This is a genomic window from Sphingobacterium sp. HJSM2_6, assembly GCF_049316305.1.
Lineage (GTDB): Bacteria > Bacteroidota > Bacteroidia > Sphingobacteriales > Sphingobacteriaceae > Sphingobacterium.
The window spans coordinates 1-57,671 of sequence record NZ_JBMOXB010000013.1 but is presented as its reverse complement, the minus strand read 5'-3'; the positions used below and the strand labels follow the sequence as shown (position 1 = coordinate 57,671).

Annotated in this window: 36 protein-coding genes (1 of these 36 running past the window's edge); 18 read left to right on the top strand and 18 right to left on the bottom strand. The window is 36.5% G+C overall.

Annotation, left to right across the window (positions count from 1 at the left end; all coding sequences use genetic code 11):
- From ACFRAE_RS12250 to ACFRAE_RS12240, 3 genes are all read right to left on the bottom strand, one after another.
- Positions 1–301: the 5' portion of a PepSY domain-containing protein gene (locus ACFRAE_RS12250; protein ID WP_422797450.1), read on the bottom strand. 1,202 nt of this gene lie to the left of the window's left edge; 301 of the gene's 1,503 nt are visible here — the first part of the coding sequence; it begins with the start codon at positions 299–301; its stop codon lies beyond the left edge, outside the window.
- A gap of 112 nt (positions 302–413) precedes the next feature.
- Positions 414–1,775 (bottom strand): hypothetical protein, encoded by a 1,362-nt coding sequence (locus ACFRAE_RS12245; RefSeq protein ID WP_422797449.1) that lies wholly within the window; start codon positions 1,773–1,775, stop codon positions 414–416.
- A gap of 1 nt (position 1,776) precedes the next feature.
- On the bottom strand, positions 1,777–4,200 hold the full coding sequence (locus tag ACFRAE_RS12240; RefSeq protein WP_422797448.1) for a TonB-dependent receptor: 2,424 nt from the start codon (positions 4,198–4,200) through the stop codon (positions 1,777–1,779).
- Between the two features lie 91 nt (positions 4,201–4,291).
- Here ACFRAE_RS12240 and ACFRAE_RS12235 point away from each other — a divergent pair, with 91 nt between their 5' ends.
- On the top strand, positions 4,292–5,233 hold the full coding sequence (locus tag ACFRAE_RS12235) for a helix-turn-helix transcriptional regulator (RefSeq protein WP_422797447.1): 942 nt from the start codon (positions 4,292–4,294) through the stop codon (positions 5,231–5,233).
- Positions 5,234–5,637: 404 nt separating this feature from the next.
- Here the strand turns inward: ACFRAE_RS12235 and ACFRAE_RS12230 are convergent, their stop codons facing one another.
- The 4 genes from ACFRAE_RS12230 to ACFRAE_RS12215 all read right to left on the bottom strand — a co-directional run bounded on the left by ACFRAE_RS12230 (position 5,638) and on the right by ACFRAE_RS12215 (position 11,635).
- Complete coding sequence (locus ACFRAE_RS12230; RefSeq protein ID WP_422797446.1) at positions 5,638–7,137, bottom strand: alpha-L-fucosidase; 1,500 nt, start codon at positions 7,135–7,137, stop codon at positions 5,638–5,640.
- A gap of 11 nt (positions 7,138–7,148) precedes the next feature.
- Entirely contained in the window at positions 7,149–9,245 is a 2,097-nt protein-coding gene (locus ACFRAE_RS12225; protein ID WP_422797445.1) for a glycoside hydrolase family 2 protein, read from the bottom strand.
- Between the two features lie 375 nt (positions 9,246–9,620).
- Positions 9,621–10,637 carry a LacI family DNA-binding transcriptional regulator gene (locus tag ACFRAE_RS12220; RefSeq protein WP_422797444.1) on the bottom strand — a complete coding sequence of 339 codons (1,017 nt, stop codon included), beginning with the start codon at positions 10,635–10,637 and terminating at the stop codon, positions 9,621–9,623.
- A 143-nt stretch (positions 10,638–10,780) separates the two neighbouring features.
- Positions 10,781–11,635, bottom strand: a complete 855-nt coding sequence (locus tag ACFRAE_RS12215) for a hypothetical protein (protein ID WP_422797443.1) — start codon at positions 11,633–11,635, stop codon at positions 10,781–10,783.
- 254 nt (positions 11,636–11,889) lie between these two features.
- Here ACFRAE_RS12215 and ACFRAE_RS12210 point away from each other — a divergent pair, with 254 nt between their 5' ends.
- The 5 genes from ACFRAE_RS12210 to ACFRAE_RS12190 are packed head-to-tail and all read left to right on the top strand — an operon-like array spanning position 11,890 to position 21,260.
- On the top strand, positions 11,890–15,096 hold the full coding sequence (locus ACFRAE_RS12210; protein WP_422797442.1) for a SusC/RagA family TonB-linked outer membrane protein: 3,207 nt from the start codon (positions 11,890–11,892) through the stop codon (positions 15,094–15,096).
- Between the two features lie 7 nt (positions 15,097–15,103).
- A complete protein-coding gene (locus ACFRAE_RS12205) occupies positions 15,104–16,810 on the top strand; it encodes a RagB/SusD family nutrient uptake outer membrane protein (protein ID WP_422797441.1) in 1,707 nt (568 codons plus the stop codon).
- Positions 16,811–16,847: 37 nt separating this feature from the next.
- Positions 16,848–18,728, top strand: a complete 1,881-nt coding sequence (locus ACFRAE_RS12200; RefSeq protein ID WP_422797440.1) for a heparinase II/III domain-containing protein — start codon at positions 16,848–16,850, stop codon at positions 18,726–18,728.
- 4 nt (positions 18,729–18,732) lie between these two features.
- Positions 18,733–20,007, top strand: coding sequence for a DUF2264 domain-containing protein (locus ACFRAE_RS12195; RefSeq protein WP_422797439.1), 1,275 nt, complete (start codon positions 18,733–18,735; stop codon positions 20,005–20,007).
- Positions 20,008–20,018: 11 nt separating this feature from the next.
- Entirely contained in the window at positions 20,019–21,260 is a 1,242-nt protein-coding gene (locus tag ACFRAE_RS12190) for a glycoside hydrolase family 88 protein (RefSeq protein ID WP_422797438.1), read from the top strand.
- A gap of 52 nt (positions 21,261–21,312) precedes the next feature.
- Here the strand turns inward: ACFRAE_RS12190 and ACFRAE_RS12185 are convergent, their stop codons facing one another.
- Genes ACFRAE_RS12185 through kduI form a run of 3 tightly spaced genes read right to left on the bottom strand, consistent with a single transcriptional unit; the run spans position 21,313 to position 24,053 of the window.
- Entirely contained in the window at positions 21,313–22,083 is a 771-nt protein-coding gene (locus tag ACFRAE_RS12185) for an SDR family NAD(P)-dependent oxidoreductase (protein WP_422797437.1), read from the bottom strand.
- Between the two features lie 4 nt (positions 22,084–22,087).
- Positions 22,088–23,206 carry a DUF4861 family protein gene (locus tag ACFRAE_RS12180; protein ID WP_422797436.1) on the bottom strand — a complete coding sequence of 373 codons (1,119 nt, stop codon included), beginning with the start codon at positions 23,204–23,206 and terminating at the stop codon, positions 22,088–22,090.
- A 1-nt stretch (position 23,207) separates the two neighbouring features.
- Positions 23,208–24,053, bottom strand: coding sequence for a 5-dehydro-4-deoxy-D-glucuronate isomerase (kduI, locus tag ACFRAE_RS12175; RefSeq protein WP_422797435.1), 846 nt, complete (start codon positions 24,051–24,053; stop codon positions 23,208–23,210).
- A gap of 285 nt (positions 24,054–24,338) precedes the next feature.
- On the opposite strand from kduI, the gene ACFRAE_RS12170 reads away from it, so the two are divergent.
- The gene (locus ACFRAE_RS12170; RefSeq protein WP_422797434.1) at positions 24,339–25,907 is read left to right on the top strand and encodes an MFS transporter; all 1,569 of its coding nucleotides are present in this window, start codon (positions 24,339–24,341) and stop codon (positions 25,905–25,907) included.
- Here ACFRAE_RS12170 and ACFRAE_RS12165 read toward each other — a convergent pair.
- Positions 25,897–26,922: a LacI family DNA-binding transcriptional regulator gene (locus ACFRAE_RS12165; protein ID WP_422797433.1), complete on the bottom strand. Its 1,026-nt coding sequence runs from the start codon at positions 26,920–26,922 to the stop codon at positions 25,897–25,899. The two genes, ACFRAE_RS12170 and ACFRAE_RS12165, sit on opposite strands and share 11 nt — an antisense overlap.
- A 152-nt stretch (positions 26,923–27,074) precedes the next feature.
- Positions 27,075–27,674 carry a hypothetical protein gene (locus tag ACFRAE_RS12160; protein ID WP_422797432.1) on the bottom strand — a complete coding sequence of 200 codons (600 nt, stop codon included), beginning with the start codon at positions 27,672–27,674 and terminating at the stop codon, positions 27,075–27,077.
- Positions 27,675–28,126: 452 nt separating this feature from the next.
- Here ACFRAE_RS12160 and ACFRAE_RS12155 point away from each other — a divergent pair, with 452 nt between their 5' ends.
- The 10 genes from ACFRAE_RS12155 (at position 28,127) to ACFRAE_RS12110 (ending at position 45,895) form a co-directional block, all read left to right on the top strand.
- Complete coding sequence (locus tag ACFRAE_RS12155; RefSeq protein WP_422797431.1) at positions 28,127–30,004, top strand: sulfatase family protein; 1,878 nt, start codon at positions 28,127–28,129, stop codon at positions 30,002–30,004.
- 22 nt (positions 30,005–30,026) lie between these two features.
- Positions 30,027–31,415: a sulfatase gene (locus ACFRAE_RS12150; protein WP_422797430.1), complete on the top strand. Its 1,389-nt coding sequence runs from the start codon at positions 30,027–30,029 to the stop codon at positions 31,413–31,415.
- A gap of 77 nt (positions 31,416–31,492) precedes the next feature.
- A complete protein-coding gene (locus ACFRAE_RS12145; protein WP_422797429.1) occupies positions 31,493–33,019 on the top strand; it encodes a sulfatase family protein in 1,527 nt (508 codons plus the stop codon).
- A gap of 50 nt (positions 33,020–33,069) precedes the next feature.
- Positions 33,070–34,959 carry a sulfatase family protein gene (locus ACFRAE_RS12140; protein WP_422797428.1) on the top strand — a complete coding sequence of 630 codons (1,890 nt, stop codon included), beginning with the start codon at positions 33,070–33,072 and terminating at the stop codon, positions 34,957–34,959.
- Between the two features lie 273 nt (positions 34,960–35,232).
- The gene (locus ACFRAE_RS12135) at positions 35,233–35,832 is read left to right on the top strand and encodes an RNA polymerase sigma factor (protein WP_422797427.1); all 600 of its coding nucleotides are present in this window, start codon (positions 35,233–35,235) and stop codon (positions 35,830–35,832) included.
- Positions 35,833–35,912: 80 nt separating this feature from the next.
- Positions 35,913–37,136, top strand: a complete 1,224-nt coding sequence (locus ACFRAE_RS12130; protein WP_422797426.1) for a FecR family protein — start codon at positions 35,913–35,915, stop codon at positions 37,134–37,136.
- Between the two features lie 74 nt (positions 37,137–37,210).
- Positions 37,211–40,621: a SusC/RagA family TonB-linked outer membrane protein gene (locus ACFRAE_RS12125; RefSeq protein WP_422797425.1), complete on the top strand. Its 3,411-nt coding sequence runs from the start codon at positions 37,211–37,213 to the stop codon at positions 40,619–40,621.
- A gap of 9 nt (positions 40,622–40,630) precedes the next feature.
- Positions 40,631–42,391 (top strand): RagB/SusD family nutrient uptake outer membrane protein, encoded by a 1,761-nt coding sequence (locus ACFRAE_RS12120; protein ID WP_422797424.1) that lies wholly within the window; start codon positions 40,631–40,633, stop codon positions 42,389–42,391.
- A gap of 33 nt (positions 42,392–42,424) precedes the next feature.
- Positions 42,425–44,482, top strand: coding sequence for a sulfatase-like hydrolase/transferase (locus ACFRAE_RS12115; protein ID WP_422797423.1), 2,058 nt, complete (start codon positions 42,425–42,427; stop codon positions 44,480–44,482).
- Between the two features lie 396 nt (positions 44,483–44,878).
- Positions 44,879–45,895, top strand: coding sequence for an acyltransferase (locus ACFRAE_RS12110; RefSeq protein WP_422797422.1), 1,017 nt, complete (start codon positions 44,879–44,881; stop codon positions 45,893–45,895).
- Positions 45,896–46,010: 115 nt separating this feature from the next.
- On the opposite strand, the gene ACFRAE_RS12105 is transcribed toward ACFRAE_RS12110, so the two are convergent.
- The 6 genes from ACFRAE_RS12105 to ACFRAE_RS12080 all read right to left on the bottom strand — a co-directional run bounded on the left by ACFRAE_RS12105 (position 46,011) and on the right by ACFRAE_RS12080 (position 55,470).
- Positions 46,011–46,772, bottom strand: coding sequence for a hypothetical protein (locus tag ACFRAE_RS12105; protein WP_422797421.1), 762 nt, complete (start codon positions 46,770–46,772; stop codon positions 46,011–46,013).
- 83 nt (positions 46,773–46,855) lie between these two features.
- Positions 46,856–48,424 carry a hypothetical protein gene (locus ACFRAE_RS12100; protein WP_422797420.1) on the bottom strand — a complete coding sequence of 523 codons (1,569 nt, stop codon included), beginning with the start codon at positions 48,422–48,424 and terminating at the stop codon, positions 46,856–46,858.
- Between the two features lie 157 nt (positions 48,425–48,581).
- The gene (locus tag ACFRAE_RS12095; RefSeq protein ID WP_422797419.1) at positions 48,582–51,857 is read right to left on the bottom strand and encodes a TonB-dependent receptor domain-containing protein; all 3,276 of its coding nucleotides are present in this window, start codon (positions 51,855–51,857) and stop codon (positions 48,582–48,584) included.
- A 219-nt stretch (positions 51,858–52,076) separates the two neighbouring features.
- Complete coding sequence (locus ACFRAE_RS12090) at positions 52,077–53,075, bottom strand: FecR family protein (protein WP_422797418.1); 999 nt, start codon at positions 53,073–53,075, stop codon at positions 52,077–52,079.
- A gap of 389 nt (positions 53,076–53,464) precedes the next feature.
- A complete protein-coding gene (locus tag ACFRAE_RS12085; RefSeq protein ID WP_422797417.1) occupies positions 53,465–54,022 on the bottom strand; it encodes an RNA polymerase sigma factor in 558 nt (185 codons plus the stop codon).
- An 89-nt stretch (positions 54,023–54,111) separates the two neighbouring features.
- Positions 54,112–55,470 (bottom strand): S41 family peptidase, encoded by a 1,359-nt coding sequence (locus ACFRAE_RS12080; protein ID WP_422797416.1) that lies wholly within the window; start codon positions 55,468–55,470, stop codon positions 54,112–54,114.
- A gap of 1,065 nt (positions 55,471–56,535) precedes the next feature.
- Here ACFRAE_RS12080 and ACFRAE_RS12075 point away from each other — a divergent pair.
- A complete protein-coding gene (locus tag ACFRAE_RS12075; protein WP_422797415.1) occupies positions 56,536–56,982 on the top strand; it encodes a hypothetical protein in 447 nt (148 codons plus the stop codon).
- Positions 56,983–57,671 lie beyond the last annotated feature (689 nt).

Sequence of the window (57,671 nt, the reverse complement as noted above, 5' to 3'; positions counted from 1 at the left end):
ATATACTTGTCGATTGGTCATCCGCATGAGGGATTTTGATACCAACTACCTTACCCTTAATTTCCGGTCTTACTTTCGCTAGTAATTCATCCGGATTTACTTTTTCACCTTCGGGTTTAACTTGATAATATTCCGACAATGCCCAAGCACGTATTTCTGTATTATAAACATAAATTGTCCCTGTAAGGCAGACTATAAATACCACTATGCCTGATATTAATCCCCCCCATAAGTGAATATCATTCAGAAATTTCCTGACTTTTATCCAAGTAGATGTTTGTGTTTTTTTAGGTTTGTTCATTCGTTTGTTAATATTACCCCTGATAGATGAAACTCAGGCAGATGCTAAAGCAATTGCCTGAGTGTAAAAATAGTTTAATTAGACTATTTATTAATAAGATTCAATTTTTTTGTTAATAAGTACCTATGTATTGATTTCCTGTTTTGTTAATCAATTTTGCACCAACTGTCATAGATTCTGTGTTCTTGTTGAAAACATAGATATTACCATCTTTACCTACTTCCGCAATAGAAATAAATACTTCATCACCAATCTGAGCAATATTTTGGATTTGACGGAAATTCAACTTATCCGAATTAGGAACATTGTATTTTACCACTGTTTTGGTATTCAAATTAATTTTGGCAATATAGCCCCCTTTACCTGTTCCACCTACAGCATATACGACATATGCAATTCCATCACCAACATATTTCCATGTTTCCAAATAAGAATCAGTCACACCTAACACTTGATCCAAACTTAAAACATAGTTATTGTCATAATCATTGGTCGTAGAATTAATTCTTAAAATTTTAGATCCACCCTTACCCTTAGCTTCTCCCGAAGTAGATTGATAAACATGACCATCAGAACCTACGTATTGTTGCGTACTTCTATAGCCATTGGTATTTGCTCTTGTTTTATCGGATGTGATAATTTTAGGGTTCTTCAAACTCGGGTAATCTAAAACTATAGTTTTAGCCCAACTTTTATCACTAACATTATCTGCAGCAAATACAGGTAAACCTGTAGTACCAATAGTAAAGGAACTGGTATTATGTTTGGAAACTGCGGCACCAATATAGACTTTATCACCGGCCTTATTAACCACAGGAACATCGATACGACTAACGTAATAACCTTGTGCAATTTCTTGATCTGTTAAACGTAATTCAAATGAACTATTGGCAGAAATTTTCGGATCATTCAAATCCAAGCTAATCACATTCACATCTGCTGTACGTTCTTGAAATACAAAATTAGGAGCAGTACCTGTAAACTTAACATCTTTAGCTGCAGCACGCACAGCAACACCAACACCTTCAGCAGCTTTTAACCATCTAGGAGAAGTCGTTACATAAGTCGCAGTAGCTACTTGGTTCCCTTGAGCAACAATGGCCTTTCCACCAGTTACAAGATATTTTTGGAATACACCCCCATCATCACCAGTGTACTGAATATTGTATAAATATTTTCCATCAGCAGATGCTTGCAATCTTGCTGTACGATCAGACTTCACATGAGCACCTTGATCAAAAACATTAACTGAATAATTTGGATCTTTAGCTTGCTCTGGAGTCAAACTGAATACCATCGTTCCTCCATCACCATCACCAGGTTCAGTTTCCATTAAGGCACCCGACACTGTAATCCATCTCGTATTATCATCGGGATCCACTATTGGACCTTTATCATCTTTCGAACAACTTCCAAAAATAAGACACAGTGCTACGGCAGCCAACAAATTTGATTTGTGTATATAATTTTTCATGTTAAAACTTATTTATTGTATAATTAATTTTCAAATAAAATCCACGTCCAGGTTTTTGAACACCGAAATTGTCATACAACTCCGCATTCAAAATATTTTTTACATCAAAGCTTAAAATAATATCACGTTTAGGAAATACATAACTCGCTCCCACATTTTGCGCATATTGCTTTGGTGTAATAAACCAATCCGATTCTGGCCAAATCGTTCTAAATGGAGCCACATAACCTAAAGAGTAAAACAAATTCAAATCCGCATTCTTTTGAATAAAATTCCCCCAACGGTAATGGATATTACTATTTATAGTAAAGAATGGTTCGTTCGGAATTTGTTTATTGTAATAAGTCATCTTTTGACCACTCTTAGGGTCAAACTCTTGCTTGAATAGGGAGTTAAACTTAGAAAAGTTAAAATTAAATGTCAGCTTATCCTTATAAGCATATAATAACTCCCCTTCGAAACCCACCGATTGCGATAAACCTAAATTGATATATTGCGTAAGCTCAATCTCTTGACTACTTAATAACTCATTGGCTCTAGGCATGATTCTATCTTTGGTATTTCTCCAAAAGGTATTACCAGAAACAGAAATCTTATGTGAATTCAAATCGAATGTGCCTAATCTAACACCAAGATTATAGTTATTACTTACTTCCGGTGAAATTCCATTATTGGGAAGAATATTATCTTCCATACTTCCAAAAGTTTCATTGTCATCAGGCATACGAATAGCCTTTTCCGCTGAACTTAATACAACAACTTGCGGAATGACTTTGTAGGATGCCGCAAGACCATATCCTGCATTAGTCCTATTATCTTTAGTCTCATTTTTGATTACGGTAGCAGAACCACTTGAGTTATTTGTAGTATAAGATGTATTGCCTATATTTTGCTGATAGAGTTTATAAAATAAATTAGTCGTCAATTTATTCTTTAAGGCCTGCGCTTCATAATTAAATGAGATTACATTCTTTCCCAAAGCATTCTTGCTATTCATACCCACATTGGCCACTGGGTTTAACAAATTGGCATCCTTTCTATCCACGGAATAGAATACATGATTAACAGATAGTCTATGCCCTGAAAAGATATCATAACTTAAATTTGATCGCACATTAGCCACTTGCCTATCTACATTGGTCATGGTAGGTTTTCCTTGCTGAGCGCCATCTAAATTTTTTAATGGATTTCCATTGAGATCCACCCGAATTTTCCCATCCCAATTGTAAGCCCAAGGAATAGTATCTTGGATATACGTATTCCGGAAACTGTAAACAGCATTCACCGTCAAGTTCAGTCCAGAGACCAATAAATCCTTTTTATTATACGTTAAACTAAGTACATCCGCTTTAGCTTCTGAAGTCCTACCCATATAAGGTGTTCCCATGGTCTGACCATGTTGAATCTCTTTATAAGAATCTGATTTATTATAGCCTAAAAAGAAAGAATCTGCCCATTTCACACCAGTAAACCCAAATTCAAATCTTCCTGATAAAGACCTATATCCATCAAAAAAACGCTTTGTTCTAAAGTTTCTTTGTATTACACCATTTGGTTCAATATATTTCGAGAACTTTCCCCATATTTCATAATCATTATCCGAATTTAAAAACGTTCCAGAAATACGGGTCGTAAACCCTGTTTTTGCATGCCTATAAAGCGCAGAAATATCAGATTGCAAGGTATTAAAAGAACCATAACTCACTGAAGCAGAAATATTGTTACTCGAGTTTCCTTTTTTCATGACGATATTGATCGCGCCACCCAAGAAATCACCTGTTAAATGTGCTGGCAATACGCCTTTATAGACCTCGATTCGTTCAATCATGGCAGGAGGTATATTGTTCAAATTGAAAGAAGAACCATAAGTTGAAATTTCAATCCCGTCGATAAAAATACCTACCGAACGTCCTGTCATACCATTTAAGTTATATTGTACCTCTGATCCTAATCCTCCACTTTGACGAACTCGAACCCCTACGGTTCGATCCAATAGCTCATTGGTTTGTATATTTCGTGTAGCCGCCTCTTTAGTTTCGATCACATTCACCGCAAATCCACTTGTTTCTATTTTACGTTTCACATTATCCCCTACCACCCGGATCTCATCTAAGCTGACTTCCCCACTAGGATCAATATGGATATGCAAATCGTATTCAGGCTTATTAACCTTAAGATGTAGTTTTTTGGATTTAATTTCCAGCGAAGTCACTAAAATAGTTTGGTTTCCATATGGCACATCCTTTAACTCGTATAAACCCTGCTCATTAGACATCGAAACGATGGAAGTTCCTTCCAAGCGTATGGTAGCGTTGGGAACAACAGTACCATCTTCCAAATGAACTTTTCCTTTGATAACGGCCATTTGCGCAAGCAAAGCCTGGGATAAGAGGAGTAAAATTATTGATATATAGAATTGTTTCATTTTTTCAGTTAAATACATTAGATTTGGTCACTCTTTAGAACGAGTCTAAATCTAATGTTGTTGCAAAAATAGAATTATTCTAAATAAGAAAATGACGCAATCAGAAAAAAATAATATAGATTCAGAAAATAACGGCATTACACCTATCCAAAACGGCCATAACCTTTTGGAAATAGGCTCTGTAATCTATTATATGATCGCGCAGGGGGAGCAACAATTAACGTTTGTTTCACCAATTTCTGGCTATTTAAATGTGATTGTATATGAATCAACAAGTAATTGTACCTATAGCATACAAGACCAAATATTTATCATTGGATCAGGAGAAAATTTGATTAGGTACCTAGAAGAGTCTGAAATTTTTGATCTTAAGAGTCCCAATCCTCATCATATCATCTTATTTATATTATATCCAACGAATTATCTACTTAGTTTTCATCAAAAATATGTAGATCAGGAAGATCGATTCCGAAATGGATTATTTACTAAATCAGATAATCGATTAGCTTTAAACGTGAAACAAGTTATAGAGTTACACCAACAAGACTCTTTTCTTAATTCGTTAAAAATTCAGTCTTTATTCATCGAACTTTTTATTCATCAAGTTGAAGGCATTTTTGCGGAAAATCAGAATCAAGAATTAATCATCAACAAAAGTCACTTCGAGAAAATTCAACAAGCAAAGAAAATTATTGATGAAGATTATGCAAAAAACTATACCATCGCTGAGCTAGCAAAACTAGTGGGTACCAATGAACAATACCTTAAGAAATATTTTAAGCAGCAATATGGCAAAACCATTATGAACTACATGACTGAAATGAAAATGGAACATGCCAAAAAGCTAATATTACTCGGTAAATTTAGGGTATCCGAAGTCGCCAGAATGACGGGCTACAAGCATTCCACTCATTTTACTACCGCTTTTAAAAAGTATTTCGGAATCATCCCAAACTCCTTAAAATACACGTTTCTAGTCGTTCATAACAGTTTAGAAGTTCTTCCCGAAATTATTAAGAATATTCATTTTTAATCTCCGCTCGTATATTGCGCTATAATAAGGCTTCAAATTAGCCTAAGTCCTCTAAAAATCACTAACAACATCTTAGTTTATTTTACAAGAAATCGATCCTTAACACCGGTATTGATGTTACTTATTTTCTTTTCCTTTGCATCTCCTTCGAATCTCCTTCGGAAATGATAAGGATATCAACCGAAAAAATCCGAAGAAAATCCAAATGAGATCCATTTCAAATCCATCAATACAGCACAGCCTTATTGAAGCGTGGAAGATTAAGATCAAAGCTTTAGCACATTTTAATAAAAAATCGGATAGATTATTCCTAACTCTATCCGATTATAAATTAGATGTTTTGAAACAAGAGCTAAATAGAGCTTAGCAGTAAATTTGATAATTAGCGAATAATAATTTGTTCCCTACATTTTCGCTTCCATGAGTTGTTGACTCGACTTTGTAGGACTCCCAAGTTCCATTTTAATAACAAAAGCCCTATCCGAAAGATATGTTGAAGGTAGGTATATATCATAATAGGTATTCTTGTCCAAGTCAAAACCAACATCGGCATGTTTTATTTCTAAAGCTTGGTCTAAGCCCAAGATATTAGCTTGAATAGGAACAGCCTTTGCATTTTTAGGCACTGCAACTCGAGCGATATTATTAACTGGGCGATTAAAAATGGTTAAGTATAGGATACTATCCTTTTGAGTGTAATAACCCAATTTAGATAAAGGAAATTCCGCATGCCTCACTGCATAAATGGCTTCCGAATTAACCTTCATCCATTCCTCCAATTCTGAAGCGATTTTATCTTCTCCTGGATGCATATTTCCATGGCCATCGGGGCCAAAGTTTAATACAAAATTTCCATTCATGGAAACCGATTGAAGCAGCAAATCCAGAATATCATCGGTGGTTTTGGTGTATAAACCAGACCAATCTTTCATATATCCCCATCCATTTGGCGGTATGGTCATCACCGCATCCCAATCATTCCCAGCTAACCACTCGTAAGCTTGTGGCATTTTACGTTCCCAACCTTGTTCATAATCTCCTAAAAGTTGGCCATTACTATCAAAATGTCTTTTCCCAAATTCATCATTTCTGAAGCGGGAACCAATAATTAACCCAGGATGCAACTCTCTTAATTCCTTTTCCAGTTTATAGGTAAAATCATAGGCTTGAACCCAAGACTGATCCCAGGTACCATCGAACCAAAAACCTTTAATGGTTGGATAGTTTTTAAGTAATTCTAAGAGTTGATTTCGGGTATAATTTAAGAAATTTTGATATTTAGCTTTTTCTTCAAGCGATTGAGGTGCTTTTGAAAGGTAGTCTGGATTGTTCCATTCCAAAATAGAAAAATACAGATAAACGTCAATGCCTTCAGCTTGATAGGCCTCAACCACTTCTTTCACAATGTCCTTCTTGTAGGGTGATTTAGTAATGTTATAAGGGGAATACTTCGTAGGCCATAAAGCAAAGCCGTCATGATGCTTGGTAGTAAAAATCATGTATTTGGCACCCATTGCCTTAGCCTGTTTAGCCCACTTCTTTGCATCAAAATCTTTAGGATTAAACTGTTTATATAGATTATCATAGGTGTTTTTCCAATCTTTCGGGGCAGTAGGTCCAGACCAGGTTCTTATCCATTCTGAGGCCGCTGCACCCTTTCTAGCGCTGATACCTTCCCATTCGTTTCCAGGAATAGCGTATAATCCCCAATGAATAAATTGACCTAATCCATAATTGCGAAAGGCTTCCATAGCAGCATCAGTGCGATGTGCTGGAGTGATAGGTCCATACGTTAATTCCTTTTGTACTTGGGGTTTTGATTTAGGTCCCGTCCATTGAGCAGATACCTGATTAGTTTGTAATAACAAACACAAACCTAATAGTCTAATCCAGTTGTTTTTCATTCCTTAGTAGATTAATTTAAAACCCATATCATTTCATCGGAAAATTGCTTGCCATTGCGTTTGCCTGTTGCCATAATTTTATTATTTCCCTTTTGTAAAATAGCATGTTCTACTAGCCAGTGCTTATCATTTTCACCTTTTATAGTTTGGTAAGCTTTACCATTGACACGAATGGTTATATCGTCTAAGTTAGAAAAAACTTGAATCTTTGTATCACTCTTTGTACGTTGTTCATCGCGTCGATTTGCCAGGTAAATCATAGGTTCAGGATTCCAGTTAGCTTTGTACCAATAAAAAGCATCTTTCTTTCTTTTTCTATCGAAAGTTATTAATCCTTTAAGATTACGTGCATTCACTCCTCCTCTATTCCATGCAGGTACCGCAAATTCAAACATATTCCATACATAAGAAGCGACGATGATTGGGTTATTCTGAATGGCAGCCCATTGTTTAATATGCGTTTCGGTTTGGTAGTTTTCTTGAAAAGACTTACCAGTTACAACATCTTTCGGTTTTTCGATTGATTCTTGTCCTATATCGATATTGCCATCCGCGCCATATTCAGAAAGCATGATTTTATATTCAGGAAATTCTTGTTGAATCTTCTTTGCCCAAGGATCTAAATCTTCTATCTTACCACCATACCAGCCAAAGTAATGGTTGATGCCTTGCACATCGGTATTTAGATTTTCTTGACGATCTATCACATTATACCCCGTAACAGAAACTGAATACCGATCAGGATCTAAGGTTTTTATGATGTCATTCATTTCGCGAGACAATACAGGAACTTGTTCGTCTGCTGTTTTTGAATATACTTCATTATGTACTCCCCAGATGTAAATAGACGGGTGATTGAAATTCTGCTTTACTAATTCGGTGATTTGCTGTTTAGCGTTATCATTTTCATAATAACTGACGGTATTGACAAAGGGTACTTCGGCCCAAGTCAAAAATCCAAGGGTATCGGCTAACGCATAAACTTCTGGTGATTGCTGATAGTGGGCTAGACGAATGGTAGTTACACCCATTTCTTTCATGAATAGAAAATCTTCTTTATGCTGAGCAAAACTAAGCGCAGAACCGAATCCTTCGCGGTCTTGATGTCTACAAACCCCATACATAGGGTAAGGCTTACCATTTAATAGGACACCTTTTCCTGCGAGTATTTCGACTTTTCTAATACCCAATGGTTGTGTGACTCCATCGACTTCTTTTCCATTGACAAGTAATTTTGCACGAAGCGCATATAAATATGGATCTCTAATCCCGTCCCATAATCTGGGTGATTTTAACAAGAATTCATGGTTCACATAAGTCACTCCTTGAGGGCTAATACTAACCGGTTTTTTTTCCGTTCTGATCACTTTGCCTTCATGATCCTGTACTTCTAGGATGAGGTCTGCTTGTTGTGTCTGCTTTTCTTTGGTTTCTAATTTAGCAGCAATCTTAATTTTTGCTGATTTTTCTGAAACATCCTGTTGGCGAATATAAATTCCGGATGAAGCTTGATCCGTAACAACGAATCCTGTTTTAGCGGTTTGTATGAGGTGTACAGGTCTATACAAACCCCCATAAACAGGAAATAAAAATTGATTGGTAGGAATAACGTCTTTACGGGATTTATTATCGGTCACAACGACTAATTTATTTTCTTTTTCATAATCCACAGCGTTACTAATCTCAAAGGTAAACATGCTGTAGGCTCCCTTATGTTCACCAATGTAATTTCCATTGATATACAATTGCGCTACAGCTCCTACTCCTTCAAATTGGAGAAAAGTTCTTCTGTTTCTGTCTTCTGGTTTTAGTTTAAACATTTTTTGATAGACCGCTTTACCCTCAAAGAAATTACGATCCAATTGCATATCTAATTTATTGTAAGTATGCGGTAATTGAATGTCTTCCCACACCTCTAATCTGGTCCATTGTCCTTGCCCTTCTATGTATTTGGCACCATTAGCAAAATCAGTAAAAAATGTACTGTTGTTTGCCTTATAAAATTGCCATCCTTCATTAAAAGATTGAACGGTTCTTGATTGTGAAAAAACCTGTAGGCAGATTAAGAAAATTTGGAATACAACAGCAGTTAAGAATTTAAAATACATGTTCTATAATTTTTTGGGGGTTATCGATGAGCAATTATCTAGTTATCGAGCATAGTTTCTGCCGTATTATTTCAAGTAGCCAATATCGGCTTTTAGAAAAACCTGCTTTTCAACATAAATAACAACTGGTACATGTACAGGAGCATCATAAAAATTGTACAATAATGGCATGAAGATCAATTTAGATAGTTATAATTTTCTCTCTGGAAGAAAGAAATCAATGTTATTAATTATTTTTCACAGAAAACTCTCCACACCCATATCAAACGTTTGTGTAATCCACGGAATCGTTTACGAAATAATTCTATTTCGACTCAATTAATGAAAATCAGTTTGCTGAAAAATATTGGTTTTCCTCCCTTAACATTATTGCTTCTAGGACTCTCTAAAAATTACAGTAGGATTTAAAATAGTCGTTTTTGGATTTATGGGAGGAAAGTCTTTGCCGGAAATAGCATCTATTACATGTTGGACCGCAAAAAGTCCCATATCGATAGCAGGTTGCACAATACTTGACAAGGTCGGATTAAAGGATTCGGCATAAGAAAGATTAGAAAACCCAACAAGTCGAACTTGCTCAGGTATTCGAAATCCTGCTTTTAATAATATTTCTAGGGTATATACGGTTAAATTATCGGTGAGGGATAAGATCGCACAGGGGAAAGTAGTTTGATTCAATTTTTTCAACAAAATAGATTTCAAATGTGATTGAATATCTTTTGGATTAAGTTCATAATCTACTTGTAATACATTTTCAGGTTGATAATCTAAACCCGCCTCCATAAAGGCTTTCTTATACCCCGCTAGTCTTTTAGAGCTTACACCTATATTCTTACCGGTTAAAACGAGGATATTTTTTCTTCCAAAATGTAGCAAATTTTTAGTTGCTTCAAATGCTCCTCGTTCACTATCTACCCCTACTCGATGGCAAGGAAGATCGTAATCAATACGATCAATAAGTACTAATGGAATTTGTTCATTGGTTTTAGACAAAAACTTGATGCTGCTATTTGCACAAGGAGAAATAATTATTCCATCCACATTTTGCTGCATTAAAGTATTGATGCACTTTTGTTCTTCTTTCGGGTTCTCTCGACTCTGCATGAAGATTAAACTCTTATTATTAAGAATGGCTCCCTGTTGTACTCCTTCTAATAATTGCATTTGAAACGAACTTATTAAGTTTGGAACAATCAAACCAATGATATTAGTTCTTCCCAATTTTAAACTTTGAGCGACCAAATTGGGACTATAGTTCATTTCATGCGCAAATCTTCTTACCAGTGCCTTAGTTTTCTCACTGATCTCATGGCTATCATTTAATGCTCTAGAGACTGTAGAAACAGAAAGTTTTAATTGATCAGCTAAATCTTTTAAAGTGACTGAAGCCATGCGTTTATACTTGGATATTTTTAATATAAATTAAAACTACATAAAAAAAGATTAAGTAAACTTAATACAATTATCGGAACGATCAATAATTCGTTGGATATCTAAGAAATTATTTTAATCGGTGAGATATCTTAGCTGATCAATTATTTCTTAGGATGCAGGTAAGAAATTGCTTCAAAATATTTACTGGGACGTATATAAGCTATTTTTCTATCTACATCAAAAATCCAATTGAATCGCTTCATTAGGTCAGCGCCAAACAAACTAAGCTGTTGCGTTTTTAATTCCCCAGCAAAAAAACCAACGGCTACATCAGCTAACTTCCAAGGTCCAATACTTAAAGAAGTTATAAACGCATCATTCGTTATCACCTCTTTCCCTGAAGCATTTTTTAAGGTCGTACTTTTAATAATGTTTAACTTATTTTTTAAATCATGAAGGTCAGAAAACACATTATCATACAGTAAGCCACCTGCATAACCCGTTTGAAGGTAAAATTGATGGGCTAATTCTTTACCGTTAATCGTACTATTCACCGTTAAAAAATAGACTCCATCTATTGTCCGAATAGGTATTGCCTCATAGCCCTCTACATTTGGTAACTGATCAAAAATTTCAAACCTATCTTGATCGTAATTTATTTTAAATGATTTGTCCTTAAACAGTTTAGTCCCCACTTTACCATCAGAACCTTTAGCACTTAACTGATTATCATAAAAAATTAAATCAGTACAAGTCCATTCCCCCACCTGAATTTTATTGCCTACACTCACATCCGATTCCTTAAAATTTAGATGATTTGCAGCGTTAATTCGATCTGGTGAAATTGCAGCATCTTCCATAGCAATTTGAAACATCAATACTAAACTATCCTGATCATTAACTAAGGTCTTTAGAAGTATATTATTTGATTCATTCAATCGAAAAGGGATGATTTGTTGACCATAGGTTTGAAATACAATCAAGAGCAACATGGGGAGTATAATGATTCTTAACATAAGAATTCGATCTAGTTTCTAAGGCAAATTAGTTAAAAATTCATTGCCACACTTAAATTATATTCTAAAAAGGATATGCCACTGGCCCATAATACTAAATACAATCAGCATGCGCATTATTCAATTCATAGAAAGCAAAAAAAGATAAACCTCATGAAATCGTTTTCGTTAATATTTCATTGTATCATTTATGAAGCATATTATCTTGTATGCCATATCCATTTATAACAATTTCCATATTTAATCTCATTCATATGAAATTTAATAATACGCTTTCACCAAAGAAGGAATGGCCTCTGAAGCTAAACATGGGCCGATACCTTTTGCTAATTCTTGGCATAGGTTGCTTTCAACCATTGCTTGCCAAGGACAATAAACAGCGAAACCTAGTATTACAATCTAGCAATCTCCAAGAAACGATAAAGGGAAGAGTAGTCAATGAAGAAGGTAAACCGGTTGAACTAGCGACTATTCAGATAAAAGGGACAACTATAGCGACGAAAACGGCCTCCGATGGAAGCTTTAGCTTGCCGGCAAATGCTGCAAATGCAGTATTACAAATAAGCTCTGTCGGTTATGCAACGAAAGAAATGCAATCACAAGGAAATTCCTATTTGGAAATCATTTTGCAAGTTTCTTCCACTCAAGTAGATGAAGTTGTAGTAGTAGGCTTTGGAACGCAGAAAAAAGAAAATCTGACGGGTGCAGTTTCCTCCATTCAAATGACTGAGGTGTTGGAAAGTCGACCGATTACCTCCTTATCAGCAGGTTTATCCGGACAAGCACCCGGATTATCGGTCACACAAGGTTCTGGACGTCCTGGAGCAGATGGTGGAACCTTAAGAGTTCGAGGACAAGGTACTTTGAACAATGCCAATCCCTTAGTTGTAATAGATGGGGTGGTGGGAGATATGAATTTAATTAATCCCCAAGATGTGGAAAGTATTTCTGTTCTTAAAGATGCCGCATCTGCTTCAATATATGGATCTAGAGCCGCCAATGGGGTTATTCTAATTACGACTAAGAAAGGAAGGAATAACGAATTTAAAGTCATCTATAACAATTTCTTTTCTTCTCAAAAACCATCGCATGTGATTGGTATGGTCTCCAATTATGCCGATTACATGGAGTTAATAAATGAAGGATATCGAAATGGAGATGCGAATGCAAAACCCATATTTTCGCAAGAGAAAATTGACTTATGGCGATCGAATGAGTCCGGAGATCAATTAATGTATCCGAACGTAGACTGGGTAGAATCCCTTTTCCAAAATAAGGTGTCTCAAAACCACAATTTATCCTTTACTGGTGGAAGTGATAAAATAAAGTTTTTCGGATCGTACGGTTTGCTCGACAATCCAGGTATTATAGAACAAGCAACGTATAAGCGACACACTGGCCGAATCAACCTAGAAGCTGATGTAAAACCATGGTTGAATATTGGTGCCAATATAAATGGGGTCGTATCGAAAACGATGATAGGCACCAACCTGATCAATGATGTATTTTTATACGCTGCCGCGAGTACACCTGGTATGGTCCTTCGAGCTCCCGATGGAAGATTTGGATCTCCTAATAATCCTGAAGACGACCCTCAATCTAACAACATATTACACCGTTTATACGCTCAGAAAGGAGACATAAATAAAAATAGATTTGTAAGTAGGTTTTTTGCCAAATTAAAACCTGTAAAAGGACTAAGTATTGAAGGATCTTATACATACACCTACAATGATGATTTCATTTATAGCCAACCTGTATTTAATGATCGTTGGAATTTTTTAACTAATTCAGTAGCAACAGCCGGCACGGGTAGGAGTTCGGTCAGCAATCAATCGGTTAAAACTTATCGATATTACATGGACGGAATTGCAAAATATGAAAATGCAGCGATTGATAATCGTTTAAAGTATGAAGTGATGGTCGGTGCCAGTCAAGAATACTTAAAAGACGGTTGGTTTGCAGCTTCAAAGCTTGATTTAATTGACCCTTCATTAAGTGTTTTAAACGCTGCAACCATGGATGCTTCCGCATCAGGAAATATAACTGACTGGACTATGCGATCCTTTTTTGGGCGTTTGAACCTGTCTTTGGATGATAAATATTTGTTTGAAGCGAATTTTAGAACAGATGGTTCTTCAAGATTTATGACTGGAAAAAGCAGATGGGGAGCCTTTCCCTCGGCATCATTTGGATGGAAAATATCTTCAGAAGAATTTTATGATATCAACTGGATGCCTACTTTAAAATTCAGAGCATCCTATGGATCTTTAGGAAATAATGGCACAACAGATGACATCTTTTTCTATAACTCAGGCATAAACAATTATGAATATCAATCCTTATATAATTCTGCAAACTATATTTTAAATAATCAATTGTATATCGGTTTTGCTCAAACTGGATTAAGTAATAGCTTAATGACTTGGGAAAGTACAAACGTATTAAACTTTGGACTAGATTTCGACTTATTAGATTATAAGTTGAGTGGTTCCGTGGATGTTTTTGATAAAACTACCAATAATATATTAATAAATTTACCGGCACCTATGGTAGTAGGCGATGCATCAATCCCGAGAACCAATGCCGCAAAAGTGAGGAATAGAGGGATTGAAACAAATTTATCTTACAGAGATCAAATTGGAGATAATTTCAAATTTAATGTGAACGGAAACATCACATTTATTGATAATAAAGTCATAAAATTCAAAGGCAAGGATCGATCCATATCAGGTGCCAATTTAATCCAAGAAGGATATGCCATCAATACCCAATACATCCTCTTAGCCGACCGAATTATTCAAACCGATGCAGATTTAGAATTGGTTGAAAAAATGATTGCAAATGCGCCCATAAATCCTGAAACCAATAAGCAAATAAATCCATTTGCGGCTTATGGTAAACCTCAGAAAGGAGATTTATTGTATAAAGACACTAATGGGGATGGGTTAATCAATGACGAAGATAGGGTTGCCGTAGGGCATGGTACAGCCCCTAGAATAACCTATGGGTTTAATTTAGGATTCGATTATCGTGGATTTGATTTCAATGTATTCCTGCAAGGAAGTGCGGGAAATAAACTAATTTATTCAGATTTACATTATACACCAACGGTACGTTGGGGCTATCAGTTAAACCAAGAAATAGTAGATGGTCGCTGGTTGGAAGGAAAAACAGATGCTAGTTATCCACGGCTATTACCATATACCAATACCCGAAACACGATAAATAGTGATTTTTGGTTACAAAATAAAGCTTATTTGCGAGTGAAAAACATTCAGTTAGGATATACCTTTCCAAATGCACTAACTCAAAAAATGGCCGTACAAAATTTACGCGTATTTGGATCTTTCGAAAACTTCTTAACTTTTACAAAATATAAAGGGATGGATCCAGAAATTAATGGCACCAATTATCCAACGATGAAGCAAGTCGTGTTTGGATTAGGTTTAACCTTCTAATGAATTAATGATGAAAAAGATAACTTTATTATATATTTCGACTTGTTTAGCATTGAGTTCTTGTTACAAGTTAGATACGGTACCTTATAACCAAGTCAGTGGAAACACCTTTTGGAAAACCGAGGACCAAGCTTTAGCTGGAGTACTGGGTGTGTACAATGATTTGAAAAAAGAAAGCACCTTTGGATTGCAGTTTTCCTATGATGATTTGACGGATGTTGGTATAGGATATGATCCTACAGGATTGGGAGATATTATAGCAGGGACTTTTACGGACAGAACCGGAACGGTCACGAATCGTTGGAAAAGTGGCTTTGACCTTATCCAACGGGCTAATCATGCCATATCCAATATTCAAAAAATGGAATTAGATGCTGACAAAAAAAACAACCTAATTGCAGAATCAAAATTTTTAAGAGGATTAATGTATTTCCAACTCAGTAATTTATTTGGAGGATTGCCCATTTATGATGAATCTGTTGATTTAAATAAAGATTTTGCCGAACTAAAAAATGATAAATCCACTCTGGAAGAAGTCCAAAATTTCATTATTCAGGATTTAACATTTGCTGCAGAACACTTACCTGTCAAATACGAAGACAAGTATTTAGGAAGGGTAACGAAAGGTGCTGCAGTAGCCTTAAGAGGGAAAGTTTATTTATATCAAAAAAATTGGGTCAATGCCATCAATGATTTAGAAGATATTGTTTACAATAAGACTGCTCCTTATAATTATGCACTTAGTGCGAATTATAGCTCACTCTTTAAGATGGAGGGTGATCAAAGTGCAGAATCTATATTCTCGATTCAAAATATGGGAGGTACTGGCTTTCCATATGGTATGCCCATGGCCTTTTACATGGGTTCTAGATCAACTTTTGGAAGCTGTTGGAATAATGTTATGCCTAGTACCCGATTTGCAGACAGCTATGAAAACAAAGACGGGTCCCCATTTAATTGGAATGACCATTACCCCGATTACAACAGCAATAATGAGGTGAAAAAAGCTGCAATGATGGCTACACATAGCAATGGGAACTATACACACATGCCCGATACGGCCAAAATAAGAAGTATTTATGCCAATCGAGATCCTCGAATGAATCAATCATTAATAGTTCCCTATTCGGATTATTTGGGATGGAATGCCAATCAAGAAAGAAACATGAAATTAATATTGGCCACAGGCGTCAATGAAAATTTTGGACAAATTCGAAATAACAGAGGTTGGTTAACCTATATGTGGCGCAAATTTGTTCCTGAAGGAAATTTGAAAGGTGCACTTACTGACCGCGCGCATACCCCTATAAACTTTCCATTAATCAGATTTGCGGACGTGTTATTAATGTTATCTGAAGCTTACAATGCGCATGGAGAAATGGATAAAGCTATTACCGAGTTGAATAAAGTGAGAAGCCGTTCAAAAATGCCTGGCATAAACTCTGGGCCAATTTTTCTGGCGGTAACAAGTAAAGAAGATCTACAGAAACGAATTTCTCATGAGCGGAAAGTAGAGTTAGCCGCAGAAGGACATCGATATTTTGATTTAAAACGATGGAATCAACTAAGTGAAGTTTCTAATAACTATATTGAGAAAAGTATTGTAGGTGATAACCTAGTGACTAGAGGGTACCAAACACGCCATATGATTTGGCCAATCCCTGGTGCGGAAATAGAAATGAATCCTAAATTAATTCAGAATCAAGATTGGTAAAATGAGGAACTACATAAGTTATATAATCCTGATATGTTTGAGTTGTACACTCACAAATGCTCGTGCAAATCAAAACACTGACGATTTATTAGTCAGCAAGTTTAGCCAGCAGACGGTAAAAAGCTATTTGTTGGAAAACAAAAATTGGGTTCCCTATCCAGTTTATACAGATCGTGCTGCCTGGAAAGACTTGACGAGTACGGTGTATCACTCTTTGATAGAAAAAGGTGATCAGGGATTGAATTATACTTGGCAGGTCGTAAAAGCTACCGATTATTTGGCCTATGAACGAAATGGTTCCCGTGTCATTATGGAGAAACCTATGAATGAGAATGCGACTGCACTTGCCAATTTATTCTTCGCTGAATTAGCTGAGGGTAAAGGTAAGTACTTGGATCAGATCATAAATGGTGTTTGGTACTTTACTGAAATGAGCACCTGGTCACTATCTGCGCATGTCCCAGCCTATCAACCTTCCAAAAGAACCTTAGCCCAGCAAGACTTCCATGTGGTGGATCTGATGGCCGGCGATATGGGATCTTTACTTTCCTGGATCCACTATTTTTTAAAAGAGGAGATGGATAACGTAAATCCTGAGATAAGTAAACGATTGAATCATCATATTCGTAGCCGTATCATTGAACCCTACATGGAACGGAATGACATGTGGTGGCAAGCGTTTGAATTGAGAAATAATGGCATTGTCAACAATTGGAATCCTTGGTGTAATTTTAATGTATTGACTTGTCTATTACTGATAGAAGAGGATGTCGATGCGAAATCGGCAGGAGTATATAAAACGATGCGATCGGTTGATCAATTTATTAACTATGTAAAAAATGATGGTGCTTGTGAAGAAGGCCCCTCCTACTGGGGACATGCCGCAGGAAAATTATACGATTACCTAAAAATCTTATCCTTATCTACGAATAATAAAGTGAATGTCTTTGATCAAAAACTGATCAAAGACATGGGAGAATACATCTCCCAATCTTATATTGGAGGTGATTCTTGGGTAGTCAATTTTGCAGATGCCTCTGCCAAAGGTGCTGGATATCCATTGTTAATCTATCGCTATGGAGCATCTGTCGGCAGTACAGAAATGAAAAAGTTTGCAAAATACCTATATGATCAACAATCGAACAAAATCAGCATAAATCGAGATGCATTTAGAGGTTTAGAAGATTTTAAAAGTCTAGCATCAATTCAAGAAGAGACTGCCGGTCTACCCGAAAACCCGTATAAGTGGTATTCAGAAACCGAATTTTTATATATCCGACAAAAAAATTTATTCTTTGCTGCAAAGGGAGGTTTCAACAATGAAAGCCATAATCACAATGATGTAGGAAGCTTTATTTTATACAAAAATCTTCAACCTGTATTCATTGACGCAGGAGTTGGAACTTATAATAAAAAGACCTTTAGTAAAGAGCGCTATCAAATTTGGACCATGCAAAGCAATTACCACAATCTACCACAGATCAATGGATACGACCAAGTGTATGGAGCACAATACAAATCAAAAGAGGTAAATTTTGATCCAAAAGTAGCACAATTTAAATTAAACCTTGCAGATGCTTATCCAAAAGATGCGGGAATAATATCTTGGGTTAGAACTTATCAACTAAAAAATGAAGAACTAATTATCAGTGATGAATTCAATCTAAAAAACCCTAAAAAAGAAAATAGCATTCATTTTTTATTGGCCTCAGCACCCAAAATAGAAAATGCTAAAATCCTGTTAAACAATGGGGCACATTCCATGTCCTTTGACTCCAAGATATTTGAACCTTCCATTGAAGAAATTATTCAAGAGGACCAACGTTTAAGTAATGTTTGGGGACCGAAAATTTATCGATTGGTTTTTAAGGCGAAAACAATGCCCGCAAAAGGTAAATATAAATTTACAATCAACTAAACGTATGAAGCGAAGAACTTGGTTACAACAGGCCGGATTATTTATAGGGGGAATATCGCTAAGTAATCACGGCAATCTTGTAGAAGACAACAAGAATCGAATGCGTCCTAAACTAGAAAATGAGCACAGCAATGATCGAGCTTATTGGGTATCCATCATCCATAAAATGGCTGCTCCTATTTTAGAAAACATCAGTCAAGAAACTTTCCAAAAAAACATGCCAATGGTTGTTTCCGAATCCTTTGATGGGCGAAATCCCAAGGTAGGATATTTAGAGGCATTTGGCCGTTTATTGGCAGGAATAGCACCCTGGCTTGCACTTCCCAACGATGGTAGTGAAGAGGGAAAAATACGTGATAAATTATTAAAACAAGCATTACTTGGCATACAACATGGGGTGAATCCCAACTCTCCAGATTATTTTGCTTGGCGCGATCAGTCAAAACAGACATTAGTGGATGCCGCACATTTGGCTCTCGCATTTTTACGTGCCCCAAAAACATTGTGGGATCCACTCCCTGCAAGGACAAAACAGCAGGTCATAGCGGAGTTTAAACATATCCGATGGATTGTACCAAATGAAAGCAATTGGCTTTTGTTTGCAGCAATGACAGAGACCTTTTTATTTCATGTTGGTGTCGAGCCAGAAAGAATAAAAATAGATCATGCTATCGAAAAATTCGACAAAGATTGGTATGTAGGAGATGGCTGGTATAGTGATGGAGATAGATTCAGTTTCGATCATTATAATGGATTTGTGATCCACTGTATGTTGGTCGAAACTTTAAAACACAACACCCCTGTTTCGGAAAAATACGAGGAGCAATACCAACGTGCGTATAGACGTATGCAACGATATGCAGTGCATTTAGAACGCATGATTTCTCCGGATGGTTATTATCCTGTAATAGGGAGAAGCTCAACGTATAGAAATGGAGGATTTCAACCTTTGGCAGCAGTAGCATTGGATAATAAATTACCAGAAAGTTTAAGTCCTGCACAAGTACGCTGTGCAATGACCGCGATGCTTAAAAACATTTACAACCATGAGCTTTATGATCAACATGGCTGGTTAGTACTTGGGTTGACATCAGCCAATCAAGGAAACATCGCAGATTCTTATACAAATTCAGGATCGTTATACGAAGCTTCCTTATCATTTATTGCTCTAGGATTACCGGAGACTGATCCTTTTTGGAGTAGTAAACCTGAGCAATGGACTTCTCAAAAAGCATTTTCTGGACAAAAATTCCCTAGAGATTATTATGTAACTTATTAGCATTATTAACTATGAAACTTAAATTCACATTAACCATTACCTTAGTCTGTTTACTCTTATTTATGAGTATGAAACCGCAACCCTCTGGTTTTATTTCCAAAATATTTAACAAAGCAGAACAGCAATATTTATACCTGTCTGCGGAAGCCGATGTATTGAATAAATTCCCAAGAAGCATGAAGCAAGATAAACTTGTGGGTACAAATGAATGGGATTGGACTGGTGGCTTTTTCCCAGGTTCATTGTGGTATATATATCATCAAACTGCCAATGAGCAAATTAAAGAAGAAGCTATCAAATGGACTGAAAAATTGGAAAAAGCAAAAGATTTAGATCAACATCATGACATTGGTTTTGTCATGTATTGTAGCTATGGAAATGCCATAAAATACCTAAATGATCCGGAGAAAGTAAAAGCATATAAAGACATCATCATACACTCCTCTAATACCGCATTAAAAAGGTATGATGAGCAGGTAGGTCTGATAAAGTCTTGGAATCAAAAAAAGTCATGGGATAACAAAACAGTTTGGAAATATCCGGTGATCATTGACAATATGATGAATTTAGAAATGTTGTGTTATACTTCGAAAATTACGGGTGATCCAAAATATAAAAAAGTGGCGATTAGTCATGCGAACAAAACGATGAAAAATCATTTCCGTACAGATTACAGCACTTATCATGTGGTAGATTATGATGAGCATGGAAATGTACTTCATCAACAAACGAATCAAGGCTATTCGGATAATTCGACTTGGGCAAGAGGTCAAGCTTGGGCAATCTATGGTTTTACGATGATGTACCGAGAAACAAAAGATCCAGCTTACCTTAAAACCGCTCAACAAGCTGCCAAATTTTACATACAGCACGCAAGCTTAGCAAAAGATAAAATTCCAAATTGGGATTTCAATGCTTTTGAGAATGGATATACTTCCCATGTAGATTTTACAGGTCGAAATATTTCCCCTGCACCGAGAGACGCTTCTGCAGCAGCAATTGTTGCCTCCGCATTAGTAGAGCTTTCAGGATTTTCTGAGGCTAAGGATAAAAAAGCGTTTTTAAATTTTGCAGAAAAATCTTTGAAGAGCTTGTCGAGCCCTGCCTATTTTGCAGCTTACAAAGCTAATGCAGGGTTTTTACTTAAACATAGTGTTGGCAGTTTACCTCATAACTCGGAAGTTGACGTCCCACTTACCTATGCCGATTACTATTATTTGGAAGCATTAACACGATTGAAGGAATTAAAATAGTTTTGAAAATTAAACACAACATAAAGGCTTATCGAAATGATAAGCCTTTATGTTATCTTCCCATCCAGCCCCCGTCTACAGTTAGAATAGTTCCATGAACATAATTGGAGGCATTGGAAGCTAAGAATACAACAGGCCCTTTAAAGTCATTGGCTTCCCCCCATCGACCAGCAGGTATACGGTCTAATATGGATGCTGATCGGCTTGCATCCTGCCGTAAAGCTTCCGTATTATCTGTAGCAATATAACCCGGAGCAATGGCATTCACATTCACCCCTTTGCTGGCCCATTCATTTGCAAAAGCCTTTGTCAAGGAAGCTATAGCGCCTTTAGAAGCCGCATAGCCCGGCACATTTACCCCTCCTTGAAAGGACAATAAAGACGCTGTAAAAATTATTTTCCCGGCAGCACGAGCAAGCATATCTTTACCAATCTCCCGAGTTAATATAAACTGCGCATTTTGATTAATTTCGATAATTTGATCCCAATAGTCATCTGAGTGTTCTGCAGCCGGTTTCCTTAGAATATTCCCTGCGTTATTTATTAATATATCAATTCTAGGATGCTCCATTTTGACTTTTGCTATAAATGCATATAAGTCTTCACGTTTCGAAAAATCACAGGAATAGGCATAGAATTTCTTTCCTAAGGAGTGAATTTCCCTTTCTACTTCCGAACCTTCCATTTCCAAGCTAGCAGAAACCCCAATTACATCAGCACCTGCTTCTGCTAAAGCGATGGCCATCGCTTTACCTATGCCTCGCTTACAACCGGTAACTAATGCAGTTTTACCTGTTAATTCAAATGAATTTAATACTGACATGTTTTTATTTTAATTTTATGCTTAAAGGTTCCCTTAACTGGCTTTTATATAATTCTACAGTTTCAATCCATTCTTTTTCATTACTTACTTTTCCTGCTTTATTCCATGCTGCTCCATTGTAATAAATAAATTCTTGATGGTTTCGAACATGAGTAATCAGGAGCGATTGCTCCTTTCGATCACTTAAATACCGTACTTCAGCTTTAGGAATAATAACGGCAACTCCCAACACCCCATTATTTGCTACCGCTGGTTCCCAATAAGTTAATGAAAATGGTTTTTTTGCTACCGACAATAAAGGATTTTCCTCCTTTCTTTTCGCAATTCCTATAGCAATAGGAGTCGATGATTCGGATTGATTAGCATAGTTTAACGTGATTTTATTAAAGTTACTTCCTGCATCTAACCGAATTGTTTTGCTAAAAACGATTCGTTGCCCTTCCACTTCTTCAGGATCGAAGTCCAATTTAAAGGTTGTTCTTAAAGGACCATTGTCCAATATTTTATAGTTCCGGTAGTGCTTGCTGAAGGTCAATTTCTCCTTAATGTAAAAACCTACATCTCCAGCTCCTAGTGTTTGTCCAACTGAATAATAGTCCAGCCCTTCTCCATGATCCTTATGATAATCCCCTGTCTTATACCATTCGTTGATGATTAATTGACTTGTTCTTTTAGCCCAAACATCCATACCTTGCGCATCGTCTGCTCTTCCTTCCAATGCTTTTCCATACATCCTAAAAGCTAATACATCATTTTCCCAAGCAAAATCATCAAATCTCTCAGGGACATAGCGCGCAAAGGTTTTAGGAGCTGGATGAGGGGCCGTTTTATCGCTTACCAAAAGCTTAAGTTTTGCATAAGGAGCTAAATGAACGAGTAAAAGTACATTGACAGGTTCTTGACCTCCCAGTTTTTCCAATTGATGTGGTATCACCTTAGCATTTTCATCCTGTACTGAAAATATGCTGTCTTGATTAAAGTGTTTGGAAAATTTTGCATAGGAAATAGAAATAACTTCATTCCTATCTGTAGCGGATGAATTGACAACCTGAATATATTTTTGCGCATGAACATTTCCAGTTAAAAGGAATGTACATAGACCCAATAGCCAAATTATTTTCATGTTATTTAAGTTCATTGATTGGACATTTATCCATATCGTCATAATCTAAATTTTCCCCTGCCATACCCCAAATAAAGGAGTAATTACTGGTTCCAGCTCCAGCATGTATAGACCAAGGGGGAGAAATAACTGCTTGTTCATTTTGTGTCCAAATATGCCTTGTTTCATTCACTGGCCCCATAAAATGAGAGATTGATTGATTTTCTGGCAGTTCAAAATAAAAATAAACCTCCATCCTACGGTCATGAGTATGAGCAGGCATAGTATTCCATACGGATCCAACTTTCAATTCTGTCATACCCATTTGAATTTGACAAGTTTGAACAACGGTATGTAACACCATTTGATTAATGATTCGATGATTCGAAGTTTCAGGCGATCCCAATTCAATTTTGTTTGCCTGATCTTTGGTAATTTTCTTTGTGGGATAGCTTTGGTGAGCTGGTGTGGAATTGATGTAGAATTTTGCAGGCTTTTCTTGATTTGCACTTACAAAGAAAACTTCCCGAACTCCCTTACCGATATAAAGTGCTTCTTTATAATTTAAGTCTATAATTTCACCATCAATTTCTACTTTTCCATCTCCCCCTACATTGATAACCACCAGCTCTCTTCTACTTAAAAAATATGCTTCTTTGAGCAGAGGTTCAATAGTTTCTAATTTAATTTTTTCTTGTAAAGGCATAGCGCCTCCTATAATATAACGATCGTAATGGCTATAGGTAAAATGAATTTTATCTGGTGTAAATAGTTTCTCTATTAAAAAATTATTCCTCAATCCTTCGGTATCTAAAATTTTCGATTCATTTGGGCCGATTGCATAACGACTTTCAAAAGTTGCTTTCATTATATGTTTGATTTAAAAACTATAAGTTAGCACAAGTTAATAGTTAAAATGACTTTTATCTGCGAAATCGATTTCGATTTTTAGTAAAACAAACACGAAACATTAATTAATTCTAAAATCTACGCAATCGTTTAAGTAAATAATTCTTTTAATTTCCAGCATTATTTAGGATTATTATATAGAATTATAAGTTGGTCAATTTCCGCAGTCCTATTTTTCGGAAATGGTTTAAACAACCACATTATAATTTTAACCAAATGAGAGAAAACCCTATAAACGAAAAATATGACAGAACAAAAAGCGGGAAAATATAGATGGACTATTTGCGCACTTCTATTTTTCGCAACAACCATCAATTACCTAGATAGACAAGTTTTATCATTAACCTGGAAAGATTTCATATCTCCTGAATTTCATTGGACCAACAACGACTATGGTTTAATTACTGCATTATTCTCTATTTTTTATGCTGTAGGGATGCTTTTCGCGGGCCGTTTTATTGATTGGATAGATACGAAAAAAGGGTTTATTTGGGCTATCATCGTTTGGTCTATCGGTGCGATTTTACATGCTTTTTGCGGAATAGCCACCTCAGGTATCATCGCTGGAGAATGGTTTGTGGGATTCGAAGGAGCAAAAGATGCGATAAAAAATGTCCATGATTTTTCTAGGGTTATTAATGTCAGTGTTGTTCTATTCATTTTTGCACGTTTCGTGTTAGCAATCGGAGAGGCTGGAAACTTCCCTGCAGCGATAAAAGCTACGGCGGAGTATTTTCCTAAAAAAGACCGTGCTTTTGCTACAAGTATCTTTAATGCGGGCTCGACGATAGGTGCATTAATCGCTCCGTTATGTATACCTGTTATAGCCAAACATTGGGGATGGGAAATGTCTTTCATCATCATAGGTGCGCTTGGATTTATCTGGTTAGGGTTTTGGATATTCATGTATGAAAAACCAGAAGTTCATCCCAAAGTCAATGAAGAAGAATTACTTTATATCCAACAAGATGATCGCTTGGAATCGGAGTCAAATGATACTACTACACCGGTAGTTCAAGGAAAAGTAAGCATCTTAAATTGTTTAAAACATAAACAAACTTGGGCATTTGCTATAGGAAAATTTATGACCGATGGCGTATGGTGGTTTTATTTATTTTGGATGCCCGCATTTTTAAGTTCCGTTTACGGCGTAAAATCCTCAGATTTGAATGGACAATTAGCCTTATTTGTTTTGTACGGTATCACGATGTTATCCTTAATTGGCGGTTGGCTACCCTCCTATTTTATTAATAAAGGAATGAATCCTTATGCCGGTAGAATGCGGGCTATGTTAATCTTTGCCTTTTTCCCCTTACTAGTGCTTTTGGCACAACCATTTGGCCATTATTCTTTCTGGATACCAACCATCCTTATAGGTATTGGAGCAGCCGCACATCAATCATGGTCTGCTAATATTTTCTCCACAATTGGCGATATGTTTCCTAAAAAATCCGTTGGTACCGTGACAGGAATTGGGGGTTTAGCAGGAGGTCTTGGTTCCTTTTTTATCAATATTTATTCTGGTAAATTATTTGATTATGCCGAAACGCATTGGAGTAAGATCAATGGCATTCATCTATTGGAAAAATTTCCAGAGCTTGAAAATGTAGATTCGAGAAAAAGTTTTTTCGCACAGCATGATGTAGCAAACATTGATGAATTCTTAAAGTTGCTCCGTACAAAAGGAGAAATTGTAACTAATGGAATAGATCAAGGGTATATGCTCGTTTTCAGCTATTGTGCAATAGCATATTTGATTGCCTGGATAATCATGAAGATTCTTGTCCCTAAAATGAAGCCTGTTAAACTTTAGTAGAATTCCGAGGAACAATATGGGTGTCAAGTATCGTGGTATTAAAATCTATTTTAAACCGATCCTTTGATTCAATTAGTTGAATCAACTTTTCAACACCTTTTTGACCGATTTCAAATGCGGGTTGAATGATGGTCGATAAGGATGGATTTAAGGATTCTGCAGCTTCGGTATTTGCAAATCCTATAACGGCAACTTGTTTAGGTACTTGAACACCTAGATTTGCTAGAATACCTAATGCGGAAACCGTTAAGGTATCTGTTGTGCCTAATATTCCGATGCCTTCAGGTTGTAATTTTAATTTTTCTTGAAGTTTCTGCGTAAGATTTTTAATCAAATCTATTCGAGATAAGCCATAATCTACTTGAATAATGTTTTCCTTTTGGAAAGGTATAAAATTGGCTAATAAAGCTTTAGTATAACCCGATATACGCTGTTGATTTATCCCAACATTTAGTCCACAAAGCACCAGAATATGTTTACGTCCTGTATCAATTAAATGCTGGGTAGCCTCATAGGCTCCTTTTTCACTATTGACGCCAATTTTGAAGGTCTCTAGGTCAAAATCTATTCGATCTACAAGAACAAGCGGACAGCTTTGATGAAACTCTTTCAAATAGTTTAAATCACTATTTGCGGATGGTGTAATAATGATACCGTCCACATTTTGTTGTTGAAGAGTGTTCAATGATTCTTGTTCCCATAACGCATTTTCTCTGCTTTGCATAAAAACCAATTTATAGTTTCGTTCAAAGGCTGCCTGATGTGCTCCTTCCAGCACTTGCGATTGAAATGGATTTCCTAAATAGGGGATAATAACGCCAATGGAATTGCTACGTCCAGTTTTAAGACTTTTGGCTAAAATATTTGGTCTGTAATTGTGTTCTTGAGCCAATTTTCGCACTCGCTCTTTGGTTTCTTCACTAATCTCAAAACTATTGTTTAAGGCCTTAGATACCGTCGAAACAGATATCTCTAATTTTGCTGCCAATTCTTTTAAAGTGATAGCACACATGAAAATCTTCCCCTTTTAGAAATTAATATTGCATTCAATTTATCAATATAACTATAATTATGAGAAACAGGATACAATATCCGGGAAAATAGATTCATTATCCTTATTTAGCGGCCTAAATAAGGATTCGTTTAAACAATAGGTTGGATGTATTATTCAACGGTAATTTTAGATACTATATAAGCCTGTCCGAAACTTGAAGGGTCGTGATTTACCGTTAAGGTTATAGATTTCCATTTCAATGTTTTTTGGACTTGATCAACTTCCACTTTATGTTGCCAAATTTCTTCCAATTTTTCACCAATGTCTTCAGCCGTAAAATTTAGCGTTACCTTATTTGAGAAAAGATATTTCCCTTCTTCCTTATGCATATTAATAAAGGGTCCACCTGGAATAATGCCTAAAATCAGTGGTATTTCAAAAGTTTCATTTCCCAAATATTTTTCCTTTTTCTCTACATTTAGAAACTCAAGGTGATAACTTGGTCCATCTTGTGGGGGTAAATTAGGAACCACCATTTTAGCTTTTATATGATAGTTGTAGCCTGGTTCTCTGTCTAAAAAGCCAAATAGATGTATTTCCCCAGGAATAAGTTGAGGGTATCGGTATACTAAATTGCCCCTAGAGCCAAACTTATGATCTACCAATAACGTTACGATTTCACCATCTTTAAGGTTAAAATCACTATATGTTTTATCTTTAGAGCAACTAAAAAAAATAAAAAGGAGTAATAAGACTGGAATAGATTTCATCAGGATCATTATTTAGATAAGTAATTATTTATGAAACGAGCCTAACAACGTAATTGCTACGTCCAACACTGAAAATTTCAGTTTTTATCCAAAAATATTACCTATTTCGTCGTTTTTACGTAAAAAAAGTAAATAAATCAATTAACTTTAATGACTGTTTAACTAAGCATATTTAAAATTAAAGTCTTGAAAATAAGTTTTAGGTGCTGGTAAGAAAGTTGGACCATCAATAGCAATTGGTTTTAAAGTCTTGAAAATATTCACCAGCCTTATTTCTTAAAATATTTCTTCCACTTTGATTCCAGTTAATCGTCTTAACTTATAACAAGCATAATAAACCAACCTAGGCATGACGCTTACTTTTCATTGGAATACTTGCTACCATTGAGGTATGAATAGAGCAAGTTTGGTGAAGTATTGTTTTATACGCTGAAATAGACTGAAAAGAAAAGATGAAAAAGATACTAATATTTACTTTTGTAAGTATTCTGCAGGTTTGGGTCATCCAAGCACAGGATAGACCGAATATATTATGGTTGGTTTGTGAGGATATGAGCCCCTACTTAAGTAGCTATGGCAATAAACAGGTTAAAACTCCAAATTTAGATTCATTGGCGGCAAATGGAATTCGGTATAGCAAAGCACATTCCAATGCGGCACAATGTTCCCCTTCACGCTCAACACTGATTTCCGGAAAATATGCGGTAAGCTTGGGAACCGACGTACATCGACAAAAACGCCCCGTACCTGATGAATTTTATTTTCCTAAGTATTTAAGAGATGCTGGTTATTTTACAAGCAATAATGCCAAACAAGATTATAATAACATGAAGACTCCTGCGAATGTGTGGGACATTTCAAATGCCAAAGCTACTTATCTGAATAGACCTGATAAATCAAAGCCTTTTTTTTCTGTTTTTAATACAGGTATCACCCATATGGTTCGGGTAGCCACTCGTACCCTTGAAAATCGTTCCCCTCGATCAGTTCCTATTTCCGATATTCAAGTACCCTCATATATTCCAGATTTACCAGCTGTGCGAGACGACATCGCTTGGAATATGGATGCAGTTATGCTGATGGATGAATGGATAGGAGAAAAACTAGCGGAGTTACGAGCTAGCGGAGAAGCGGAAAACACCATTGTATTCTTTTACTCAGATCATGGAGGAACAGTTCCTAGAGGTAAAGCGTATATTTATGAAAGTGGAACATTGGTTCCTATGATTGCTTATTTTCCAGAAAAATGGAAACACTTAGCCAATGTCCCTTTACCATCTGTGTCAGATCGTCTCATCCCATTTGTAGACTTACCCGCTACGGTTTTTAATTTAACTGGCGTAAAAACTCCTAGTTTTATGATTAGCAAACCTTTTTTAGGCCCTGGTCAAGAAAAACCTGAAAATACGAGAAAGTATATCTTCACTTTTCGAAGTAATCAAAGCCTTAGCTATGCCCCTTCTCGAGCGATTACCGATGGGCGATATAAATTAATCTGGAATTTTCAAAGTGCCTATCCTAATGGGACGCGCCAAGACTATCAATGGCAAATGCCTGCCCAACAAGCCTGGGAACAATCGCATCAAAACGGCAAATTAAATGATTTACATCAAAAATTTTGGCTTCCCGTTGAACCCTTGGAATTATATGATCTTAAAAATGATTCATTAGAAACCATTAATAAAATTAATGACCCCGCATTAAAGGATAAATTTTTAGAACTAAAACAAGCCTTACAGCAAGAAATGTTGCTTCAAAAAGACTTAGGATTTATGCCTATTGAATATCGCCATGAATTACAAAAACATGGGGCACTATACGATGTTGTCCGTAGCCAAAACATAGATATAGCAAAACAAATTGAGGCTGCAGCAACCGCTTCATATCGGAAGGTGGAAAATCAAAAACTACTTGAAGGGTATCTGAAGCATAAAGATCCTGTAGTTCAATATTGGGGAGCTAGTGGATTATGTGGATTGGCCAAACTATTAAAAATAAACAAATTGCCAACCGTAGCACTTGATTATTACCAATCTAGCGAGGCATTACCAGAAGCAAAATGTTTATTAGCAGAGGCTAAAGTTTACTTAAAACAAAATGCTGAAGAATCGCTATCGTATTTAGCTACTCAAATGGAAAATGGTTTCGGCCCATCTTTAATGGTTTTACAAAATTTAGGTAGTTTAGCAAGTCCTATAAATAACCGATTAAAAACTGCATTAGCTAAACCTGAAACAACGAATAAATTTTATATTCGGTCGATTCTTATAAACACTGGGGTATTACCTTATAGTGAATTATATAACAAGGCTGAAAAAGTTGGAGATTAAGCGTGATTGAACTTATAAAAATATGAAAGACATACGAAATATTATACTCGCACTGATCGTTATGCTTAGCTCAGCTACAGCTGCGGATAAAAAACCAAACATCATTGTGATTTTTGCAGATGACCTCGGATATAAAGATTGTGGATTTACTGGCAGTTCTTTTATAGAAACGCCGCATATCGATGCTTTAGCTAAGGCTGGGATGGTTTTTGAAAATGCCTATGCTGCCGCGGGAAATTGCGCACCCAGTCGTGCATCGTTATTGAGTGGGAAGTACTCTCCTTATCATGGTGTCTTTGCTGTAGGAAGTTCTTCAAGAGGACCGGTAAAAGAAATGAAGTTGGTACCCGTTGAAAACACCGAATATTTAGCCCCCTCATTCGTAACTATGGCGGAAGCATTAAAAGGTGCAGGATATCATACCGCACTCTTTGGGAAATGGCATTTGGGTAAAACCAAAGAAACTGATCCATTGGCTCAGGGATTTGATATTTACCTAGACGAAAGAAAAGAAAATCCAAATAAAGATTGGGGTGTTCCAGATGATCCTAAAGGTATGTTCTCCCTTACAAAAGAAGCATTAGCATATGTCGACAGGCAAAAAAATGAAGAAAAACCATTTTTCCTCTACCTAGCACATCATGCCATTCACTCTCGAATGGAAGCAAGGCCAGAGACCATTAAAAAATACCTGAAGAAGGGATACCAGAAACAGCAAGCATTGTATGCCGCATGTACCTCGGACTTTGACGAAACTGTGGGAATGATTATGAGCTATTTAAAGGAAACTGGATTGGACAAAAACACTTTGGTCGTTTTTACAAGTGATAATGGTGCAACAAACCAATCTCCTCAAGAACCCCTACGTGGCAATAAAGGAGCTTATTATGAAGGTGGTATTCGGGAACCATTTATTGCCTATTGGCCGGGAAAAATTAAAGCAGGAACTATAAATAAAACACCCATTATTAATATCGATTTATATCCAACATTTTTAGCCCTAGCCAAGGGTAAATCAACTGAACTAGATGGGGAAAATTTATGGCCACTATTTAGTGGGCAGGAACTAAAGACGAAAAGAGAAGCTATATTTTGGCATTTCCCAGGCTATTTAAATGACCCTGTAATTCGAGGAAGGGACAGTATTTTTAGGACTAGACCGGTCTCTGTCATTCGCAAAGGCGACTGGAAACTCCACCTTTACCATGAAGAATGGTTAACTTCTGGAGGAAAACAAAAAATAGAAACGAATAATGCATTAGAACTCTATAACCTCGTAGATGATGTCGGCGAAAGAAAAAATCTAGCCCTTGTGAATACACAGAAAAGAAACGAGTTATTACAAGATTTATTGGATTGGATAGAACGTACAAAAGCGCCAATGCCAAGCCTAATTGGCAATACAAATTAGCCTGTAAAAGAAAGCAATATTAGCGTAGCAGAGGTTTACAATACTGAACTGTCGTATTTTTTATACTGATTAATTAAATGAAAAATAAGAAACTAAATCTTGTGCATTTATTAGGGATTGCATGTGTCCTTATGGCTATTTGTAGTTGCAAATCTGTCGAAAAAACTAGGGGGCAACGATTGCCTAATATCATTATTATCAACATGGATGATTTAGGGTATGGGGATATTGGTGCTTACGGTTCAACGACTATTTCAACTCCAAATATGGACAGGCTAGCCCATGGAGGTATTCGATTTACCAATGGTTACGCCACCTCCTCCACCTGTACCCCTAGTCGATATGGTCTGTTGACAGGAGTTTATCCTTGGAGAAATAGTGACGCTAAGATATTGGCAGGAAACGCAGCTCTACTTATTGACAGTAGTCAGCAAACTCTCCCAAAAATGCTTCAGAATGCTGGTTACCAAACAGGTATTATTGGAAAATGGCATCTAGGATTGGGAGATGGGGATGTGGAATGGAATAAAACAATACGTCTTGGACCAAACCAAGTGGGTTTTAAGGAATCGTTTATTATGGCAGCTACTCAAGACAGAGTGCCGACTGTCTACATAAAAAATGGGGATGTAGTAGGCTTGGATAAGAATGATCCTATTGAAGTAAACTATAAACAAAATTATGAAGGCCAGCCTACAGGTCTAAAAAATCCGGAACTACTCAAAATGAAATGGTTTCATGGGCATAATCAAAGTATCATTAATGGCATTTCACGGATTGGCTTTATGCGTGGTGGTGAGAAAGCGAGATGGGTGGATGAAGACATGTCTGACATTTTTTTAACGCAAGCACAATCATTTGTCCTTGCACATAAGTCCTCCCCTTTCTTTCTTTATTACGCAATGCAACAACCGCACGTTCCTCGTACCCCTCACCCAAGATATATTGGGAAAACAACCATGGGTCCACGAGGAGATGTAATTGCAGAAGCGGATGATGCCATTGGGGCTTTAATAAAAACGTTGGAAGATGAGGACCTTTTGGAAAACACGTTAATAATTTTCACCAGTGATAATGGCCCTGTGGTCAATGATGGGTACTCTGATGAGTCTGTAGAAAGGCTAGGTAATCATCGCCCTAGTGGTCCTTTACGTGGAGGAAAATATAGTTTATACGAGGCCGGCTTTCGTGTTCCATTCATCTGTTATTGGAAAGGGAAAATTGATCCCAAAGTTTCAGACGCTATCGTGTGCCAAATTGATCTTCTAGCTTCATTAGCTAGATTGACTGGACAGAACGCAGAAAATACAGACAGTCAAGATTTCTTAAAAACTTTTATGGGAAAACATGATCAAGGTAGGGATGAATTGATTTTAGAAGCGACATCAAGAACTATCTTGCGTGCAGGAGATTGGGTGATGATTCCCCCATACCCTGGCTTAGCGGTAAACAAAAATGTGAATATTGAATTGGGAAATTCAACCGTTTATCAATTGTATAATCTTAAGAAGGATCTTGGAGAACAACATAATTTAGCGGAGCTAGAACCGAAAAAGTTAAATGAAATGAAAGCTCGATATGAAAAATTAAGAAATGCTCCTTAACAGATTGCTAAACATTAAAGTTTGTAAAACATCAATAGCTATAAATACGAATGAAAATCGGCTTAAAATACTGTTATTTACTGTCCTATTCCCTATTTGCGCTATTAGTTTCTAGTTATAATAGCCAAGCCCAACAGCCAAATATTTTATGGATTACGATTGAAGACACTTCTCCTGAATACATTGGTTGTTATGGGAATACGATCGTTAGCACTCCCCATATTGACGCACTTGCAAAAGAAGGCATTCGATTTACAAATGCCTTTTCCACCAACACGGTCTGTGCTCCATCTAGACATTGCCTAATAACAGGGGTACGAACTGCTGAAAATGGCACAGGAAATCATCGCAGTTATTACCATATCGATAGTCAAGTGATGGGGTTTCCTACATATTTGAAAAATAGTGGCTTTTACACGTCCAACAATAATAAAACAGATTACAATATTTCCAATGAACAAACTTTCAAACTACAGAACTGGCATGAAAGCAGCCATAAAGCGGGGTATTGGAATAGGGCAATAAACCAGCGTTTCTTCAGTGTATTCAATATATTTACATCCCATCAAAGCCGTACGATGACCGAATCTTATGCTTGGTATGAAAAAAATATATTGCCTCTTTTAAAAGAAGAACAAATCATTAAGGCTCAAGATGTCGACCTACCGCCATTCTATCACGATTCTGACAGTATGCGAAAACATATGGCTCGGCTCTACAACTGTATGAATTTAACGGATTTAGAAGTGGGTAAAGTGATTTCTCGATTAAAAAAGGAAGGTCAGTGGGAAAATACCATCATCTTTCTTTTTGGAGATCATGGGCAAGGGATGCCTAATTTTAAAACACACTCTTCACGATTAGGGTATCAAGTTCCATTTATCGTCCGAATCCCTCAAAAATATCAACAGCTTTCATCGCATCGTCCAGGTAGTACCTCCGATGAATTAATCACCTTTGAAGATCTCGCCCCAACCGTGTTAAGTATTACAGGCCAAGCAATACCAGCGTATATGAAAGGACGTATATTCATGGGTAAATTTGCTGAGGAACGTAAAGACTATTTTTGGGGAAATAGAGACAATACCGATGAAGTGATTGATATGGCAAGAACAGTCATTGCTGGTGATTTTGTATATACCCGCAACTATTACCCTCATTGGTCGGTTTTACAAAGACATCATTATTTTGATAAAGGCGAAATTGTGCAACAGATTCGAGCCGACTTTAAGGGCAATAATTTAAATGAGAATCAACAAGCCTTGCTCACTGCTCCTCGGTCTACCGAAGAAATGTATGACCGCAAATCTGATCGTTGGGAAACGATGAACCTAGTGAATGAGAAATCGTATCAAGATATGCTCCAAAAAATGAGAGGTCTCAATAAACAAAAAATGACTGCATATCAAGATCTGGGCTTATTACCGGAAGCAGTTATAGCGCAAATTAATCAATCAAATATCCTGACAAGCTGGAAGGTTCATGAATATAAATTTCAAAATTATTTGGAAATAGCCGAGATGGTAGGTCGAGGTCCCTCTTTTTTAAATCAACAATATCGTTTATTTAATAATCAAGATAGTGTGGCTCGATATTGGGCAGCTATTGGCCTTCGTAACCAAAAAACAGAGGTAATGGATCAAAATAAAGTGGAAAAAATATTTGAATCTGAAAAATCCATTTTAGTTAAAATTGAAATTGCAGCTATCCTTCTTTATCATTACCACAGTGAAATGGCTATGAAATGGCTTGCACAACAAGCATTACATCGCAACGCCTACCTGAGTAGACAAGCCTTGATGCAGTTAGCCAATTATCCAAACTTACCAAAGAACATCATTAGTCTGCTGAAGGAGAATAAAAATAAAATTATTCAACAGCACCAGAAGGAATTATCCTATGAAGTTAAAGTAGCCTTAAATGCAATTATTTTAGAATAGGGTATCTTATTATGATGATTAATCAATCCGATTAAATTTTTACTAACTTACTATTTAATGCTGATTAGCTCCCAAACTCTTCGGCTAAAGATGAGCCTTTAACGTCCATTTTTCAAAAAACAACATTTCTCTTACTTACCTGATTTACGCTTTGGTATACCATAAAGAACTGAAATTGCTTAATTTAAATAGATCATATTTAGGAATCATCATTTAATTGTGTAGTGTTTGCAGTGGCGTTGATAATTTCTTAACTTTAAAGACTCAACTATTATGGCCGATTATACAAAATATGATGAAAACCACCTCATAACGCTTTTACAAAAGCAAGATCAGCTTGCCTATACCGAAATTTACACCCGCTTTTGGCCTATTCTATTTCGCCATGCTAGACGCATGCTTCAGGATGATGATGAGGCAACAGATATTGTACAAGATATTTTTGTTAAACTATGGGAAAGATCAAGCTCCCTGAGTATGTCCGGAACGCTATCAGGCTACTTGTATAGTGCTACTAAAAACCGTGTAATTGATCGAATAAATCGTCATAAACTTGAAAAACGCTACCTCGACTCATTAGAAGATTTTCTCAACATTGGGGAAACCATTACGGATGATACGATTTTGGCTAGCGAGCTTGCTCTTCGAATTGAACAAGAAGTATCGAAGCTTCCTAAGAAAATGCAACGAATTTTAAGAATGCGACAAGAAGCTGCTCACTCTTACAAGGAGATTGCGAAAACTGTAGGCACCTCTGAAGGTAATGTAAAAAAGCAATTATACAATGCCATGAAACTATTGAGGTCTAAATTCGACATTACTATGCTAACGCTTTGTTGGCATCTACTCGCGTATTGGTACCGTCATTTTTAATAATTTCTGAAAAATTCTGAAAATTTTTCTTCCACTTATGGCAAAGTTAATCGTCATTATATTAAAGCGGGGAGAAAATTATGAATAAACTACAAGCAAAGGATTTGCTTGATCGGTATCGACAAGGTAAGTGTACGGAGGAAGAACAAAAATTGGTTAACCAATGGTATCTACAAGCAACAGATGCTATGGAAGATGCTGATTTGGGTGAGCCAGACTACAGCAAAGTAGATCGTAATTTGAGAAGCCGACTACCCTTACTAAGGGAAAACAAATTGAAGCGTATTAACAAATGGGCTCCCTATGCTGCCGCAATTTTTATCTCAGTTATTGGCGCTACCTGGATGTATCTTTCAAAAAAACCAACCCTTGAAAGCACCCAAATTCAATCAATCGAATCGGATACAGATATCGCTCCTGGAAAAAATCGAGCTACATTAACCTTAGCAAATGGTAATAAAATTGCTTTAAGTGAGGATCAAAAGGGTATAATAATGGCCGAAAGAATCACTTATCTAGACGGTACTGCAATACTTGAAAAGGAGGCCGCAGTCGAACTATTATCTTTAAGCACACCAAAAGGTGGTACCTACCAAATTACATTGCCCGATGGGAGCAATGTATGGTTAAATGCTGAAACTACGCTAAAATACCCTTCGAAATTTGAAGGTTCTGTACGTGAAGTTGAATTAGAAGGTGAAGCTTATTTTGAAATCCAGTCCATAAAGCGAAATAATTCCTCTGAAAAACTTCCGAATAATCTGATTACTTCAAGTACATCTGTAGAAAAAAATTCTTTAAACCATTTACCTTTTCTAGTTAAAACGAAAGGCCAAACTATAGAGGTATTGGGTACACAATTTAATGTTTCTGCTTACGCTAACGAGGAAAATATCAAAACAAGTCTAGTCGAGGGTAAGGTTCGATTGACCTCTACAGAACAAGCATCTAGCGGAAACGCTAATTCTAAAAATCAATTGATACTTTCAGCAGGTGAGCAGGGTGTTTTATCAGGGACTAAATTAATTAAGAGACAGGTTGATTTAGAAATGTATACTTCATGGAAAGATGGCTTCTTTTATTTCAATCGCTTACCAACACATGAGGCTGTATCACAATTGGCGAGGTGGTACGATTTAGAGGTCATCTATCAAGGCAAAGAAGCGAACATCAATATGTTCGCTTATATTGAACGAAATAAACCATTGAGCGCAATATTAAAGGCGCTTGAAAAAAGCGGGTTACGAATAAAATTTGTGCAGTCTGGGGATAGCAAACAACTAATTATCCAAGGCGAACACTAAAAACAACATAAACCAATACTTATAACCATAATTTTTAAACCAATAATTGTAAATCTTACATGGAAGGAATCTTCATGAGAAAAAACGGAACGATGTACAGCGCAAAAGTAAAGAGATTGTACCGGTCGATTAAATTGACTATAATCTTAATGCTATCATTAGCACTTCAATCCTTCGCGGAATCCAAGTTGCAACAAATTACCCTTAAAGTGCAGAATACTCCCTTGCGTGAGGTTATGAAAGAAATTCAGAAACAGCAGGGGTATTCCTTTTTATTTCGAGGGGATCATATAGCCGATATGCGAATAACGGCTCAGTTAAAACAAGTTGCTTTTCCCGATGTTATGGGAAGCATTTTAAATGAGCATGGTCTTCAATGGGCAATGGAAGATGGAATCATTATCATCACAAAAAAAAATAAAATCGCAGCAGTCGAACCGACAGTAACAATACAACAACGGGCTATATCCGGGAAAGTATCGGATGAACAAGGCAAGCCATTAGTTGGTGTTACGGTAAATGTAGTGGATGGAAATGAAACCACTATGACTGATCAAAACGGGAACTACCAACTTTCCATAAGTGAAGATAGCAAAGCATTATCGTTCAGCATGCTGGGTTTTGATAAAAAAACCATTAGCATCGGCAATCAAACGAACATCATTGTAACTTTAATTACTTTGACCAACGAATTGGATGAAGTCATCGCTGTAGGTTATGGAACACAAAAAAGAAGGAATGTAACAAGTGCGGTATCGACCATAAACACAAAAGAAGCATTATCCTCCAGACCTATTACCTCGGTGCAACAAGGGCTCGCTGGAATGACTCCTGGATTAAATATAACTTCCTCTAATGGTCGACCAGGAAATTTTCAAGGAATGAAAATTCGAGGTAATGGTTCTCCAATCGTGTTGGTCGATGGATTTGCCTCTTCATTGGCAGATGTTGACCCAAATCAGGTTGCTGAAATTTCCGTCTTGAAAGATGCGGCTTCTGCAGCAATTTATGGTATACAAGCAGCAAATGGGGTTATTCTCATTACCACAAAAGGAGGACGTAAAAATAAACCATTAGAATTTTCCTTCGGTTCACAGGCCAGTATACAAGGATATACGATGATTCCGAAATTGGCGAATACTATCGAGTATATGCAACTTCGAAATAAGGCGGAATTGAATGAACAGCTTTACCTAAACGATATTGATCCGAAGGATGCAGATCCGTACTCAGCATTTAGTCAAAATGTTATTGACCGTGCCCTGGCAGGCGAATTTTTTGATACGGATTGGTCCTCTGTCTTGTATGGTCAACGTGCAAAACAAATAGCCCAAAATTTAGACCTTACAGGTGGTACTGATAAAACTACGTACTCCTTAGCCTTGGGTTATATTGACCAAGATGGGGTAAACATTTCAGATCTTGACGGTTTCAAAAGATATAATGTGAGGGCAAAGTTAGAAACTGAAGTGACGAATTGGTTAACTTTAGGTACCAATAGTGCCTATACTCACCGCAGTCAAGTCATAATACCAATCGAAAATGGCCGTGCCTTGCGTGCCGTTCCATTTTATCCGGTACACGATCATATGGGTTCTGGATTATATGCTGTCGGAGATGGTGGTACTTCACAAAATCCGGTCTTAACCTCAAACAACGGTTCGTTTGCAAAATCCCTTCGGGATGTTTATGAGTTACAATTAAATGCAAAAGTGAAACTATTTAAAGGCTTAAGGTTTGAAGAAAATGTTGGTTTTAGGATTATCAATACCAATGACAAAAATTGGAATAATGCTATAAATTATGCCTCACTAGAATTTGATGGTCAAACCGGAGAATATGTAGCTAATCCTACTATTATTGCACAATCTTCGGCACGCTCCTTGGCTTTCTCCACCAACCGTCATCAGACGATGACCACACAATCTTTACTAAGATACGATTGGTCTGAAAACGGACATACCATCAATGGATTATTAGGATGGCAAACGGAATTACAAAAAGCTGAAGGCTTTAATACGCAAAGGCAGAATTTTCTAAATGATGCTGTATTAAGCCTCAACCTTGGTGGTGTTGAAACTGGACTTACAAATGGTTCCGATGGATTGGAATCTGCCAATTTATCAGCCCTAGGAAGGTTAACTTATGATTATAAAGGCCGCTATCTAGCCGAATTTTCATTCCGAAACGATTGGTCTTCCAATTTCGCTAAAGGTTATAGAAGTGGCTTTTTTCCTTCATTCTCGGTTGGCTGGAATATCAAAGAAGAAGCATTTCTTCAAGAAATCGAAAATATAGACCTATTTAAACTACGCGGATCATGGGGAGAAGTCGGTTTTGATAATGTTTCTTCCCTTGCATTCATCCAACGGGTGAATCAAAATTATGGATACCCTTGGTCCACAGGAATGGAACCAGGATTGGTCATTGCCAATTACGCAAGTCCAAATCTAACATGGGAAACCCACCGAAAAATCAATCTGGGTTTAGACCTTTCCTTTTACAATGGAAAATTGAGCTTAACGGCAGACTTCTTTAGAAATGGAAGATACAACATTTTGGCAGATGCACAGATCGCTCAAGAATTTGGTCTACCTGCACCTCGAATAAACCGTAGAAAACAAGAATACAAAGGGTGGGAATTGGAAATAGCGCACAAAAATACGCTTGGTGATTTTAGCTACCATGTAGCTTTAAATGCGACTAATATTCGTTCAAAATGGCTTTCTTTAGGTGGTGAAGCGACAAACTATGGTGATCTTCTACGTCAAGAAGGTTTCCCTGTCGATATTCCATATGGATACCGCACTGATGGGTTAATTGCGAATCAAGAAGAGTTAGACGACTATTTAAAAAATCACACTTTTGAAGGGCCGAATACCTCTCTTCAATACATCGGAGCACCGAAACTTGTAGACATCAGCGGTCCTGATGGAATTCCAGACGGAAAAATTGATGCGACCTATGACCGTGAAATCATTAATCATAAAAGGGGTGAATTTTTAGTTGGTGGTCAAATCGGGCTTAGTTATAAAAATTTAAGTTTATTATTTGCTCTGAGTGGTGTATTGGATCGCAACATCTATGCTATCGGTGGTCAATCTGAGAATCATTTCTCTGGAGGTGTAGGAAATGCTTTTTCAGTCCACAACGAAAGTTTTGATGCCAATAACCCGAATAAAAATGCGGCCTATCCTTTGACTCGTATCGGTTTAATAAATTATGATCGATCAAATTATTGGATGCGTAAAGCAAGTTATGTACGAGTTAGAAACATCAACATAAATTACGCTATAAATGATGAATGGTTAAAGAAAACAAAATTCCTAAAACGAAGCTCTGTATTTGCATCCGTAGAAAATCCATTCATTATTTGGAACAATTTTTTTGCTAGTCCATATGGCTGGGATCCTGAGCTGGGTATTGGTCAAGTGGAATACCCATTGGCGCGAACTTTTGCTTTGGGCTTAAACATTACTTTTTAATCAAACTTTATGGCATTCATACAATTAAAAAACAGCGCAATTTATACTATCGTCGGTTTATTAACCTTAACGAGCTGTGAGTCTTTTTTAGATCGTGAACCTTTAAATGAATATTCCGTAGCCACAGTATATAAAACGGAACAAGATATCCGTCTAGCATTAAATGGATTATATGCACAAATCCGGGGCTTTAATGAGGATGGAAACCCCAAGGAAAGTGAATACTATTACACCATATTTACGGATGATGCCTACGATCGAAGGGGGGCACAACAATCTTCTGATCTCGATTTCAGTCCTAGTCAACGTGCTTTAGCTTTTGATTGGCAACCTCGATATAAAATGATTAGGGATGTCAATGAATTTCTAGCGCGCGCACCTCAGGCACAAGAAAATTTTCTCAATCCAGAACTTTTCGAACGCTATATTGCGGAAGCCCGTTTTATCCGAGCGCTCAATTATGCACGTCTTAACTTCTTATTTGGTGCAGTTCCGCTATTGACAGAACCTACTGATCCAAATTATTTCCCTACTCGAACTACGCGTGAAAAAGTTTTTGATTATGTAAATAAAGAGTTATCAGAAATTGCTGAAATATTGCCAGAAAAATACACTGTGGCAAGCGAACAAGGACGTATTACTCGTGGGGCTGCCTTAGCAATCAAAGCGCGCCATCTATTAAATGCGATAGATTGGTATCCAGATAAAAATAAATTATATACTCAGGCTGCTGAGGCCGCTGCAAATGTTTACAACAGTAAGGTCTATAGTTTAGATCAAGGTGAAACAGGTTATCAAAATTTATTTTCTAGGACAGCCGGATCAACCAATTCCAATGAAGCTATATTAACTTTAAATTATAATCGCGATTTTAAAAGTCATGGCTATCAAGTGGTCATTTTACCCAAAGGTGCATTTTCAGGAAGTCGGGCGAATAATAGCAATTACGTAGGTGCAACCGATGCTTTGGTTGAAGTATACCAAATGAAATCCAATGGAAAACCCATTAAAGAAACGAACGCTGGCTATAACCCTGCAAAACCTTGGGAGAACCGCGACCCAAGATTAACCACCACGATCTTAAAAGGAGGTGATCTTATTCCAATCAAAGGTGGTGATGGCCTGAATAATCTATATGTGTACGATGCGCATCCAAGGAAAAGTCCAACAGTTACTTTAGACAATGGACAGGTGATTTCAGCTTTAGATACCGATGACGTCAATAAAAATGGCGTCAATCAAACAGGATATGGTTATAAAAAATACATGGACTTTAATTTTATAGAACCTCAAAAAGGTGATATTCCATATCATTTTATCCGATTTTCCGAAGTTATTTTAATGTATGCTGAAGCCCTATTAGGTCGTGATGGCAACATCCAAGAATCCATGGCTTTAGTGAGTGAAGTTCGCGAACGCGTAGGTTTACCCAATGTATCGATTAGTTATGGTGCAGTTAACAATGTAGCTGAAGCTTTAACAATCATTCTACACGAAAGAAGGGTTGAGTTTGCTTTAGAAGGTCCACAACGCTATTTTGATATTCGTAGACATCGTTTAGGAGAGCAAGTGTTTGAAGATCTAAACGTTTATGGTATACCATTAGGTGAAGGTAGGCGTGCAAATGCAAATGTATTAGAGGGGGATTTGGATACTGGCAAAAAAATTATCGTTGGCCGTAGAAAATTTAATGCTGATCAATATTATTTATGGTCCATTCCTTTGGAAGCAATCCAACAGAATCCGAACCTAGCCAATGACCCTGTATAGGGTTGGCTGCCTAGCACTATAAAAATAAAAAATATGACTAAAGTAATATTCTTGTTGACTTGTTCGGGACTGTTGATTTTGTTTTCTACAGAAAACGGAAAGGCAACGACCATTTCAAAAGACCCTAAACCTAATATTATTTATATTCTGGTAGATGATATGGGGATTGGGGATATTGGTGTCTATTATCAAAATTACCGCAAAGAAAAAGGCAAAAGAAATTGGCCATATATGCAAACGCCTCAGCTTGATAGGTTGGCTAGCAGAGGAGCAAGACTAGATCATGGATATGTAAATGCACCAGTCTGTGTAAGTTCTAGGGCATCCCTTTTATTGGGTGCCACACAAGGTCATAGCAAAATCAGGAACAACCAGTTTGATAAAGCATTAGATCGGAACTATAATTTGGCAAACAGCTTGAAAATAGCTGGCTATAATACCGCAGCCATCGGGAAATGGGGAATGCAAGGCAAGGCTCCAGATTGGCCTGCACACCCTTTAAAAGTAGGATTTGACTATTATTACGGTTACATCCGACATAGTGATGGCCATGAACATTATCCCAAAGAAGGTAAGTATAAAGGGGTGAAAGAAATGTATGATAATTACACAAACGTCACAGCAGATTTGGATAAATGCTATACAGGAGATTTATGGACAGCAAGAGCTAAACAATGGATTATAGATTATGTAGGCTCCAAGGATAAGAACACCCCTTTCTTCATGTATTTATCTTATGATACACCGCATGCCGTCACTGAATTGCCCACGCAACAATATCCAAATGGAGCAGGTTTAAAAGGAGGTCTTCAATGGCTAGGTAAACCTGGGGAAATGATCAATACAGCTTCTGGTGAAATAGATTCTTGGATCGCTCCTGAATATGCAAATGCTACATGGGATCACGATCATGATGCCTCAACGGTGGAAAAACCTTGGCCGGATGTCTATAAAAGATATGCAACCAGTATTAAGAGGATTGATGATCAAGTTGGAGACGTATTACAATTATTATCCGATTTAGGCATTGAAGATAATACTTTGTTGATTTTTTCATCAGACAATGGAGTTAGTAAAGAATCTTACTTAAAGGAAGAATTTTCACCTGAATTTTTTAGAAGTTATGCGACATTTCAAGGAATAAAAAGAGATTTATGGGAAGGTGGTGTCCGTGTGCCATATTTGGTACAATGGCCAAAAAAAGTCAAAGCTGGAACGATTATCCAGGAGCCCATGATCGCCTCAGATTGGTTAGCCACCTTTTTAGATGCCGCCGGTTTATCCATTCCTGCAAATATTGATGGTGTATCCATTTTACCTACATTGACAGGGTCCGGTAAACGTAAACCTTCGAAAATATACATGGAATACGATCAGAATCAACCTTCTCCTGATTTCGAAGATTTCGATATCGCCAAAAGGAATAGGCCACGTGGACAAATGCAATCCATTCGAATTGGTGATTATATGGGGGTGAGATACAGTATAAAAAACTCGAATGATCCTTTCGAAATTTATGATGTGGTGAAAGATCCCATGCAAAATAAAAATTTAGCTGGCACGTCAACTTTTGATGATTTACAAAAACTCATGCAACATCGAGTGATCCAAATGAGACGCCCAGATGAAAATGCAAAAAGGCCTTACGACGACGCTTTTGTCGCGGCATCTACTGAAAAAAACATTAAAAACAAATCTTTTACCTGTCAATTATATGAAGTAGATCAGGAATGGGTACCAAATGAATATGGATTAAAATCAATTAAGAAAAAAACAATCAAAACCATAAATCAGCAATCACTTAATCCTGTAGAAGATGCTGTATACGTAGTAACCGGCTTCATTACGGTCCCTACAGATGGCGCTTATCGGTTCAAATATAAGAGTAATGGAAAAGCGATCCTTAAGCTCCATGAAATCTTATTGATTGATGCAGATTTTGATTATCAAGGAGAGACTATGGAAGAATCGGTTATGTTGAAAGCTGGAAAACATCCTTTCACATTTTCATACAAACCATCATCTTCAGATAGCACCTTAGATTTTACTTGGTCAGGACCAAGTTTTGATTCAAAAGAAATCGGTTTTTAAACTAAACATGTTCAATTAATAAATTGAACTTAAGAAACTCCAGGATGATATGATCAAGCATAAGTTGGGTGGGGCCTACTTTGCTTGATGTATCCGCTGCAATCGAAAATAGGTATATTCATTTATGAATATGCCTATTTCCTGGAGTCATTTTCTAGTCAACAAGAATTGTTTAGCTGACGTAGATCCTACTCGCTATATATAATTAAAAATCCTTCTCAAAAAATTGGAATAACTTGGTGCCTTCAATCTGTTTATTGAAGCAGCTATACCACCGTTTAATATTAAACGATCCCGCTTCGATTAAATACTATATGGAAAAGAGATATAATTTGCTCGAATATTTATCCAGTTGAGCAACCTATTTATTACTCGATTTATCCATATTTTTACAGCATGGAAGAAAAAAACACCTACATCATTTATCTACGTGTTATAGCTACATTATTTGTAGTCTTTATCCACGCTTCCACAGGTTATCTTTACCGCATTGATACACTAGCTTTCGATTGGAACTATGCCAATTGGATCAATTCGGCTACAAGATGTTCCGTTCCCATATTTGTTCTTATTTCTGGGACATTACTACTGCAAAAAAATGACGATACATGGAGTTTTTATAGAAAACGAATTCCGAAAATCCTTTATCCCTTTATCTTTTGGACGATAGTTTACCTCATTTATTATTTTTATCGATATACCAAATTCGAATTACTCTCGAATGAAAAAATAGTGTCTATCAGTATTGATAAGATTCTTCACGGTGCGAATGCACATTTGTGGTATTTGTATATGGTGGTTGGTTTATACCTCGCTATTCCATTTCTGCGAAAGATTCTTGTCAATTCCACACTGCGGGAAATGGAAATATTTCTTCTTTTTTGGGTATTGGCAACATGTTTTACCAGTAAACCAATTTATTCGGCTATGCCTAAGTTCGATTTCGATTTTTTCACTGGATATATTGGCTATTTAGTCCTCGGTTACTACTTAAGTATCAGAAGCCTAAACATAAAATGGAAACAATGGTATTTTGTTGTCGTTTATGTACTGATGGTTGCTATTGCAGCTATCGGCACACAGCTACTAAATCATGATGCAAATAAATTAAACACCTTTTTTTACAATTACCTATTCCCTACAACCGCATTAACTGCTGTGGCATTATTCCTCTGGATTAAAGAAATAACAGAAAATAAAAACGCACCTAATTGGATAAAATTTGTTGACAAGTATAGCTTTGGAATTTATCTAAGCCACATTATTCCATTAAGTTACCTGCACCCATGGCTAGCAAAACAATTCAGTACAGCATGGGTGATTCCTTTGGCAACTTTATTGACAATGATAGCCTCTATACTAATCACCTTACTCATTCGAAAGATACCTTATGGCAAATATGTTAGTGGATAATGTTTTCATTTGCAAATTATATTAGCACTCGAATCAACTAAAACAAATCACCTGCCTATTAATATTTTACTAATATGCCCAAATTTAACACTTAATTAGCTGAGATTAATTTAACCTAGTTTTTGAATAAAAACATAAAATCTACTGTATAACAACCTCCATTAGTTCCGACTAAGGAATAACTAGTACACCTTCGAGCATTTTCATTCAAATACAAACTCATTATGGTGGAATTACCTACATTAAACATTGAACCTACTGTTCCCAAAAAGGCTGTACCATTACGCAATTTAATTGGTTCCTTGGTTATTGAGTTAATAAATGAGAGGGAATATTCCTGACCATTAGCTGGTTTAGGAAATATGTGGTAATCTGATAATTTAGAGGAGACATTTTCAATAGTATAAACAGGTTCCCACCCTTTTCCTAAATCTAGATGGAATATTACGTCGAAACCTTCAGGAAACATAACTTTAGCTTGGTTTGCAATCCTAATTTTTAAAAAACCTTCTGGAGGAGGAGGAATACTTTTTGTGTCATCCTTTATTATTACTGGTATGTCTCTTGGATCCAACTGATAGAGATAAAATATGTCCTCGGAAGGTATAACATTTATTATTGTGTCTAATAAAACTTCATTATTACTTTTTAAATAAAACTCAAACCTTCCTTCCCCTGCTAAAATTTTTAAACTGTTATTTTTCCAAGGAATTTCTTCTCCTTCATAACGAATCCCTATATCTGGTTGTGATATTGTACCTTTAGTTTGCAAATTCATTTTAATGAATTCTACAAATGGGGACGTGTATTCTAACTTCTTACAAGAATATAAAGTAAGAACAAAAATTAATGGAAGTATAAATAGGTGTTTTCTCATTTTGATAAATTCTAATTGATAAAAATCAAGGTAGGGTCTAAAGACCCTTCCCTGAATAATTTATGAGATTTTATATTTTACTGTTATTTACAGCAGAATCCTGGGTTGAAATTAGTCCAACCTGCTGTCCATATCGTAGTAGCTGTTGCCGCAGGTGCAATCGCTCCACGATATGATAATCCATCTTCTGTAAATTCACCGTCAGCACCATCGTATGCTGGTGAGAGAGTATTTGGACGTAAATACAATGGATCATAGCTAGAGGCTAAAGAACAAGTGAAAAAAGCACCATCATTCGCCAATTTTAAAAATGAGTTTGCGGAAGCATTATTACTTTGGTCAAATGGATCAATACCGTAAGTTGATGGGAATGTAGGACTTGCAGATGAAACCGTTGTATAAGCATGTACTACGTTATTAATAAATGAAGAACCTACATTTGTAATACTTTCAAAAGTCGCTCCGGTAGGAAATCCGGCGATAATTGAATTTTGTAAATCTAAAGAAGATGCTCTTCTCCAACGATTTCCATTCTTCAATTTACCCGAACCTATTGAATTAGAACCATAACCTAATAATGTAAAATTACGCAAGACTGGTTTTGTTTTTGGCAAAGCTGAAGTACCAGTTCCATCGTTATCAGACTCGATACCATTAGAGTCTGAATTGCCTCCACTTGTACTATTCGTTGTGCCTGGATCTTTTAAACCAATTGCGTATTGAATAGTTCCACTGTATCCAAAATCAAAATCGAAATCATCATCGTCTGTTCCAATCGCAACCAAGTGATCTGCATTTACTGTACCGCCGAAGAACTCGAAAGCGTCATCAGCAGAATACGATACCTGAATGTGCGATAAGGTAGTACCGCTACCTACCCCACCTAAAGTCAGCCCATTAATTTCATTGTCTGCAGCCAATTTATATCCTGGGAATTCAATACGCACGTATTTCAAACTTCCTGAATTATCATTTGCAATAGTATTTCCTGGACCACCATAAGTAATATCTGTTCCTGCTGGTTGTGGAATCCCTTCAATTCGAACTGCAACATTACGGTTTGTTGTTGCTTTACCCAATAGCACAACACCTCCAAATGCTCCTGCATTGCTACAGCCTGAACCACAGCCTCCAGCACTAGGAGAAGTAAATACAATTGGCTGTGTTGCAGTTCCATTAGCAATTAACTGCCCCCCTCTAGCCACCACTAATACACCTGCTAAATTTTGAATTCCGTAGGTTGGGTCATTATAAGTTTTTGTTCTACCAGTAATGATGGTGGTACCAGCCTCAATGGTCAACACTTGGCCATCTTTAACATAAGATACGCCGTTCAACTTCCACAATTTATCCTTGGTTAATGTGGTTGCTGTGATGATTCCGTTGGCATCTACAGGAATAGATACGGTATCAGCACAGGATAATGTCGCTAATGAACCGGCTGATGTTGATTGATCAAAATTATTTTGATCGAGGTTTTTATCGCAACTGGATATACTTATTGCCACAACTGTGCTCGTTAATACGATAGTTGAAAATTTAAGCAAACCTTTGCTTGTTTTTTCTAGAGTCTCAGTTCCTGCATCCATTAATTGATTTAGTCTTTGTACCCCATGGCTACATGCTGCTTGAACTTTATTTAAAATGTTCATATATTTACTTTTTAAAATTATAATTCAGAAAAATTTTAATTAAGGGTGTTGAAAAACCACTTTTCACGCCCTTCTCCTTTCCGAGGTGTTCTACTACTTCTAGAATTCCTGTTTTTTATCCTCCTTCCTTTTTTAATTTTTACAAATTGAATCTCCATTAAAAATTATAGGTGAATGATAAGCTAATATTTCTTCCTGTTTTGGCACGGTAGACAATGCGGTCACCTTTCTCAGGTTCAAATGCGGTGCTATTATTTTTCTTGAGTTTCCAACCTACTGTAGCTCCATCTTTGATGATATTTTCATAGCCATCTGTATTCCTGTAAAAGATGATATACTCGTCTAATAAATTGCCAACATTGCATTTGATTTCGGCCTTTCGCTTCAGTACACGTGCGCTCAACTGAATATCCAGTATATTACGTCCATGTTCATATTCAACGAATGCATCATCTAAGTTAATGGTATTCGTACGTTGACCTGATCGATTATAACTGCTTGTTAAACCAAATACGGCATCCTGATAAGTAATACCCCCGTTAATAATCCATGGCGCCTGCCCATATAAAGGTCTATCTTGAGAAGCTAATCTCGTGTTTTCCAAATTCTCACCTGGCATAGGCACCTGTTGCACTTCGACATTAGATTTAATCCAAGTACCATTCCCAAATAAAGTAATATGTTGCAACCAGGGTTTATCCGCTATAAATCCCAAAGATTTGCGTACTTCCACTTCCATTCCATAGTTTTTTGCGGCAAGCTGGTTCTGGAAACGGTAATAACCATCCTGCACAAATACCATTTCAATAGGATCTTTCATTTTCTTATAAAATCCAGAAATAGAAAACACCTCTCCCGCTGCAGGGTACCATTCGTAGCGCAGATCAATGTTGTCAACAAGGGTAGATACCACCTGTCGGCCCGATATATTGGCATCCAATTCATAATCATAAAAGCCAAAGTAAGATGTCTCTCGAAAATCTGGGCGTATTGCTGTCTTGCTATAGGCTGCTCTCAGATTCATTTGCGAGCTCAAACTGAAAGTGAGGTTAGCAGATGGTAACAGACGCCAATCTTTCTCTCCTGTCGTAGAAAACAATTCCCAATTGTTGTCAATTTTTCCATAACGTCTTTTTATATAATCTTCCTGTCTGTTGCTAAGATTATAGTGCTCTGCACGCAAACCATAAACGAGGCGCAACCTTTCAAAAAAACGTTGATCCAGCATGGCGTAAAGCGAATGGCTTCGCATAGTCCCGTTAAACGTAGGTCCATTAAGATTATCTGCCCAATAATAAGCCTGCCCTTTTTTTGCACCCATAGACTCATCAGAAAGTACCTCAGAATAAGGGCCTTCAATGGGATTAATAACATCTGAAAAACTAGAATAAGCAATAACTTTTGTCATATTCAGATTTCGGTGTTTATCCCATCCACTATACCCTATCTTAGCTATATTTTTTATGGATGACCCTAGCATAAAGTTTTTACTAAAAAACAGCTCCCAATTATAGTCATCCTCTTTCACATCGGTCCACAAACGGTAATCATAAGAGTCACCTAAGTCGCTAGGTATAAATACATTGGGAGTTTGAAAATAATCAACACCTCCAACAGAAGCTGTAAGACTGTATTTAAATCGACGTTGATCTTGAACTTGCTGACCGATACGGGTCCATCCCAGTGAATAGCCCATTTTGATGCCAGTACCGCTTAATAAATTTTCACCTTCCAATTTATGCTGCCAAACCCAAGTAGACTGTGGATCTTGAAACTGCACAAGATATTTAGCATCATCATTTGCGCCGTAATTTTTTCGAAAACCTTGATTATAATTATCTTCTAAAATACGGGAGTACATGTTTTTCAAAGCGATCTTAAAGGCTTTACCTTGAAGACCAATATTTAAAGCTGTACCGATCGTGCTGTTAAAACGATACGATAATCCAGCTCCGTTTTCTGTACTGTCTATATAATTTGGAACAATATCTGCAGTACTATTACGAACATTATTGAATGGAACAATTGTTTGCTGGTTACGGTAAGTTACTCCTCCTGAAAACCCGAATTGAAGCTCATTGCTTAGATCATAAATCCTTCCAAGAGCAAATCGAGCATTTTGGAAGGGTATAGCTCGATATCGATTCACCAATAATCCCGTCTTATCAATTCGTTTTCCCTGTGCAATGGCATCCAAACTCGTGTAAGGTATTCCGGAACCCGGAACAAGCTCTAGGTCTTTGGGCATATCAGCAGGATACTCCCCATCCGGACCAAGTGGTGGTGTATTTATCTGGGAATGCCAATACCAAGATTGCAAACCTTCAGGCTCCTTGCGGTTCGCACTATTCAAGGCAAAATAGTCACTGCCTTTCCGATCACCCAACATCAAAAAGTCCTTGGTTGTACTCACCGTATTCCCCCCAGATCCAATGGAAATCGTCGTAAAATTCTCGGCAGGGATATCCATGGTATTCACCGTGACTTGCCCACCACTAAACTCGGCTGGCATATCAGGCATGGCTGTCTTATTCACAACTACCGTACTCACTAGCTCCTGTGGTAATACATCAAAAGAAAAATTCCGACGATTCATATTAGTACTTGGAAGGGTTACCCCATCAATCATAGCTTGATTGTAACGATCGCTCAACCCACGTACGACGACATATTTATTGTCTACGGTCGTCACTCCACTCACCCGCTTTAATACCTGTCCGATATTATTATCCGGTGTTCGGGAAATCTGCTCCGAAGAAATACCATCCGTCATCGAAGCGGCATTTTTCTGTTGTGCGTATAACCCTGCTATACTTTCTTTTTTAAAACTTCCTGTTATGACAACTTGGTCTAGGGCACTCGTTTTTGGAGTTAACACAATATTGAGAGATGTTAACTTAGCAGATTGGACATCTATCTGTGTTACACGCTTAGTATTATAAGCAATATAACTTACCACTAAGGTGTAACTTCCCGGCATCAATTGGAAATTAAAGGTACCATCCAATCGGCTCTGCATTGCCTGATTGTTTTCCTCAATTTTTATAGACGCTCCGACAAGTTCTTTACCACGCTCATCAACAATTTTTCCGCCGATACGTCCTGGTTGTTGAGTGGCTTCAACTTTGTTTCGCAAAAGGGTCTTTTCGTTTGTTTTAGGGCTTTCGTATGTTACGCTAATATCTTTCCCCTTAATATTAAAATCGAAACCTTTACGCTCGAGAGTAGTGAGTACCTCGGCTAATTTCTTTTTTTCGAATCGAATATTGTCTATAATTAATTGTCCAATAGAAGAGCCATAATAGAACTCATAGCTTGTTTGTTTATTAATTTCTTTAAACAATGTACCAGCTTGTACCTGACGATAATTGACACTTACTGGAGCATTTAGACGGTTAGATGCCTGTGCATAAATCGGCAAAGTTGCCATCATTAGAATCACGTATAAAAAGCTATGTGAAAGTCGTTTTTTAAAGATCAGTTTTAATAAACCCGTTAGGATTAGAACATAGAATTGCATATTTTCGTAAGGTTTTTTACAAATTATTTGTTTAAAAATCAATAAGATCATTGCGGTCTAAACACCGCGTTATTTAGAGTGCCGTTTTTCCGGAACGGCACTTTTCTGTTGTTTTAAATTTGCTGTTTTTCTTTATTTTCTGCTCATCATAATTTCATATGTTAAACTGTCCGTTTTTTTAATTTGGAGATTTTGTGTGTGGGTGAGTATATAAAAAATGTCCTCTAACTTTTTATTATTGAAATTCCCATTAATATGATCCGATTTGATGTTATTCCGATCAAAGGTTAAGGAAATGCCATACCAGCTGCTAATCCTATAAATCGCTTCCTCAAATGGGACATCTTCAAAATGCAGTCCTTGAGAAATTGGGTTTTCACGATTATTATCAAAGTCGCTTAGTACAACCTCCCCTTCCAAATACTCATACGCCTTGCCTGGAGTCAATATCACCGCGCCTTCTTTAGTATCCTCATTGATTTTGCGTACAGATTCTACCGATACTTTACCGCTATATAATTTTACTTTTTCACGCTTCAGCTTTGGATCATATTGTACCGTAAAAGAAGTTCCTAAAGCTATAGTTTGCAATTCTCCAGACTGTACTCGAAATCGTTTATTGGGATTTTTTATGACTTCAAAAAATGCTTCACCCTGATCCAAATAAATTGCACGTTCATTCTTTGCAAAACTTTTTGGATAACGAAGAACTGTTCCCGAAGATAGCGTGGCCACAGAACTGTCTGGAAGTACTAACCGCTTTATGGAACCATTTGGAACCTCCATCAAGACAAATTCAGGCGTTGCATTAGGCATCAACTTTTCTCTGAATAAGATAAAGCCAGCATACATTAAAAAAACTGCAGCCACAGATGCAACTGATAGGTACATACGATAAAATTTCTTCTTCCGACCCACTCGATTAGCCTGATAACGAACAATCCTAGATAAAGATTCTTCCATACCAAATGGCCCTTCCAAATTGTTGTAATTTTCAAGAACAGGTTCCCCATCGTCAAATGGGTCAATCTGACCAATACCTTTGATGCGCCAAAGCTCCTTCTCCTCTTCTTTTGATAAGATTCCTTCTTTCAATTTCTGTAACAGCTTTTCTCTTTTACTCTTATTCATTTTTAATGGTTCACCCATATATTTATTAGGAGGGGCTACTGTATATATATCCCCAAAAACCAGTGATGGAGGTCTGCTCAGAACTTCGCAACTTTCATGAAAGCAATTTTAAATTACGCAAAACAAGATATTCAAGGTTCTGAATCATGAAATAAAATAATTTTTATTTCATTGATTTAAAGGGAATTAACCCAAAAAACATTAACTATTTTTAATCTTTTCTGATGTTAAACTCATTATATTAAGTTTATGTAAAACAGATTATTTATTTGTTAATCCGATTTTTGAGAGCTATTTATCAAAAAATATTAGGTTAGATTGAACCTCATTCTTAGCATTAGAAGAATATTAAGATGGGGTAAAAATAGAGCGAATACGTGTAGGCTTGTCTATGGATAGTGCCAATTATCTTTCAATACAGAAATTGTTTTTTTAGCTTTTATTAGATGATCTTTAACTGTAGCCTTGCTAATGGACAATTGTGCAGCAATTTCTTCGTAGCTCATCCCTTGCATTCGGGACATCAGAAATACTTGACAACGTTTTTTCGGCAACATCAAGGTCAGTTTATCAACCATGATAGTTAAATCCATTGAAGCATTCAATGCATCTTCCCCTCCGGTATGCTCATCATTGGTCAGCGTAGCTATCAAATAATCATTTTTAAGTCTTTTTTCTCTTTCATACTTTTCTAACCATTTGCAGAAACGTCCACGGGTCATTTCTCGTATTAAGGCATCTAAACTTTTTTCCGTATCGAGCTTACTCCGATAATCCCAAAGCCGATTGAATATATCGTTTGTCAATTCTTCAGCAATCTCGTGACTATTGGTCTTCTGTTTAAAGTATAACCAAAGTTGTTTGTTGTATTTCTTGACAATCAGATTAAAGGCTTTTTGACTACCTTTTCTTAGTTCATCTACTACGCTTGAATCTGTGCTTTCCATAATTTAAATAAGGTTAGTATTTATTTATCCATGTTAAATAATCTTTGATATACTCGTTAATACTTATCTCATAACTATAAGCCGAATAATTATGGTCTGATTATAAAATTCACATGCCGATCTGCTAAATCGCGTGAATCGTATAATATTCGAGGAGTCAATGACGCTGGAACAATTTCATTAACCACTCGATTGGAATATCCCGAAATTCTTGAAAGTGCTGCTTGAATAAGCGGATCCTTAGGATCACCCAATGGATATAATGGCTCCATAAGCTCATGAATGGTTATATTAGGAATTAATCCGTTGGAATAGTCCCCTTCCCCAAGAGAGTTATATAACTTAAATACCATAACTTCTAAGCTCCATGCATTGTTCTTATTTGTATTTCCGTCTCGAATACTGAAGGAAGCCAAATCTTTACCCAATGTAGACTCGCCAATCTGAATAACTTCTGTAAATGGCCGAAGCGACTTCAACAGGAATTCAGCCGCAGATGCCGTATGCCTTCCGGTCAAGATAAAAACCCTATCTAAGGATAAACGCAAATCCCTGATTTCCGAAAATGTGAAGCGAGATCCACTATAAGTCTTAGAAATCGTCTTGGCAAAGCTCTCTTTTCGGATGCCTGCACGTTTGTTGCCCCGGTATTCCAAAAAATGATCCTGTTCATTTACTTCAGTGAGTATGGCAACAAGTGCTGCACAGACACCCACATCCCCTCCAGCATTGTAACGCAAATCAATAATTAATTCTTTTATTCCTTCATTTTTAAAGGTTGTAAACGCCTCTACCAATTGATTATAATATCTTCCATCAAAGGAATTGTAAAACAGATATCCGGTAGGTTTAGACATCGGATGGAATATTTTATATAAGTAAACCGATTTTTGGGTAACGAGGTTGCTCCTAAGTATTATTGAACCTAATCCGATCACATCAAGAGTTATCTTACCTGCTGTAATTGCTGTACGAATTAAAAAATCTATATTCTTTGCATTTATGATAGTCCCATTAATGCTTTTAATCATTTGCCCACGTAGCAGCCCTGCCTGATAGGCCTGTGAATTAGGAACAACTAAAGCAAGGGTAGTCTTTATTTCACCTTTTCCCTGGTCATAAAGCATCAATTCAAAACCAAAATAATGTACAGGTGATGGATAATAACTTTCAGGAACAGAGGCATTGTAAATTCTAGAAAACCTATCTTGTGAATTTTTCAAAGAGGCAAAAAAATTAAGAGGAGTTTTTCCAAGATCTGGCTTTTTCGGCAATTGATTGTTCCAAAAATAGTAGACTTGCAAACTATCCAAAATCCAATCGTTGATGTACTGATTAGATCCTGCTGGATAATTTGGTTCCGGTCCTTCCTTTTTACAGGCAGAAAATAGTAACAAAAGAAATACCCAAACGGAATATCTCAAATAGAATCTTTTTCTGATGTTCATAATAACATAAAAAGTCTGTGCAATACAAAACTAACAACACAAAGTAAACTATATGTTAATTTTTTTTAACACAAACACTTACGTTTCAAGGAATTCCTTTAACCAAAATTGGATTTGGGAGTTAATATTAGTCCTATCATTTAAACAAGGGTACTAGCTGTTTTAAGGAAATTAGTTTAAAAAAAATAATTAATACTATACTGGAATTGTGATTGTTTAATGAACAAAAACCTACCTTAATATATTCCTTGCACATTTTTGTCACATCTGCTTACGAAAGCCTTGTATATCAGCAGAACACAAAAATAGTCCATGCTTGTTGCAAGCCTAAGGATCTCTAGTATTTTATTTGAACCCTTTTTAAATTCTACTTTATTGAGATAAAATTTTTCTTTGGGCTTAGCATGTGACCTATAGAACTTAACAAAATTAGCATAGGCCCAAGCATGGGTTATAATTATTTAATACAGCAGACAATCGTAAGCATAAAGTGCTGCATGACAAATTAGAAATTCATGCCGAAAGTCCAATTCGAAAATAGTTATGACCAATAGTGGTTGCTATTCCAAAGCCAGAAATGACGTAAGGAAAACTATACGGTAGTCGAGACCCAGAAACAAAAGAAGAACAAAATAATGATTTTCATTTATGGCAAATAATAAGATTAAGAGCTTGTATAAATTCAAGTGATAAAGCGATACAAGGAACAAACATAATTTTGTCAGACACATTGTGACACTACTATTTTCAATCGTTTTAATCGCATTATAAAATAAATTTATAAGATTAAAAATACTACAAATGAGGTATTTATGGTCTTAATATTAATTTTGACCTTTGTTAAATAGAATGAACTATACTAACAATATTAACACAATGGCTAAAATGATGTTCCTCATCTATTTGTCAGCTAATTTACAATGCATATTGGGCAATCTATTGGAAAAAAAATATCACTTTAAAAAACACATGGGTATATATGGGAAATAATATTGTAGAAGTAAAACCGATCTTGAATAGCATCTAGAAATAAGTAATCTATAAATCAATTAAAAAGAATTAATTATGAGAATAAAAATAACCAAGTGGAAACAAGCAGCCATGCTGCTTCTAATGTGCATTTCTGTAGTCGCTGTCTATGCTCAAGAATTTAAAAATATCGGCGAATTTAATCGTCATGAAGAAAAAATATGGCTACAATTAGATAGTATCACAAAGTCGCTGGATCCAGAATATTACAAATTAACGGAGTATAATCCTAAATTCACTAAGAATGATTTCAATACACATATCGCCAAGATTCATAAGTTGGTAAAGAGATTTGAAGAACGCATATTGCATTGTCAAAATGCTTTGAAAACTTTGCCAGAGCCAAACGATATAACCTCTAATTTTGATCTCAAAGGCTCAACAGAATCACGAATTTTAACTTATCAAACAATGATTTCTGACAAGCAAATGCTCAAACTGAGGATTAAGGAATTAGAAATGAAAATTAGTAAGTTGAAATAATAAGATTTGGCTGTTTAGGTATAAATTATGAAAGCATAAAGCCTATTTGTTTTATGAACATATTCCATGCTTGTTGCTCTTCGATAATCAGCTTTTACTAAACTTGGCGAATATTGCTGGACATGAAAGAACTTCAAATTCCGAAGGAATCATCAGCATCAAAGCAAAGATGAAATAATTAACAAATCAATCTTGTTTGATAAAATTTCATTGTAGATAGTCAAAAAAACTAACTACAAAATATTACAAACAAAAAAAGCGACATTTTCAAGTCGCTTTTTTTTAGTAGCCCGTAGGGGAATCGAATATAATGACCATCTTTCTCTTTATCAGCAACTTACAAACCTTCAACTTCCCACCTCACCAAATAACTCACTGGTTTGATATAAATTTTAGCTGCTATTGCTTAATGTTTAAGATACATATTTAATTCGGTAATCAAAGTGATATGTATAAGAATATCTAGTCAAAAATTAAAAATATTGTTGCCGAAAATCAATTTAAATAAACATTTATCGTTCAATGTTTTTCAAATAACTTTATTTTAAAACTATGAACATAAACATATAATTGTAAATCGTCAGCAAAAAATGGACACGTTTGAATCTTAACTAAGAGAGTGTTTTATTCAAAAACACTTAACTTTAGTAATATGGGAAGACCAATAAAAAGTAGTCCAGAAAACTTCA

Bases quoted from the DNA above. Each gene is read 5' to 3' on its own strand.
- ACFRAE_RS12245 (WP_422797449.1), bottom strand. From the start codon at position 1,775: ATGAAAAATTATATACACAAATCAAATTTGTTGGCTGCCGTAGCACTG.
- ACFRAE_RS12240 (WP_422797448.1), bottom strand. From the start codon at position 4,200: ATGAAACAATTCTATATATCAATAATTTTACTCCTCTTATCCCAGGCT.
- ACFRAE_RS12235 (WP_422797447.1), top strand. From the start codon at position 4,292: ATGACGCAATCAGAAAAAAATAATATAGATTCAGAAAATAACGGCATT.
- ACFRAE_RS12230 (WP_422797446.1), bottom strand. From the start codon at position 7,137: ATGAAAAACAACTGGATTAGACTATTAGGTTTGTGTTTGTTATTACAA.
- ACFRAE_RS12225 (WP_422797445.1), bottom strand. From the start codon at position 9,245: ATGTATTTTAAATTCTTAACTGCTGTTGTATTCCAAATTTTCTTAATC.
- ACFRAE_RS12220 (WP_422797444.1), bottom strand. From the start codon at position 10,637: ATGGCTTCAGTCACTTTAAAAGATTTAGCTGATCAATTAAAACTTTCT.
- ACFRAE_RS12215 (WP_422797443.1), bottom strand. From the start codon at position 11,635: ATGTTAAGAATCATTATACTCCCCATGTTGCTCTTGATTGTATTTCAA.
- ACFRAE_RS12210 (WP_422797442.1), top strand. From the start codon at position 11,890: ATGAAATTTAATAATACGCTTTCACCAAAGAAGGAATGGCCTCTGAAG.
- ACFRAE_RS12205 (WP_422797441.1), top strand. From the start codon at position 15,104: ATGATGAAAAAGATAACTTTATTATATATTTCGACTTGTTTAGCATTG.
- ACFRAE_RS12195 (WP_422797439.1), top strand. From the start codon at position 18,733: ATGAAGCGAAGAACTTGGTTACAACAGGCCGGATTATTTATAGGGGGA.
- ACFRAE_RS12190 (WP_422797438.1), top strand. From the start codon at position 20,019: ATGAAACTTAAATTCACATTAACCATTACCTTAGTCTGTTTACTCTTA.
- ACFRAE_RS12185 (WP_422797437.1), bottom strand. From the start codon at position 22,083: ATGTCAGTATTAAATTCATTTGAATTAACAGGTAAAACTGCATTAGTT.
- ACFRAE_RS12180 (WP_422797436.1), bottom strand. From the start codon at position 23,206: ATGAAAATAATTTGGCTATTGGGTCTATGTACATTCCTTTTAACTGGA.
- kduI (WP_422797435.1), bottom strand. From the start codon at position 24,053: ATGAAAGCAACTTTTGAAAGTCGTTATGCAATCGGCCCAAATGAATCG.
- ACFRAE_RS12170 (WP_422797434.1), top strand. From the start codon at position 24,339: ATGACAGAACAAAAAGCGGGAAAATATAGATGGACTATTTGCGCACTT.
- ACFRAE_RS12165 (WP_422797433.1), bottom strand. From the start codon at position 26,922: ATGTGTGCTATCACTTTAAAAGAATTGGCAGCAAAATTAGAGATATCT.
- ACFRAE_RS12160 (WP_422797432.1), bottom strand. From the start codon at position 27,674: ATGAAATCTATTCCAGTCTTATTACTCCTTTTTATTTTTTTTAGTTGC.
- ACFRAE_RS12155 (WP_422797431.1), top strand. From the start codon at position 28,127: ATGAAAAAGATACTAATATTTACTTTTGTAAGTATTCTGCAGGTTTGG.
- ACFRAE_RS12150 (WP_422797430.1), top strand. From the start codon at position 30,027: ATGAAAGACATACGAAATATTATACTCGCACTGATCGTTATGCTTAGC.
- ACFRAE_RS12145 (WP_422797429.1), top strand. From the start codon at position 31,493: ATGAAAAATAAGAAACTAAATCTTGTGCATTTATTAGGGATTGCATGT.
- ACFRAE_RS12140 (WP_422797428.1), top strand. From the start codon at position 33,070: ATGAAAATCGGCTTAAAATACTGTTATTTACTGTCCTATTCCCTATTT.
- ACFRAE_RS12135 (WP_422797427.1), top strand. From the start codon at position 35,233: ATGGCCGATTATACAAAATATGATGAAAACCACCTCATAACGCTTTTA.
- ACFRAE_RS12130 (WP_422797426.1), top strand. From the start codon at position 35,913: ATGAATAAACTACAAGCAAAGGATTTGCTTGATCGGTATCGACAAGGT.
- ACFRAE_RS12125 (WP_422797425.1), top strand. From the start codon at position 37,211: ATGAGAAAAAACGGAACGATGTACAGCGCAAAAGTAAAGAGATTGTAC.
- ACFRAE_RS12120 (WP_422797424.1), top strand. From the start codon at position 40,631: ATGGCATTCATACAATTAAAAAACAGCGCAATTTATACTATCGTCGGT.
- ACFRAE_RS12115 (WP_422797423.1), top strand. From the start codon at position 42,425: ATGACTAAAGTAATATTCTTGTTGACTTGTTCGGGACTGTTGATTTTG.
- ACFRAE_RS12110 (WP_422797422.1), top strand. From the start codon at position 44,879: ATGGAAGAAAAAAACACCTACATCATTTATCTACGTGTTATAGCTACA.
- ACFRAE_RS12105 (WP_422797421.1), bottom strand. From the start codon at position 46,772: ATGAGAAAACACCTATTTATACTTCCATTAATTTTTGTTCTTACTTTA.
- ACFRAE_RS12100 (WP_422797420.1), bottom strand. From the start codon at position 48,424: ATGAACATTTTAAATAAAGTTCAAGCAGCATGTAGCCATGGGGTACAA.
- ACFRAE_RS12095 (WP_422797419.1), bottom strand. From the start codon at position 51,857: ATGATGGCAACTTTGCCGATTTATGCACAGGCATCTAACCGTCTAAAT.
- ACFRAE_RS12090 (WP_422797418.1), bottom strand. From the start codon at position 53,075: ATGAATAAGAGTAAAAGAGAAAAGCTGTTACAGAAATTGAAAGAAGGA.
- ACFRAE_RS12085 (WP_422797417.1), bottom strand. From the start codon at position 54,022: ATGGAAAGCACAGATTCAAGCGTAGTAGATGAACTAAGAAAAGGTAGT.
- ACFRAE_RS12080 (WP_422797416.1), bottom strand. From the start codon at position 55,470: ATGAACATCAGAAAAAGATTCTATTTGAGATATTCCGTTTGGGTATTT.
- ACFRAE_RS12075 (WP_422797415.1), top strand. From the start codon at position 56,536: ATGAGAATAAAAATAACCAAGTGGAAACAAGCAGCCATGCTGCTTCTA.